Source organism: Pseudomonas sp. H26/SER47-MNA-CIBAN-0231 (assembly GCF_040310465.1).
In the GTDB taxonomy this organism is placed as follows: domain Bacteria; phylum Pseudomonadota; class Gammaproteobacteria; order Pseudomonadales; family Pseudomonadaceae; genus Aquipseudomonas; species Aquipseudomonas atacamensis.
In genome coordinates, this window is the sequence record NZ_JBEOPW010000027.1 from 1 (window position 1) to 43,209 (window position 43,209).

The 43,209-nt window shown below is 60.5% G+C and carries 34 protein-coding genes; 24 read left to right on the forward strand and 10 right to left on the reverse strand.

Annotation, left to right across the window (positions count from 1 at the left end):
• Positions 1-171: 171 nt before the first annotated feature.
• Positions 172-1,011: a 23S rRNA (adenine(2030)-N(6))-methyltransferase RlmJ gene (locus tag AAEZ10_RS25925; protein WP_110644863.1), complete on the forward strand. Its 840-nt coding sequence runs from the start codon at positions 172-174 to the stop codon at positions 1,009-1,011.
• A gap of 124 nt (positions 1,012-1,135) precedes the next feature.
• On the opposite strand, the gene msrA is transcribed toward AAEZ10_RS25925, so the two are convergent.
• The 5 genes from msrA to aceE form a co-directional block, all read right to left on the reverse strand.
• The gene (gene msrA, locus AAEZ10_RS25930; RefSeq protein ID WP_122705076.1) at positions 1,136-1,801 is read right to left on the reverse strand and encodes a peptide-methionine (S)-S-oxide reductase MsrA; all 666 of its coding nucleotides are present in this window, start codon (positions 1,799-1,801) and stop codon (positions 1,136-1,138) included.
• A 195-nt stretch (positions 1,802-1,996) separates the two neighbouring features.
• The gene (locus AAEZ10_RS25935; RefSeq protein ID WP_350571576.1) at positions 1,997-4,693 is read right to left on the reverse strand and encodes a putative bifunctional diguanylate cyclase/phosphodiesterase; all 2,697 of its coding nucleotides are present in this window, start codon (positions 4,691-4,693) and stop codon (positions 1,997-1,999) included.
• A 254-nt stretch (positions 4,694-4,947) separates the two neighbouring features.
• Positions 4,948-6,345 carry an alkaline phosphatase D family protein gene (locus AAEZ10_RS25940; protein ID WP_350571578.1) on the reverse strand — a complete coding sequence of 466 codons (1,398 nt, stop codon included), beginning with the start codon at positions 6,343-6,345 and terminating at the stop codon, positions 4,948-4,950.
• Between the two features lie 276 nt (positions 6,346-6,621).
• Complete coding sequence (aceF, locus tag AAEZ10_RS25945; protein WP_350571580.1) at positions 6,622-8,577, reverse strand: dihydrolipoyllysine-residue acetyltransferase; 1,956 nt, start codon at positions 8,575-8,577, stop codon at positions 6,622-6,624.
• 11 nt (positions 8,578-8,588) lie between these two features.
• A complete protein-coding gene (gene aceE, locus AAEZ10_RS25950) occupies positions 8,589-11,234 on the reverse strand; it encodes a pyruvate dehydrogenase (acetyl-transferring), homodimeric type (protein ID WP_258710898.1) in 2,646 nt (881 codons plus the stop codon).
• A gap of 262 nt (positions 11,235-11,496) precedes the next feature.
• On the opposite strand from aceE, the gene AAEZ10_RS25955 reads away from it, so the two are divergent.
• From AAEZ10_RS25955 to AAEZ10_RS26040, 18 genes are all read left to right on the forward strand, one after another.
• On the forward strand, positions 11,497-11,622 hold the full coding sequence (locus AAEZ10_RS25955) for a hypothetical protein (protein WP_256205860.1): 126 nt from the start codon (positions 11,497-11,499) through the stop codon (positions 11,620-11,622).
• On the forward strand, positions 11,619-14,558 hold the full coding sequence (gene glnE / locus AAEZ10_RS25960; RefSeq protein WP_350571582.1) for a bifunctional [glutamate--ammonia ligase]-adenylyl-L-tyrosine phosphorylase/[glutamate--ammonia-ligase] adenylyltransferase: 2,940 nt from the start codon (positions 11,619-11,621) through the stop codon (positions 14,556-14,558). Before AAEZ10_RS25955 ends, glnE begins: the two co-directional genes overlap by 4 nt.
• Before the next feature lie 326 nt (positions 14,559-14,884).
• Complete coding sequence (gene waaF, locus AAEZ10_RS25965) at positions 14,885-15,919, forward strand: lipopolysaccharide heptosyltransferase II (protein ID WP_016772002.1); 1,035 nt, start codon at positions 14,885-14,887, stop codon at positions 15,917-15,919.
• 1 nt (position 15,920) lies between these two features.
• Positions 15,921-16,982: a lipopolysaccharide heptosyltransferase RfaC gene (rfaC, locus tag AAEZ10_RS25970; protein WP_110644870.1), complete on the forward strand. Its 1,062-nt coding sequence runs from the start codon at positions 15,921-15,923 to the stop codon at positions 16,980-16,982.
• On the forward strand, positions 16,982-18,103 hold the full coding sequence (locus tag AAEZ10_RS25975; protein ID WP_339100663.1) for a glycosyltransferase family 4 protein: 1,122 nt from the start codon (positions 16,982-16,984) through the stop codon (positions 18,101-18,103). The genes rfaC and AAEZ10_RS25975 overlap by 1 nt, the downstream gene beginning before the upstream one ends.
• Positions 18,103-18,909 carry a lipopolysaccharide core heptose(I) kinase RfaP gene (rfaP, locus tag AAEZ10_RS25980; protein WP_339100662.1) on the forward strand — a complete coding sequence of 269 codons (807 nt, stop codon included), beginning with the start codon at positions 18,103-18,105 and terminating at the stop codon, positions 18,907-18,909. Before AAEZ10_RS25975 ends, rfaP begins: the two co-directional genes overlap by 1 nt.
• Positions 18,909-19,643, forward strand: a complete 735-nt coding sequence (locus AAEZ10_RS25985) for a lipopolysaccharide kinase InaA family protein (RefSeq protein ID WP_110644873.1) — start codon at positions 18,909-18,911, stop codon at positions 19,641-19,643. The genes rfaP and AAEZ10_RS25985 overlap by 1 nt, the downstream gene beginning before the upstream one ends.
• The gene (locus tag AAEZ10_RS25990) at positions 19,640-20,392 is read left to right on the forward strand and encodes a lipopolysaccharide kinase InaA family protein (RefSeq protein WP_350571586.1); all 753 of its coding nucleotides are present in this window, start codon (positions 19,640-19,642) and stop codon (positions 20,390-20,392) included. The genes AAEZ10_RS25985 and AAEZ10_RS25990 overlap by 4 nt, the downstream gene beginning before the upstream one ends.
• Positions 20,392-21,843, forward strand: coding sequence for a lipopolysaccharide kinase InaA family protein (locus AAEZ10_RS25995; protein WP_350571588.1), 1,452 nt, complete (start codon positions 20,392-20,394; stop codon positions 21,841-21,843). The genes AAEZ10_RS25990 and AAEZ10_RS25995 overlap by 1 nt, the downstream gene beginning before the upstream one ends.
• Positions 21,844-22,023: 180 nt before the next feature.
• The gene (locus tag AAEZ10_RS26000) at positions 22,024-22,353 is read left to right on the forward strand and encodes a YceK/YidQ family lipoprotein (protein ID WP_371915143.1); all 330 of its coding nucleotides are present in this window, start codon (positions 22,024-22,026) and stop codon (positions 22,351-22,353) included.
• Entirely contained in the window at positions 22,313-23,212 is a 900-nt protein-coding gene (locus tag AAEZ10_RS26005) for a DUF3800 domain-containing protein (RefSeq protein WP_130899575.1), read from the forward strand. The genes AAEZ10_RS26000 and AAEZ10_RS26005 overlap by 41 nt, the downstream gene beginning before the upstream one ends.
• A 225-nt stretch (positions 23,213-23,437) precedes the next feature.
• Entirely contained in the window at positions 23,438-25,195 is a 1,758-nt protein-coding gene (locus AAEZ10_RS26010; RefSeq protein ID WP_007967355.1) for a carbamoyltransferase family protein, read from the forward strand.
• Positions 25,179-26,309: a glycosyltransferase gene (locus AAEZ10_RS26015; protein ID WP_350571591.1), complete on the forward strand. Its 1,131-nt coding sequence runs from the start codon at positions 25,179-25,181 to the stop codon at positions 26,307-26,309. Before AAEZ10_RS26010 ends, AAEZ10_RS26015 begins: the two co-directional genes overlap by 17 nt.
• Positions 26,309-27,205, forward strand: coding sequence for an antimicrobial resistance protein Mig-14 (locus AAEZ10_RS26020; protein ID WP_073471650.1), 897 nt, complete (start codon positions 26,309-26,311; stop codon positions 27,203-27,205). Before AAEZ10_RS26015 ends, AAEZ10_RS26020 begins: the two co-directional genes overlap by 1 nt.
• 8 nt (positions 27,206-27,213) lie before the next feature.
• Positions 27,214-28,614, forward strand: a complete 1,401-nt coding sequence (locus AAEZ10_RS26025; RefSeq protein ID WP_350571599.1) for a PIG-L deacetylase family protein — start codon at positions 27,214-27,216, stop codon at positions 28,612-28,614.
• Between the two features lie 81 nt (positions 28,615-28,695).
• A complete protein-coding gene (locus AAEZ10_RS26030) occupies positions 28,696-29,652 on the forward strand; it encodes a glycosyltransferase (RefSeq protein ID WP_073471651.1) in 957 nt (318 codons plus the stop codon).
• 54 nt (positions 29,653-29,706) lie between these two features.
• A complete protein-coding gene (locus AAEZ10_RS26035; protein WP_024011332.1) occupies positions 29,707-30,468 on the forward strand; it encodes a hypothetical protein in 762 nt (253 codons plus the stop codon).
• 54 nt (positions 30,469-30,522) lie between these two features.
• On the forward strand, positions 30,523-31,617 hold the full coding sequence (locus tag AAEZ10_RS26040) for a glycosyltransferase (protein ID WP_122705053.1): 1,095 nt from the start codon (positions 30,523-30,525) through the stop codon (positions 31,615-31,617).
• Here the strand turns inward: AAEZ10_RS26040 and AAEZ10_RS26045 are convergent.
• Positions 31,612-32,178 (reverse strand): lipopolysaccharide kinase InaA family protein, encoded by a 567-nt coding sequence (locus AAEZ10_RS26045; protein WP_224787295.1) that lies wholly within the window; start codon positions 32,176-32,178, stop codon positions 31,612-31,614. The two genes, AAEZ10_RS26040 and AAEZ10_RS26045, sit on opposite strands and share 6 nt — an antisense overlap.
• Before the next feature lie 150 nt (positions 32,179-32,328).
• Between AAEZ10_RS26045 and AAEZ10_RS26050 the strand changes: the two genes are divergently transcribed.
• From AAEZ10_RS26050 to hldE, 3 genes are all read left to right on the forward strand, one after another.
• Positions 32,329-33,501, forward strand: a complete 1,173-nt coding sequence (locus tag AAEZ10_RS26050) for an O-antigen ligase family protein (RefSeq protein WP_110644880.1) — start codon at positions 32,329-32,331, stop codon at positions 33,499-33,501.
• Between the two features lie 15 nt (positions 33,502-33,516).
• Positions 33,517-35,322, forward strand: a complete 1,806-nt coding sequence (msbA, locus tag AAEZ10_RS26055) for a lipid A export permease/ATP-binding protein MsbA (RefSeq protein ID WP_016771984.1) — start codon at positions 33,517-33,519, stop codon at positions 35,320-35,322.
• A gap of 99 nt (positions 35,323-35,421) precedes the next feature.
• Entirely contained in the window at positions 35,422-36,843 is a 1,422-nt protein-coding gene (gene hldE / locus AAEZ10_RS26060) for a bifunctional D-glycero-beta-D-manno-heptose-7-phosphate kinase/D-glycero-beta-D-manno-heptose 1-phosphate adenylyltransferase HldE (RefSeq protein WP_016771983.1), read from the forward strand.
• A gap of 84 nt (positions 36,844-36,927) precedes the next feature.
• On the opposite strand, the gene AAEZ10_RS26065 is transcribed toward hldE, so the two are convergent.
• From AAEZ10_RS26065 to AAEZ10_RS26080, 4 genes are all read right to left on the reverse strand, one after another.
• Entirely contained in the window at positions 36,928-37,896 is a 969-nt protein-coding gene (locus AAEZ10_RS26065; RefSeq protein WP_073471655.1) for a metal ABC transporter ATPase, read from the reverse strand.
• A gap of 32 nt (positions 37,897-37,928) precedes the next feature.
• Positions 37,929-38,741 (reverse strand): aldo/keto reductase, encoded by an 813-nt coding sequence (locus AAEZ10_RS26070; protein ID WP_073471656.1) that lies wholly within the window; start codon positions 38,739-38,741, stop codon positions 37,929-37,931.
• The gene (locus tag AAEZ10_RS26075; RefSeq protein WP_073471657.1) at positions 38,738-39,913 is read right to left on the reverse strand and encodes an NAD(P)/FAD-dependent oxidoreductase; all 1,176 of its coding nucleotides are present in this window, start codon (positions 39,911-39,913) and stop codon (positions 38,738-38,740) included. Before AAEZ10_RS26075 ends, AAEZ10_RS26070 begins: the two co-directional genes overlap by 4 nt.
• 96 nt (positions 39,914-40,009) lie before the next feature.
• A complete protein-coding gene (locus AAEZ10_RS26080) occupies positions 40,010-40,342 on the reverse strand; it encodes a DMT family transporter (protein ID WP_016771980.1) in 333 nt (110 codons plus the stop codon).
• A 108-nt stretch (positions 40,343-40,450) separates the two neighbouring features.
• Here AAEZ10_RS26080 and AAEZ10_RS26085 point away from each other — a divergent pair, with 108 nt between their 5' ends.
• Entirely contained in the window at positions 40,451-41,347 is an 897-nt protein-coding gene (locus AAEZ10_RS26085) for a LysR family transcriptional regulator (RefSeq protein ID WP_071174217.1), read from the forward strand.
• Positions 41,348-41,358: 11 nt separating this feature from the next.
• Positions 41,359-42,633, forward strand: coding sequence for a lipid IV(A) 3-deoxy-D-manno-octulosonic acid transferase (gene waaA / locus AAEZ10_RS26090; RefSeq protein ID WP_350571597.1), 1,275 nt, complete (start codon positions 41,359-41,361; stop codon positions 42,631-42,633).
• Positions 42,634-43,209: the final 576 nt, after the last annotated feature.

Below are 43,209 nucleotides of genomic sequence, written 5' to 3' on the forward strand. Positions count from 1 at the left end.
CAATGTGCCTATTAAAAAGTGTCCACCATGTCTCCGAACACCTGTCCACCATGTGTCCGGTACATACAGGGAGAGGGTTAGGGTGAGGGGCAGGCTTTTGTCCGCTCAGCCGCCAACCCCTGACTTGCCGCCCGGTAAAAGGTAAACTTTGCGGCCCTCGCAGGAGCAACCATGAATTATCGTCACGCCTTCCATGCCGGCAATCACGCCGATGTGTTCAAACACCTGACCTTGACCCGCCTCATCGCCCTGATGTCGCGCAAGGAGCAGCCGTTTGCCTATCTCGACACGCATGCCGGCATCGGTCTGTATGACTTGCAGGGCGATCAGGCCAATCGCACCGGCGAGTACCTGGAAGGCATTGCGCGGTTGTGGGCTCAGCCGGATCTGCCGGCGCTGACCGCCGACTACATGAAGGTGCTGCACGAGATGAACCCGGATGGCCAGTTGCGCTATTACCCGGGTTCGCCGGAGCTGGCACGGCGTCTGACGCGGCCGCAGGATCGGGTGATGCTCAACGAGAAGCATCCCGAAGATGGCGTGTTGCTCAAGGACAACATGGCCGGCGATCGTCGAGTGAAAGTGCATCTGGGCGAGGGCTGGCATGTGGCGCGGGCGATGTTGCCGGTGCAGGAAAAGCGCGCGGTGATGCTGATCGATCCGCCGTTCGAGCAACTGGACGAGATGCAGCGTTGCGCGGCGTCGATGAAAGAAGCCATCGGCCGCATGCGTCAGACCGTGGCTGCGATCTGGTATCCGGTGAAGGATCAGCGTGCACTGCGGCGTTTCTATCAGGACCTGGCAGGCACGGGTGCACCGAAGTTGCTGCGTGTGGAGCTGCTGGTGCATCCGCTGGACACGCCGAACAGCCTGAACGGTTCCGGGCTGGCGATCGCCAATCCGCCGTGGGGGCTGGAAGAAGAATTGCGTGAGTTGCTGCCGTGGTTGTCGAAGAAGCTGGGGCAGACTCAGGGTGGCTGGCAGATGGATTGGCTGATTGCCGAGAGCTGATCGCCGAGCGATCGTTCCCACGCTCCGCGTGGGAATGCCTCAATGGACGCTCTGCGTCCGCTGTCAGGACGCGGAGCGTCCCGGGCTGCATTCCCACGCAGAGCGTGGGAACGATCAGGCGGGGTTAGTTGCCCGCAAGGCTTGCTGGCATGCAAACGCCGGTGCCGCCAATCCCGCAGTAACCTTCAGGGTTTTTCGCCAGATACTGCTGGTGATACGCCTCGGCAAAGTACACGGGCGGGGCCTGGTCGATCTCGGTGCTGATTTCACCCAGACCGGCCTTGGCCAGTTCCGCCTGATACACGTCTTTGCTTTTCAGTGCCGCATCCAGTTGCTCCGGGGTGGTGGCGTAGATCACTGAGCGGTACTGAGTGCCGATGTCGTTGCCCTGACGCATGCCCTGAGTCGGGTTGTGCAGTTCCCAGAACATCGCCAGCAGCTCTTCATAGCTGACCTGGGCCTTGTCATACACCACCAATACCACTTCGGCGTGCCCGGTCAGGCCCGAGCAGACCTCTTCGTACGTCGGGTTCGGCGTGAAGCCGCCGGCGTAACCGACGACTGTGCTGACCACGCCTTCGCGCTGCCAGAAACGTCGTTCCGCGCCCCAAAAGCAACCCAGACCGAAGATTGCAAAGTCGACGTCCTGAAAGAATGGACCGAGCAGCGGGGTGTCTTCGAAGACGAAGTGTTTTTCCGGCAGGATCATCGGGGTTTCGCGGCCGGGCAGGGCTTGTTCTTTGGTTGGAAGCACGTTTTTGTTCACCAGAATTTCCGAGCGCAGAACCATGAGCGTTCCTCTCAGTCAGGTTGGAGGTAAAAAGTCAGACCGCCAGTGTGCCGAATGATGCCGGAATTCGCACTATCCAAAATGTGGGAGCGAGCTTGCTCGCGAAAGCGGGGTGTCAGGCGAAGAAGATGCCATCGGATTTATCGCCTTCGCGAGCAGGCTCGCTCCCACAAGGGATCTTCATAGAAGCCGGCGTTAAAGACAGAGCGGCCCACGCGGATAGCGCCTGAGCGCTTTGATCAGTTCATCACCGGGAATCGGTCGGTCGAACAGATAACCCTGACCGACGTCGCAACGATGCCGGCGCAGGAACGCCAGCTGCTCGGCGGTTTCGATGCCTTCGGCGACAACTTTGAGTTTCAGGTTGTGGGCCATGGCGATCACCGCAGAGGTGATTTCCATGTCGTCCTGGTTGTCCGGGATTTCATGGATGAAGCTGCGATCAATCTTAATGATGTCGATCGGAAATTTCTTCAGATAGCTCAGCGACGAGTACCCGGTGCCGAAGTCATCCATGGCCAGGGTCAGGCCCAGGCGTTTGAGCTGGTCGAGCTGCAAATGCGTGTCTTCGGTGGCTTCCAGCAGCAGGCCTTCGGTCAGCTCGAGTTCGAGCAGACTAGCCGGCAGCGCTTCTTCCCTGAGGATGTTGGCGATCGAGGCGACCAGATCCGGATCGGAGAACTGTTTCGGTGACAGATTGATTGCCACTTGCAGATTGCCCAAGCCGGCGGCGGTCAAGGATTTGCTCATGCGGCAGGCCTGACGAGCAATCCACTTGCCGATCGGAATGATCAGGCCGGTTTCCTCGGCGACGCTGATGAACTGGTCCGGGCGAATCATGCCGCGTTCCGGATGGTTCCAGCGCAACAGCGCTTCCATGCCCAGCAAGCGACCGCTGCGCAGGCACAGTTTCGGCTGGTAAAACACGTCCAGCTCGTTCTGGGTCAGGGCGCGGCGCAGGTTGTTCTCGACGAAAAGTTTGTAACTGGCTTCGGCGTTCAGCGCTTCAGTGAACACCTGCAACTGGTGTTTACCGTTGGCCTTGGCCTTGTGCAGCGCCAGGCCGGCGTTGCGCATCAGGGTTTGCGGATCGCGCCCGTGCAGCGGCGCGCAGGCCAGGCCGACGGAGCCGGTGACGCTGATCAGCTGATTGTCGACGAACATCGGCTTGTCGAGGGTCATCAGCAACTGACTGGCGATCTGCTGCCCGGCTTCAAGATCGGTGTCGTCGAGCAACACGGCGAATTCGTTACTGGCAAAACGCGCCAGGCTGCCACTCGGGCTGAGGCTGTTGCGCAGGCGCCGGGCGAGGCTGATCAACAGTTTGTCGCCGGTCTGGTGGCCGAGGCTGTCGTTGATCCGCTTGAAGTTGTCGATGTCCACCAGCAACAGGCTGATCGGCGTATCGCTGTCGCGGGCGAAGCGCTCATCGAGATTGCGGATGAATGCCGGACGGTTGCCAAGGTTGGTCAGGTTGTCGGTGTAGGCCAGGCGCTCGATGCGTTGCTGGGCCAATTTGGTCTGAGTGATGTCTTCGTAGATGCCGATGTAATGCGTCAGCTCACGATTGTCGCCATAGACCTTGGAGATCGACAGCTGCCCCCAGTACGGTTCGAGATTCTTGCGGCGGCTCTTGAATTCGCCCTGCCAGCTGTTGCTCTGGGCCAGCGCCGAGGGCGCATCGAACAGCAGCTCGCTGAGATTTTCCAGGGCGGGCAGTTCCGACAGGCGCTGACCGTGGACTTCCTCGGTGGTGTACTGGGTGATCGCGGTGAAGCTCGGGTTGACGTACTCGACCACGCCGTCGCAGTTGACCAGCAAGAAGGCGTTGGCGCTTTGCTCGACCGCGCGTTGAAACAGGTGCAGGGCGCTGGTGGCGGTGCGCCGGTTGTGGTTGTTGATCACCTGCGCGAACTGGTCGGCCAGTTCGCCGGCAAAGGCGATTTCGTCGGACTGCCAGGCGCGGGTGACGCCGGTTTGTTCCAGGCACAACACGCCGACTACCTGGCCGTCGACGCGGATGCTGGCGTCGAGCATGGCGTTGACGTCACGTGGACGCATCGCCTCGGCCATCTCGCGGGTGCGCGGGTCGTGCATGGCGTTGTGCGCATCGATGGCGCGGCTGCTGTGCAGCGCTTCCATGTAATCGGGGAAGCCGCTGATATCGATCGGCTCCGGCAGGATGTATTCCTGAGTTGCGCGATGGTAGGCGGAGATCGGCAGCAAGCGCTGGCCTTCGAGGTTCCACAGGCTGGCGCAGTCGATTTCGTAGATATCGCAGGCGCAGCGGGTGATCAGCTCGGCGGCTTCCTGTAGCGAGTTGTGCGTGCTGTAGCGCTGGCGTGCGAGTAGCAGAATCAGATCCTGCTGGGCGCGCACGCGGTCCAGATGCTGCAGTTGTTCCTGCTGGGCACGCTGGTTCAGCTCAAGGGCGATTTGCAGGCGCGAGTTCTGGGTTTCCAGATCCACCGAAGGCAGCGCCTGGGTTTCGTCGAACACCTCGTCGACCGCCAGCAGATAGCCGCGCAGCAAGTGCCGGTTGTGCTGTTTGTAAGCTTCGCCCAGCTCGAGCATGTTCAACGCGCCGGCGGCGGTGTGCAGGGTGTAGCGCACCACGTAATGCGCGCTTTTGCTCAACTGCTGCTGGATCGCGTCATGCAGTTGGTAGCGCGCTTCGGGCTCCATCAGGCTGGCGTAGGGCGAGCCGACCAGTGCGCAGAGCTCGACGGCCGGCTGGCCAAACTGGCGTTCGCAGTTGGGATCGAGGAACAGCATTGCCCAACTCGCTTCATTCAAGCGCTCGAAACGCAGCATGCCGAGCCGCGAGGGCACAGGCAACTGCGTCACTACCTCGGCCGCCATACGGCTGGCGGCATCGGGCTGGCTCTTCATGAAGGAAACTCGCTTGGAAATATGCTGAATGCGCCGGGCTCTCGCCCTCTTGTCTGTTGGCTGCGGCAAGGTTGCATCATTGCGGCACCGACTGACAAGAGAGATGAAGGCCAAGTGCTATAAGAATATGTCGGCTGCAGTGAACATTTCTCCAGTGCACAACTGAAATGAGCAGAAGATCGCAGCCTTGAACAGCTCTTGCAGGCGCCACGTAGCCATGTAGGCGCTGCCAAAGGCTGCGATCTTTTGGTGTTTCAACGCAATTTCATACTGATCGACTGCAACTTCTTGCCATCGCGGTCATGGTAATTGACCAATATCTGATCAGCCTCAACGACCACATGCGCAAAATTGTCCTGACTCACCACCGCACTGGTCAGCTCGTGCCGATAATCCCCGGCCGCTGTGCGCACCAGCGGTTGATCGAGGATGAACGTCGAGGCCTTGGCATACGGCAGCAATTTGCTGTTGTGCAACGGCGAGGACACGATGGTGTGCACCTCGAAATCGGTGTCCTCGCTGTGACTCAAGCGACTGATCAGCGAGCCATGGACGTCGCCGGAGACGAACACCACGTTCTTGATCCGGTGAGTGCGGATGGTTTCCAGCAGACGCAGACGCTGCTCGGGAAAAGCTTTCCAGGCATCGTCACCGTTGAACTTGCGATCGGGATAGAACATCACGCTGGTCACCACGAACTTTACCCGTGCCGGGCTATGGATCAGCCATTGCAGCAGGGCCTGTTCCTGCTCGATGTCGAGAATGCGCCGGTCATCCTTCGACAAGTTGCGTCGGGTGCGGCTGTCGGTGACGAACCAGGCGATATCGCTGTCGCCGAACTGATACCAATAATGCTTCAAGGTATTCCGGTCTATCTGGCCCTCGCTGTTATATGCGTAAACCGGGCTGTGGCTGGCTTGATAAAGTTCATAAGCGGCCATGGCGTTGCGATACAAGTCCTTGTCCGCATCTTTAGCATTGGCGGGCCAGTTATCTTCTATTTCATGATCGTCGAGCATCATGTAAGTCGATGTATTGGACATCAATCGTTGAATATTCGGTTGCGAGAATGCCGTTCGATACTTCTTCAGAATGTCTTTGGCTTCGCGATCCGGTGCAATGATATTCAAATCATCTACATACACTTGATCGCCGGTCATGATCACTGCGCTGACGGGTAGATGACTGTTCTCGACAAGTTGATTGATCGAGCCAAAGATGCGATCGCCCAGTTGCGGCAACGAAGCAATGCCCGCGGTGATCCGCAGATAACGGCAAGATCCGACGATAAATCCCCGGGGCTGGCTGGCTTGCGCGGTGCGGGTACGAAAGCGGTAGAGCTGTCGCGGCCATTGCAGTGGAAACTCCACCACTGTGTCGATGGTGTGTACCGGATTCATCGGGCTTAACCAGCCGGCTTGATATTCGTATTCACAATCGGCGTCCAGATCCTGTAATACCAGTACGCCCGACATGTCGTTGGCTGAATGCAAAAGTGTAAATACGCTGTTGGACCATTTTTCCGTTCCGGCCTTGCGAGCGCGAACTCCGGCAAATACGCGTTTTTTGTCCTGTTGTTCGCCGCGCATGAAAATGCGAACTTCGTTAGTTGTGGCGTGGCCCACGATGGGGCCGATAGTCGGTTTGAACATGATCGATTCCGTTCGAGATTTTAATAAGATGAATTAAATAAGCGGAGCGCATTGAAGCAACTTTCCTGAGCAGAGGTTAGTTGGCCGGCGGCAGAAAATATTGGCGTTAAGTGGACCAGACCTGTGGCCGATGTCAGCGCAGGTTGTAGGAAAGAGGCGCGATCCGGTTTATTTCAGGTAAAAAAAAGCCCCGTCAATTGACGGGGTTGAGGTACGAGCGTGTGGCGCTCGAAAGGGTGCAGCAAGCGGCCCTCCGTCGCCGGAGGGCCGTTTGGGTTACAGCAGGATGGTGCGGATGTCGCCCAACAGGCTGCCCAGACGCTGAGTGAAGCGTGCAGCAGCAGCGCCGTTGATCACGCGGTGATCGTAGGACAGCGACAGTGGCAGCATCAGCTTCGGCTGGAAGGCTTTGCCGTCCCAGACTGGCTGGATGGTTGCCTTGGAAACACCAAGGATCGCCACTTCCGGCGCGTTGACGATCGGCGTGAAGCCGGTGCCGCCAATGTGGCCGAGGCTGGAAATGGTGAAGCAGGCGCCCTGCATCTCGTCCGAGGACAGCTTCTTGGTGCGGGCTTTTTCAGCCAGCGAAGCCGCTTCGGCTGCCAGTTGCAGCAGGCTCTTCTGGTCGACGTTCTTGATCACCGGCACCAGCAGGCCATCCGGAGTGTCGACGGCGAAGCCGATGTTCACGTATTTCTTGCGGATGATCGCCTTGCCGCTTGGTGCCAGCGAACTGTTGAAGTCCGGCAGCTCCTTGAGCAGGTGCGCGCAAGTCTTGAGCAGCAGCGGCAGGATGGTCAGTTTGACGCCAGCCTTCTCGGCCACGGCTTTTTGCGCAACACGGAAGGCTTCCAGCTCGGTGATGTCCGCCGAGTCGAATTGCGTGACGTGTGGCACGTTCAGCCAGCTGCGGTGCAGGTTGGCAGCGCCGACCTGCATCAGACGGGTCATCGGCACTTCTTCGATTTCGCCGAAACGGCTGAAATCGACCACCGGGATCGGCGGGATGCCTGCGCCACCGGTAGCGCCGCCAGCAGCGGCCGGTGCTTCCTTGGCCTTCTGCATCATCGCCTTGACGTAAACCTGCACGTCTTCCTTGAGGATGCGACCGTGCGGACCGCTGGCGCCAACGGCGCTCAGCTCGACGCCGAACTCGCGGGCCAGTTGACGCACGGCAGGGCCGGCGTGAACTTTGGCGCCCGGTTTCGCTGGTGTAGCAGCCGGTGCGGCGGCTGCAGCGGCAGCAGGTGCAGCGGCAGCCGGAGCAGCAGCGGCAGGTGCCGGAGCGCTCGGTGCAGCAGCCGCAGCCGGGGCAGCAGCCGGGGCCGCGCCTTTGACTTTGAGCTTGAGGATCAGGTCGCCGGTACCGACTTCGTCATCGAGCTTGATCGAAACGCTTTCGACCACGCCAGCGGCAGGCGATGGAATTTCCATGCTCGCCTTGTCGGATTCCAGGGTGATCAGCGACTGGTCGGCTTCGACGGTATCGCCGGCCTTGACCAACACTTCGATGATCTTGGCTTTGCCAGCCGAGCCGATGTCCGGAACGTGGATGTCCTGAACGCTGTCGGCAACCGGTGCTGCTGGCGCGGCTGCCGGAGCAGGCGCAGCGGCAGCGGCCGGTGCAGCAGCCTGGGCCGGAGCGGCAGCCGCAGGGGCCGCAGCACCCGCCACTTCCAGATCCAGAATCAGATCGCCAGTGCCGACTTCGTCGTTGAGCTTGACGCTGATGGCCTTGACCACGCCAGCGGCAGGCGACGGGATTTCCATGCTGGCCTTGTCGGATTCCAGGGTGATCAGCGATTGATCAGCTTCGACGCTGTCGCCGACCTTGACCTGAATCTCGATGATCTGTGCCTTGCCCGACGAACCGATGTCCGGCACGTGCACTTGCTGTACCGAGGCCGCAGCAGGAGCAGCGGCAGGCGCGGCAGCAGCAGGTTTCTCTTCGGCTTTCGCAGCAGGAGCGGCGGCAGGTGCCGGGGCCGCTTCAGCGGCGCCCTCGACTTCCAGCTCGAGCAGTTCGTCGCCTTCTTTCAGACGATCGCCCAGCTTCACTTTCAGGCTCTTGATGACGCCGGCTTTCGGGGCCGGCACTTCCATGCTGGCCTTGTCCGATTCCAGGGTCAGGATGCTCTGGTCGGCTTCGATGCGGTCGCCGACCTTCACAAACAGTTCAATTACTTCACCTTCACCGCTGCCGATGTCAGGTACGCGAATGAGTTCGCTCACAAAATGTCTCCTCAGCAGTCCAGTGGGTTGCGTTTTTCCGGGTCGATGCCGAACTTGGCGATGGCTTCGGCCACAACCTTAGGTTCGATATCACCACGGTCAGCCAGTGCTTCCAGGGCTGCCAACACCACGAAATGACGGTCGACTTCGAAGAAATGACGCAGTTTCTTGCGGCTGTCGCTGCGGCCGAAACCGTCGGTGCCCAGGACTTTGAATTCCTTGGACGGTACCCACTGACGGATCTGCTCGGCGAACAGCTTCATGTAGTCGGTAGAAGCAATGACCGGACCTTTACGACCGTTCAGGCACTCTTCGACGTAGCTCAGCTTAGGCTTCTGGCCAGGCTTGAGACGGTTGCTGCGCTCTACAGCGAGGCCGTCGCGACGCAGTTCGTTGAAGCTGGTAACGCTCCAGACGTCGGCGCCGATGTTGAACTCTTCACGCAGGATCTTCGCCGCTTCACGCACTTCGCGCAGGATGGTGCCGGAGCCCATCAGCTGAACGTGGTGCGCCGCATCGCGAGTGTCTTCCTCAAGCAGGTACATGCCTTTCTTGATGCCTTCTTCGGCACCGGCCGGCATGGCTGGCTGCTGGTACGACTCGTTCATCACGGTGATGTAGTAGAAGATGTCCTGTTGCTCTTCGGTCATCTTCTTCATGCCGTCCTGAATGATCACCGCCAGCTCGTAGCCGTAGGTCGGATCGTAGGTGCGGCAGTTCGGGATAGTCGCGGCCAGCAAGTGGCTGTGACCGTCTTCGTGCTGCAGACCTTCACCGTTCAGGGTGGTACGGCCAGCGGTGCCGCCGATCAGGAAGCCACGGGTACGGCTGTCGCCAGCGGCCCAGGCCAGGTCGCCGATACGCTGGAAGCCGAACATCGAGTAGAAGATGTAGAACGGCAGCATTGGCTGGTTGTGGCTGGAGTACGAAGTACCGGCAGCGATGAACGAGCTCATGGCGCCTGCTTCGTTGATGCCTTCTTCAAGGATCTGACCTTTCTGGTCTTCCTTGTAGAACATCACCTGGTCTTTATCGACTGGCTCGTAGAGCTGGCCGACGGAGGAGTAGATGCCCAACTGACGGAACATGCCTTCCATACCGAAGGTACGGGCTTCGTCCGGGATGATCGGGACGATGCGCGGGCCGATTTCCTTGTCCTTGACCAGCTGCGCGAGGATCCGCACGAACGCCATGGTGGTGGAAATTTCACGGTCGCCCGAGCCATCGAGGATGGCTTTCAGGGTGTCCAGATCCGGAGTCGGTACGCTGAAGCTCTGCGCGCGGCGCTGCGGCACGAAACCGCCCAGTGCGGCACGGCGCTCGGCGAGGTAGCGGGCTTCGGCGCTGTTTGGCTCTGGCTTGAAGAACGGCAGGTTCTCCAGCTCTTCGTCCTTGACCGGGATGTCGAAGCGGTCGCGGAACAACTTCAGGCTCTCGACGTCGACCTTCTTGGTGTTGTGCGCAGTGTTTTTCGCTTCGCCGGCACCGGTGCCATAACCCTTGATGGTCTTGGCGAGGATGACGGTCGGTTGTTCCTTGTGGTTGACCGCTTCGTGGTACGCCGCGTAGACCTTGTACGGGTCGTGGCCGCCACGGTTGAGTTTCCAGATCTCGTCGTCGGACAGATCGGCAACCATTGCCTTGAGTTCAGGCGTGTTGAAGAAGTGCTCGCGAACGAACGCGCCGTCTTTGGCTTTGTAGTTCTGGTACTCGCCGTCGATGACTTCGTCCATGCGACGTTGCAGGATACCGTCGACGTCTTTGGCCAGCAGCGGGTCCCAGAAACGGCCCCAGATGACTTTGGTCACGTTCCACTGAGCGCCGCGGAACACGCCTTCGAGTTCCTGGATGATCTTGCCGTTGCCGCGAACCGGGCCGTCGAGGCGCTGCAGGTTGCAGTTGATGACGAAGATAAGGTTGTCCAGCTTCTCGCGGCCGGCCAGGGAGATCGCGCCCAGGGATTCCGGCTCGTCGCACTCGCCGTCGCCCAGGAAACACCAGACTTTCTGTTTGCCCGGCTGGATGAAACCGCGGTGCTCCAGGTACTTCATGAAGCGCGCCTGGTAGATCGCCTGGATCGGACCCAGACCCATCGATACGGTCGGGAACTGCCAGAAGTCAGGCATCAGCCAAGGGTGCGGATAGGACGACAGGCCTTGACCATCGACTTCCTGACGGAAGTTGTTCATCTGGTCTTCGGTGATGCGGCCTTCCATGAATGCGCGGGCGTAAACGCCTGGCGAGGTGTGGCCCTGGAAGTAGATCAGGTCGCCGCCGTGTTCGTCGGTCGGGGCCTGGAAGAAATAGTTGAAGCCGATGTCATACAGGGTCGCACTGGAAGCGAAGCTGGAGATGTGACCACCCAGGTCCGAATCTCGCAGGTTCGTGCGCATTACCATGGCCATCGCGTTCCAGCGTACCAGCGAGCGAATGCGGCGTTCCATGAACAGGTCGCCAGGCATGCGTGCTTCGTGGGTAACGGGGATCGTGTTGCGGTAAGGCGTGGTGATCGCGTAAGGGAGCTGCGAGCCGCTGCGGGTCGCGAGTTCGCCCATACGGGTCATCAGATAGTGAGCACGGTCTTCGCCTTCTTTGTCGAGAACCGATTCCAGGGCGTCCAGCCATTCCTGGGTTTCGACGGGATCGAGGTCTTGCATGGCTTGCTCCAGGGCGGAAAGGCTTCCAGAATCGGTTGCCTGAGTTTGCGACTGGCCTTGTGGGCAGACGATTTAAAATTCTTGGATTGCCGACAGGTTGTTCCGGCGGCGTGTAGTTTTACTACAAATCTTCCGGCATTTCAGCCTTTCGAATGTATAGACGAGTAGTAAAACTACAGATGAAAGGCTTGTGGCCTCCGACTGCGTTGTGAGAATAATCGTTAAGGCGGGTCGTTTTCCATCCGAATAAGGTGAAAGTTTGATGCTGGATGCCAAAGAAGAAGAAATTTCAGCTATTTCTAACTTTTGTTCGACAGTCCTTCACGTAGCGGGTTTTCATCATTCACTACAAGCGGCCCTCAATACGCCGATCAAGGATAGACCATGACCCTGCCCGTGCTTGCCGAACTGCCCGCCATTCTCCTGCCGTTGGTCAGCCGATCCGAGCAGTCGTTCCGTACGTCCGTCGCCGCCCTTGAAGACGATCATGGGTTGTCGAACTGGTCGCCTGAACGCTGGGCGCAGTTCGCCCGCGTCAGCGCCGCCAGCGAATTTGTCATTGAACAGAGCATTCGTGACCCTTTGATGTTGTTGTCGCTGGTCGCGTCCGGCGAACTTGATCGAGCGTTTGCGCCCGGCGAGCTGTGCGCACAGATCGCCGCCGCCGTGAACAGCGCGCAGAGCGAAGACGAACTCGGCCGCGCCTTGCGCCGCCAGCGCGCACGCCATCAGGTGCGGATCATCTGGCGCGACCTGACCCGTCAGGCCGATCTGGTGCAGACCTGCCGCGACCTCTCGGACATGGCGGACGCCACCATCGATCAGGCTTATCAATGGTTGTACAGCCGTCATTGCGAGCAATTCGGCACGCCTACCGGGCGGCGCAGCGGTGAGCCGCAGCAGATGGTGATCCTCGGCATGGGCAAACTCGGCGCGGTCGAGCTGAATCTGTCTTCCGACATCGACCTGATCTTCGCCTACCCCGAAGGCGGCGAAACCGTCGGCGTGAAACGCTCGCTGGATAATCAGGAATTCTTCATCCGCCTCGGCCAGCGTCTGATCAAGGCGCTCGATCCGATGACCGTCGACGGCTTCGTCTTCCGCGTCGACATGCGCCTGCGTCCATACGGATCGTCTGGTGCGCTGGTGCTCAGCTTCAACGCGCTGGAGCAGTATTACCAGGATCAGGGCCGCGACTGGGAACGCTACGCGATGATCAAGGCGCGGGTGGTGGCTGGCGATCAGGTCGCCGGCGCGCAGTTGCTCGATATGCTGCGGCCGTTCGTTTATCGGCGCTATCTGGACTTCTCGGCGATCGAAGCGCTGCGCACCATGAAGCAGTTGATCCAGCAGGAAGTGCGGCGCAAGGGCATGGCCGACAACATCAAGCTCGGCTCCGGCGGCATCCGCGAGGTCGAGTTCATCGCTCAGGCCTTTCAGTTGATCCATGGTGGCCGCGATCTGAGCCTGCAACAGCGTCCTCTATTAAAGGTGTTGAGCACGCTTGAAGGGCAGGGCTATCTGCCGCCGGCGGTGGTCAGTGAGCTGCGCGAGGGTTACGAGTTTCTGCGTTACACCGAACATGCCATTCAAGCGATTGCCGACCGTCAGACGCAGATGCTGCCGGACAGCGCTCAGGATCAGGCGCGGATCGCCTTCATGCTGGGCTTCGCCGATTGGTCGGCGTTCCATGAACAACTGATGTACTGGCGCGGGCGCGTGGCCTGGCATTTCGCCCAGGTGATCGCCGATCCCGATGAGGAAGAGGGCAGCGAAAGCGAAGTGGTGGTCGGTGGTGAGTGGCTGCCGCTGTGGGAGGAAGAACAGGACGAGGAGGCCGCGTGCCGGCAGTTGCAGGAGGGCGGTTTCGTCGATGCCGGCAAAGCGCTGAAGGCGCTGGCAGGTTTGCGCGGCAGTCCGCAACTGCGCGCGATGCAGCGGCTGGGGCGCGAGCGTCTGGATGCTTTTATTCCGCGACTGCTCGCGCAAGCGGTGGAGCACGACAATCCCGATCTGGTGCTCGAGCGCGTGCTGCCACTGGTGGAAGCGGTGGCGCGGCGTTCGGCGTATCTGGTGTTGCTCACGGAAAACCCCGGCGCGCTGCGCCGCCTGCTGACTTTGTGTGCGGCGAGCCCGTGGATTGCCGAGCAGATCACGCGCTTCCCGCTGCTGCTCGACGAATTGCTCAACGAGGGTCGGCTGTTCAAGCCGCCGCTGGCGCCGGAACTGGCGGCCGAGTTGCGCGAACGCCTGACGCGAATTCCCGAGGACGACCTCGAGCAGCAAATGGAAGCCCTGCGCCATTTCAAACTGGCGCACCGCTTGCGCGTCGCCGCCTCGGAAATCGCCGGCAGTCTGCCGTTGATGAAAGTCAGCGATTACCTGACCTGGCTGGCCGAGGCGATTCTTGAACAAGTGCTGGCCCTGGCCTGGCGGCAGACCGTGGCCAAGTACGGCACGCCGCTGCGCACCGACGGCACGCTGTGCGATCCCGGCTTCATCATTGTCGGTTATGGCAAAGTCGGCGGCCTGGAATTGGGGCATGGTTCCGATCTGGATCTGGTGTTCATCCATGACGGCGATCCGCAGGCGGAAACCGACGGGCCGAAATCCATCGACGGCGCGCAGTTCTTCACGCGCCTGGGGCAGCGGATCATTCACCTGCTCACAGCGCAGACCAACTCCGGTCAGCTGTATGAAGTGGATATGCGCCTGCGGCCGTCCGGCGCTTCCGGGCTGTTGGTGAGCTCCCTCGGCGCATTCGCGCGCTATCAGGAAAACGAAGCCTGGACGTGGGAGCATCAGGCCTTGGTGCGCGCGCGGGTGCTGGTGGGCAGCCAGGATGTTGGCCAGGCTTTTGAAAAAGTCCGCGCGCAGGTGTTGGGCAAACCACGGGATCTGGCCAAACTGCAACAGGAAGTCAGCGAGATGCGCGCGAAGATGCGCGACAACCTCGGCACCCGCAGCACCGCAGCCGGCACGGCGGCGAATGCGTTCGACGCGGCCGTGCCGTTCGACCTCAAGCAGGACGCCGGAGGTATCGTCGATATTGAATTTATGGTGCAATACGCGGCCCTTGCGTGGTCGCACAGCCATCCACCGCTGCTGCGCTGGACCGATAACATCCGCATTCTGGAAGAGCTGGAACACGAACGGCTGATGCCCGCCGAAGATGCCAGTCTGTTGCGTGAGGCCTACAAGGCCTACCGCTCCGCCGCCCACCGGCAGGCCTTGCAGAAGGACGCCGGGGTGATACCGGGCGACCAGTTTGCCGACGAACGCCGGCAGGTTTTGCGGATATGGAAAGAGATGGGGCTAAGCTGAAAGCGGTTTATGCAGCACCCAATACCCTGTGGGAGCGAGCTTGCTCGCGAAGGCGGAGTGTCAGACGACACCGATGTCGGATGTGATGGCCCCTTCGCGAGCAAGCTCGCTCCCACAGTAATCTGCGCTGAAATGCAGATGTTGAAACAGATGCAAAACCCTGTGGGAGCTGGCTTGCCAGCGATAGCGGAGTATCAGACGACAATAATGTTGAATGTGAAGACCCCATCGCGGGCAAGCCCGCTCCCACAGTAGATCTACAGTGTTTGTAGAATTATCGAGGCGGGGAGGCGTAAATGCCTCCCCGGTTCGTTTTTGGAAACCACATGAATATTCTGATCGTTGGGCCCAGTTGGGTCGGTGACATGGTGATGGCGCAGACACTGTTTCAGTGTCTCAAGCAACGCCACCCGCAATGCGCAATCGACGTGCTGGCGCCCGAGTGGAGCCGGCCGATCCTCGAGCGCATGCCCGAAGTGCGCAAGGCCTTGAGCTTCCCGCTCGGCCACGGCGCGCTGGAACTGGCGACGCGCCGACGCATCGGCAAGTCCCTGCGCGGTCAGTACGATCAGGCGATCCTGCTGCCCAACTCGCTGAAATCGGCACTGGTGCCGTTTTTTGCCGGCATCCCGAAACGCACTGGCTGGCGCGGCGAGTTCCGCTATGGCCTGCTCAACGACGTGCGCACTCTCGACAAGCAACGCTACCCGCTGATGATCGAACGTTTCATGGCGCTGGCCTATGAAGCGAACGCCGAGCTGCCGAAGCCGTACCCGCGCCCGAGTCTGCAAATCGACCCGGTGACCCGCGAAGCGGCACTGGCCAAATTCGGCCTGACTCTCGATCGCCCGGTCCTGGCTTTGTGCCCCGGCGCCGAGTTCGGCGAATCCAAGCGCTGGCCGTCCGAGCACTACGCCAAGGTCGCCGAAGCGCGCATCCGCGAAGGCTGGCAGGTGTGGCTGTTCGGCTCGAAAAACGATCACGCGGTCGGCGAAGACATTCGCGCCCGGCTGATCCCGGGCCTGCGCGAAGAATCGGTCAACCTCAGCGGCGGCACCTCGCTGGCCGAGGCCATCGACCTGCTGTCCTGTGCTGATTCGGTTGTATCCAACGATTCCGGCCTGATGCACGTCGCTGCGGCATTGAATCGTCCGCTGGTCGCGGTGTACGGCTCGACCTCGCCGGGCTTCACCCCGCCGCTGGCCGAGCAGGTCGAGATCGTGCGCCTGGGCATCGAATGCAGCCCGTGCTTCGATCGAACTTGCCGGTTCGGCCATTACAACTGCCTGCGCCAGCTGATGCCGGACGCGGTCAACGATGCCTTGCAGAAGTTGCAGGGCTCCGTGGTCGAGGTTCATTAACTTGCGGGTATTGCTGATCAAGACTTCATCGCTGGGCGACGTGATTCACGCGTTGCCAGCGCTGACCGACGCCGCACGGGCGATCCCGGGCATCAAGTTCGACTGGGTGGTGGAAGAGGGTTTCGCCGAGATCCCGAGCTGGCATCCGGCGGTCGATAAAGTGATTCCGGTGGCGATCCGCCGCTGGCGCAAGAATCTGTGGAAAACCATCACCAGCGGCGAGTGGAAACGCTTCAAGCAAAGCGTGCGCGCCAATAAATACGATCTGGTGATCGACGCTCAAGGCCTGCTGAAAAGTGCCTGGCTGACCCGCTACGTCAAAGCCCCGGTGGCCGGCCTCGATAAAACTTCCGCGCGCGAGCCGATGGCTGCGCGCTTCTACGATCGTAAACTCGCTGTCGCCCGAGGCCAGCACGCCGTTGAGCGCGTACGCCAGTTATTCGCCATCGCTCTGGGTTACGACTTGCCCAAAGGCCTCGGCGATTACGGCCTCAACGTCGAGCGACTGGTCGAGTTGCCACGTAAGAACGCCTACGTGGTGTTCCTCCACGGCACCACTTGGGATACCAAGCACTGGCCGGAAATCTACTGGCGCGAGCTGACCGAGCGGGTCGGCTACCTCGGCGTTGGCGTGAAGCTGCCGTGGGGCAACCCGCAGGAAAAGGCCCGCGCCGAACGCATCGCTGCCGGCTTCAAACACGCCGAAGTGCTGCCGAAGCTCAATCTGGCCGGCGTCGGCAAAGTCCTCGCCGGCGCGCAAGCCTGCGTGGCGGTGGACACCGGGCTCGGCCATCTGGCCGCTGCGCTGGATGTACCGACGATTTCGTTGTTCGGTCCGACCAACCCGGGCCTCACCGGCGCCTACGGCAAGCTGCAGATTCATCTGGCCAGCGACTTCCCGTGCGCGCCCTGCATGCAGAAAAAATGTACCTATCAACCGACCGAGCAGGATGCCCGTCAGTTTGACCTGAAACGCGAGCAGCCTTTGTGCTTCACGCGTGTGAACCCCGAGCGTGTCGCCAGCCGACTGAGCACGTTGTTAATGGCTGAGGAGCTGCGCTGATGCAATTGGCATTTGTCCTGTACAAATATTTCCCGTTCGGTGGCTTGCAGCGCGATTTCATGCGCATCGCCCTCGAATGCCAGAAACGCGGCCATCAGATTCGCGTCTACACGCTGATCTGGGAAGGCGACGTGCCGCCCGGTTTCGAAGTGCTGGTGGCGCCGGTCAAGGCATTCTTCAACCATCGTCGCAATGAAAAGCTCAGCGCGTGGATGGCCGCGGATCTGGCCAAGCGTCCGGTCGATCGCCTGATCGGTTTCAACAAAATGCCGGGCCTTGACGTCTACTACGCCGCCGACGGCTGCTTTGAAGACAAGGCGCAGAACCTGCGCAACTCGCTGTATCGCCGCTGGGGTCGCTATCGCCATTTTGCCGAGTACGAGCGCGCGGTGTTCGCCAAGGACGCGAAGACCGAAGTGCTGATGATTTCCGAAGTGCAGCAGCCGCTGTTCATCAAGTATTACGACACGCCGCTCGAGCGCTTCCACCTGCTGCCGCCGGGCATTGCCCAGGATCGTCGGCGTCCGGCGAATGCCGATGAGATCCGCGCCGGTTTCCGCGCTGAATTCAATCTCAAGGACGACGAGTTGCTGCTGGTGCAGATCGGCTCCGGCTTCAAGACCAAGGGTGTCGATCGCAGTCTCAAAGCGCTAGCCGGGTTGCCCGCCGAATTGCGCAAACGCACCCGGCTGTTTGTAATCGGCCAGGATGACCCCAAATTGTTCCAGATGCAGAGTGCGACGCTGGGCCTGGGCGACAATGTGACCTTCCTCAAAGGGCGCAGCGATATCCCGCGTTTCCTGCTCGGTGCCGACCTGTTGATTCACCCGGCCTACAACGAAAACACTGGCACCGTGCTGCTTGAAGCGCTGGTGGCCGGTTTGCCGGTGTTGGTCAGCGCGGTCTGCGGTTACGCCCATTACATTGCCGAGGCCGATGCCGGGCGCGTGCTCGACGAGCCGTTCGAGCAGGCGCAGCTGACGCAATACCTGACCGAGATGTTGAGCAACGACGCTGCACGTGCGGCCTGGAGCCGCAACGGTCTGGCCTTCGCCGAGACGGCCGACCTCTACAGCATGCCGCAGCACGCGGCGGATGTGATTCTGGCGGAGCACGCTTAATGAAGTTGATGCTGGCTGAACCGTTCAAAAGCCTTTGGGCGGGACGCGACCCGTTCGCCGAAGTCGAAGGCTTGCAGGGCGAGGTGTACCGCGAGCTGGAAGCGCGCCGGACATTGCGCACGGAAGTCGACGGCAACGGGTTTTTTGTGAAAATTCACCGTGGTATCGGCTGGGGCGAAATCTTCAAGAATCTGCTGACCGCCAAGCTGCCGGTGCTCGGCGCGGGTCAGGAGTGGAAAGCCATTCAGCGTCTGCAGGAAGCCGGCGTGCCGACCATGACCGCCGTCGCCTACGGCGAGAAGGGCCGCAACCCGGCGGATCAGCATTCGTTCATCGTCACCGAAGAGCTGGCGCCGACCATCAGCCTCGAAGACTTCAGCATTGACTGGGTCAAGCAGCCGCCGCAGCCAACACTCAAGCGCGCATTGATTGCCGAAGTCGCGCGGATGACCGGGATGATGCACCGCGCCGGGGTCAATCACCGCGACTGCTACATTTGCCATTTTCTGCTGCACACCGACAAACCGGTCACGCCGCAGGATTTCAAACTCTCGGTGATTGACCTGCACCGTGCCCAAACCCGCGCGAAAATCACTCAGCGCTGGCGCAACAAGGATCTGGCGGCGCTGTACTTCTCCGCGCTGGACATCGGCCTGACTCGCCGCGACAAGTTGCGTTTCCTCAAAGGCTATTTTCAGCAACCGCTGCGGCAGATTCTGGCGGAGGAAGCACCACTGCTGAGCTGGCTGCAAGGCAAGGCCGACAAACTCTACGCGCGCAAACAGCGTTACGGGGATGCGCTCTGATGGCGGGCTGGACACTTGAGCCGCAGTACGGCGAACTCGCGGAAGATTTCGGCAGCCTCGAAGCGGTGTTTGCCTTGCAGGGCGAACGCCTGACCCGCGATCCGCTGTCGGAGGTGGTTCGGGTGCAGCGCGACGGGGTCAATTATTACGTCAAACGCTACGTCGGCGCCGGTAAGGGCCTGCGCCGTTACCTCGGCAAGCCGCGGGTAAAAATGGAATGGCAGAACCTCAAGCGCTTCGCCAAGTGGGGCATCCCCACGGCCGAGGTGGTGGCCTGGGGGCTGGAGCGGCGCGGCGCGGCCTACGATCGGGGCGCGATGATCACCCGTGAGCTGCCCAATACCGAAGACCTTTCGGCGCTCGCCGAGCGCAAGGATCCCAGGCTCAAGGATCGCGCTTGGGTCGACGGTGTCAGCCGGCAACTGGCTGGCTACACCCGGACCATGCACGACCATCGGTTTACGCATAACGATTTGAAATGGCGCAACCTGCTGATCGACGATCAGGCGCGCATTTTCCTCATCGACTGCCCCAACGGCGAATTCTGGCGTGGCTTCTGGCTCAAGTACCGGATCACCAAGGACCTCGCCTGTCTCGACAAACTGGCCAAATATCACCTGTCCAACACCCAGCGCCTGCGCTTCTACAAGCAGTATCGCCAGTGTGATCGGCTCGATGTCGCCGACAAGAAACGGATTCGCCACGTGGTGAGATTTTTTGAGGGGCGCGAATGACTGATTTTCTTGCCGAACAGGACCGCGCACTGCTGGAGCGCCACGGTCTCGGCAATTTCGACGCACTGTGGGCCAAACAGCTTGAAGCTGTGGATGAGCCCAACACTGCCGGTGGCGGCTGGAGCAGCGTGTTCCGCCTGGATCTTGAAGGCCAGGGCTATTACCTCAAGCGACAGAGCAATTACCTGACGCGGACCTTGCAGGCGCCGTTTGGCGAACCGAGCTTTGCTCGCGAATTTCGCAACATCAGCCGTTATCGCAAGTTGGGCATACCGGCATTGCAGGCGGCATTTTTCGGTGAGCGCAAGGTCGCCGGGGAAGTGCGCGCCATTCTGCTCACCCGCGCCCTGGATGGCTGGAGCGACCTGGATTTGTTGCTGGCGCGCTGGACGCAGCTCAGTGCCGCGCAGCATTCGGCCGTTCTCACCGCTTGCGGGCTGTTGGCGCGGCGGCTGCACGGCGCGCGTCAGGTGCATGGCTGTTTCTATCCCAAACATATTTTCCTGCGCGCCACCGGCGACGGCTATGAGGCGCAACTGATCGATCTGGAGAAAACCCGGCCGCTGCTGTTCGGCATGCGTGATCGGGTCAAGGATCTGGAACCGTTGCAACGTCGCGCGCCGCAGTGGAGCGAGGCCGACTTGCGCCAATTGCTCGCGGCTTATCTCGATCAGCCGACTGACAGCTCGCTGCTCGACAGCTGGCTGAGCCGACTGACAGCGCGGCGCAGCCACAAGGAGACCCGTTGATGCAATTGTCTGAGCTGGCCCGCTCCGGGCGCGCACCCACACTGCCGCTGACCGTGACCCTGGCGGACGCTGCCGGCGCGGCGGATTTGCAGTTGCTGAGTCTGCTGCGGGTGTTGCCCGGGCAGCGTTACGTTGGCGCAGGTGTCTGGCGCGGTCGGCCGGTGCTGGCCAAGTTATTGGTCGGCAGCAAAGCTGCGCGGCATTTTCAGCGTGAGCTGCAAGGCGTGCGCTTGCTCGCTGCGCAGGGTATGACCACGCCGCTGTTATTGGCCGATGGGCTGAAGGACGGCGAGGGTGGCTGGCTGCTGTTCGAATTTCTCGAGGGTTCCGAGAGCCTCGGTGATGCCTGGGCCGAGGTCGAGTCTCTGCCGGCGCTGGCCGATGAGCAGACCGCTGTTCTGGCCGAAGCACTGGATGCTATCGGTCGGCTGCACGGCAAAGGGCTCTGGCAGGAAGACTTGCATCTGGACAATCTGCTGCGCCACGGCGGTCAGTTGTACCTGATCGATGGCGCCGGCGTTCGTGCGGAAACGGCGGGGCAGCCCTTGTCCCGGCAGAAAGTGCTGGAAAATCTCGGCGTGTTTTTCGCCCAGTTGCCAAAATCACTCGAACCGTTCACCGAAGAACTGCTGGTGTATTACCTGCTGAGCAACAGCGAGCATGCGTTGCCGCTGGAGGCGTTGCAAAAACAGATCGACAAGGTGCGCAACTGGCGACTCAGGGATTACCTGATCAAGGTTGGCCGCGACTGCACGTTGTTCGCCGTGCAGCGCGGCGCATTTGCCCTGCGCGCCGTTCGCCGTGAAGAAGAAGCGGTCATGCTGCCGGTGCTTGAGCAGGCTGACGCCTTGCTTGATCAGGGGCACCTGTACAAGACCGGCGGCGCGGCCAGCGTCGGCAAAGTCGAAGTGGCCGGGCGGGCTCTGGTTATCAAGCGCTACAACATCAAGAATTTTGCCCATTGGCTCAAACGCTTCTGGCGCCCGAGCCGGGCCTGGCATTCGTGGCGTGAAGGCAATCGCCTGGCGTTCCTTGGCATTGCCACGCCGAAACCGCTGGCGGTACTGGAAAAGCGTTTTTTGTGGCTGCGCCGCAGTGCCTATCTGGTCACCGAATACCTGCCCGGGCCGGACGTCATCGAGCGCTTTGCGCCGTACGTGGAAAATGGCCAAGCACCGGAAGCCGAGTTGCTGGCGCTTGATCAATTGTTTGCCCGATTGATCGCCGAGCGCATCAGTCATGGCGACTTCAAGGGCCACAACCTGTTCTGGCAGACGGATCGCTGGGCGCTGATCGATCTCGACTCGATGCGTCAGCACGCATCGGTCGGCAGTTTTGCCCCGGCCTACGCCCGCGATCGCGCGCGGTTCATGCGCAACTGGCCTGAAAGTAGCGCGTTATACCAAGTCATTGATCAGCGGTTGCCGAAAGAAGTCTCCAGCGCAGGGTGATTCCTTCTCACAAGCAGACTCGTTCTTGCAAAGGACCGGGTCCACTGCGAAACGGAGTCTGTGGGCAGTAGCGGACAAAATACAGCGATCTGTCCTACAACTTCTCCAGAAGCCATGAACTGTGCCCTGCTCGGGCTCGATGCTAATTTGCCTGACGATCTCGGAGGGCGAATCTTGAGCATGAAAAAAATTCTGATGCTGGGCGTAATTTCTGTGGTGCTCTCAGGCTGTGGCAGTGTCTCGACCGTTTTACAGGGCGACGCCGATGCTGCCCGTGACCTGCGCAAAAAGAAGACCTACTGCCAATCGATTCCGCGCATCTACAGTGGCCTGGCCTTCGATTTCTGCACGCTGAATGCGCCGCCTGATCCTACGGGAATGCTGGCGCCGTTTGTGTTGCTTGATCTTCCTCTATCCGCCGTGTTCGATACCGTTTCCTTGCCCTATACGATTTACCGGCAAATCGAGGATGGCAATCTCAGTATCTATTGGCGTCCCAATCGCGGGTGACGTTGTGCAGTTTTCTCGTTTTGAAAATCGGGGCGAGGTGCGCGAGGTTCTTGAAGGCGTAGAGCCTCAGCACGCCGACGCGAGATACAGTGACTTCGTCATTTATGTTGATGAAAGCGGTGATCACGGAATGCAGCGGTTGGATCCTTACTATCCGATTTTCGTACTCGCCTTTTGTGTGTTTCATAAGCGCCACTATTGCGAAAAGGTCATCCCAGCCGTTCAGAAGTTCAAATTCAATCACATGGGACATGATCTGATCGGGCTGCATGAGCTTGAGATTAGAAAAGAAAAAGGTGCTTTCTCTAGTTTGTTTACCTCAAAGGCGCACAAGCATGCGTTTCTTGCCGAATTGACCAGCATCATTGAGGCCAGCAATTTTGTTTTGATCAGCTGTGTTATCGATAAGGCTCCACTCTGCGAGAAGCAGGGTTCTCTAGAGAATCCGTATCATCTGGCGCTCGGCTTCTGTCTTGAAACTTTGTACGATTTTTTATCTGAGAAGGGTCAGCACCGCGCATCAACACATGTGATTTTTGAACGCCGAGGAAAGCGGGAAGATAACGAGTTGGAGCTAGAGTTTCGCAGAATGTGCGGTGGTGCCAATCGAATGGGCGTGCAACTGCCGTTCGAAATAGTCTTCGCCACAAAGCAGGTCAATTCCACCGGCTTACAACTGGCTGATCTTGTTGCGAGACCCATTGGTATGAGTGTTTTGAGGGCGGGTCAGGAAAATCGCGCTTTCGAAGTGCTCAAACGCAAGTTTTATTGCAGCGGTGGGCGCATAAACGCTGGAGAAGGTTTCGAAAATTGGGGCTTGAAGATTTTCCCGCCTCCAAAAAGCGAAAAGCCCCGGTGATCTCACCGAGGCATTAGCGCCGACCGGGATCCCCCAGTCCATTTGAGTTGGAGTCTATTGCGACGTCCAAACCCTGTCAACGTGGCGACTGCCTGTTCCTGCTAGAGGCTTGCGGGCGCTTTTACGCTATAATCCCGCCCTTTAGCTGCCACTCGCCCTGTGCGAGGGCACATCAATTTTCAAGGCGCATCGCGCCTGCATGCAGACTAAAGAGGCTAGACCCCTGTGGCATTGACGATTCTTGGCCTGTCCGGCGCCCTTAGCCATGATCCTTCCGCAGCGTTGTACATCGACGGCAAGCTGGTCGCGGCGGCTGAGGAAGAGCGCTTCGTACGCGATAAACATGCAAAGAACCGCATGCCCTACGAATCGGCGAAATTCTGCCTCGAGCAGGCCGGCATCAAACCTTCCGACGTTGATGTGGTGGCGATTCCTTTCGCTCCGATCAGCCTGTTCGGCAAGGCCCGCTGGCACTACGCCAAGCGCTACTGGTATGCCCCTGATCGCGCACTCGATGCCATCCTGATGGGCAACCGTCGCTACAAGCGCTATCGCAACAAGATCGTCTGGTGCCTCGAGCAACTGGGCTTTGATCCGAAGAAAATCAAGATCGAGCCGGTCGAACATCACTTGGCTCACGCCTCCAGCGCCTATCACTGCTCGGGTTTCAAAGAGAAAACCGCGATTCTCGGCATCGACGGCAAGGGTGAATACGCCACGACCTTCTTCGGTTACGGCGAAAACGGGAAGATCCACAAGATCAAGGAATTCTTCGACCCGGATTCCCTCGGTGGTTTGTACGGTGCGATCACTGAATTCCTCGGTTTCGAGATGCTCGACGGCGAATTCAAGGTCATGGGCATGGCGCCGTACGGCGACGCCAGCAAGTATGATTTCTCGCGTCTGGCCTCGTTCGAGAATGGCGAACTGGTGATCAATACCGACTACGCCAACGTCATCGGCCTGCGTCGCTATAAAGAGAAGGGCAAAGGCTTCTACTTCTCGCCGAAGCTGATCGAGTGGCTGGGTCCGAAGCGCGAAGGCGACATCGCTGATGAGCCTTACATCCACTACGCCGCGAGCATGCAAGCGCTGTTCGAGAAGCTGGCGTTGCAGATGATCGACTACTACCTGGGCGACGTGCTCAAGGAAACCGGCAAACTGGCTTTCGCCGGTGGCTGTGCGTTGAACGTCAAGCTGAACCAGAAAATCATCGCCCGCGACGACATCAAAGAGCTGTTCGTACAGCCTGCGTCCGGCGATGCCGGCACCGCGGTCGGCGCTGCCGCTTACGTGTCGCACGCCCGTGGCGTGCCGGTCGAGAAGATGGAACACGTCTACCTTGGTCCGTCGTACAGCAACGAGGACGTGATTGCCGCCTGCGCCCGTCACGAGAACAAGCCGACCTGGCGCAAGCTCGACAACATGCCCGAGCAGATCGCCAAAATCATGGTCGATGGCAACCCGGTCGCCTGGTTCCAAGGCCGCATGGAGTTCGGTCCGCGCGCATTGGGTGGTCGTTCGATCATCGGGTGCCCGAGCGTGGCCGGTGTCGCCGACCGCATCAATCACCAGATCAAGTTCCGCGAGCGCTGGAGGCCTTTCTGCCCGTCGATGCTCGACACCGTCGCGCCGCAGATGATCAAGATCGACCACCCGGCACCATTCATGACTTTCACCTTCGAAGTCGCCGAAGAATGGAAAACCCGCGTGCCGGAAGTTGTCCATGAAGACGGTACTTCCCGGGCCCAAGTGCTCAAGCGCGAATACAACCCGCGCTACTACGACATGATGAAGGCGCTGGAAAACCTCACCGGTAACGGCGTGTCGCTGAACACTTCGCTCAACCGTCGTGGCGAGCCGATGATCTGCTCGCCGACCGACGCGCTGAACATGTTTTTCGGCTCGGATCTGCAGTACCTGATCATGGAAGACATTCTGGTGGTCAAAGAGGGCGCCAACGCTTATGACTCGCTCGGCTGAACGCCATGTGCTGCAGTTCTGTCACGGCTATGACGGGCCGTTCCTGGACTGCGCGCGGCAGTACGCCAGCCTGTTTGCCGGCACCGGCTATCGGGTGACCACGGTGTTTCTGACCGGGGCCGCCGATAGCGAGGTGGCCGCAGCGTGCGCTTCCGATGAAGTGTTGTTCATGGAGTACAGTTCCAAGGCCATTCGGGGCCTGAAACTGGGGGCTATCGGCGATCTGCGCAAGATCGTCGCCTCACGCAATTTCAGTCTTTGCATCGCCCATCGCTTCAAGCCGATCTATATCGCCTTGCTCGGCACCTCGCTGCCAGTGATTGGTGTGCACCACGCATTCGGCGATTACCAGCGTGGCACGCGTAAGCTATTCGCACATATTTTCCGCAAGCGCCTGAGCCTGCTCGGAGTGTCGGATGCGGTGCGCGACGACATGCGGCGCTGCCTGCCGAAGTGGCCGGCAAGCCGAATTCAGACATTGTACAACCGTATCGATGTGCCTGCACTGCAAGCCCGTCAAGTACCGGCCGAAGAGGCGCGGCAGATCCTCGGGCTGTCGCCGGATGCCTGGATCGTCGGCAACGTCGGCCGCCTGCACCCGGACAAGGATCAGGCCACGTTGCTGCGCGGGTTTGCCCAGGCGCTGCCAGGCCTGCCGGACAACAGTCAGCTGGCCATTCTCGGCAGCGGTCGTCTGGAGCAGGATCTCAAGGCGCTGGCGCGCGAGCTGGGGATTGCCGATCGAGTGCTGTTTCTCGGTCAGGTGCCTGATGCGCGCAACTACTTTCGCGCCTTCGATGTATTTGCCCTGAGCTCCGATCACGAGCCGTTCGGCATGGTGCTGCTGGAGGCCATGGCCGCCGGCTTACCGTTGCTGGCCACCGCATGCGGCGGGGCGAAGGAAGTGGTGGAGGGGGTGGGCATTCTGTTTCCACTCGGCGATGCCGAACATCTGGCTCAAGGGCTGCAACACCTGGCCGCGATGGATGCGCCGCAGCGTCGTCAATGTGCACAGATGATGCTCGAGCGACTGCATGAGCATTTCTCCGACCGTGCAGTGCGCGAGACCTTCTGGCGCCTGCCGCCAGTTACCGATCTGGCAACGAGGGGCTGATGCTCAACCGATTTCAAGGCTGGCGCGAACGTGGCTGGTCGCCCGTTGACGCCTCGACCTACGCCACTGCCTGGCAACGTTATGGCGGCAGTGTCGCGACGCATCCGCTGGTCATCGAGCGCCTGGCGGACCTGGCCGGGATCCCGGTGCGTTATCTGGCCTGGCAGCCGCAGGGCGAGGTTAAAGCCGCCATCGCTACCTGGGGGCGCGACCTGGCTCTGTCCAAGGACGTGCTCAAACGCAACGGCAAGAAAGGCCTGTTCGACCTCGGCAATGCCGAGCTGATTCTGCCTGCCGCCGTCGATGCTCAGGCACCGCTGCGTCATCGGGCGCGCTATTTGTCGGCGCTCAACGAAAGCCGTTTCAGTGGCCTGAAGTTGCAGGCAGAACAGCTGGCTATGGCCCGCACGCCGGAAGAATTGTCGAAAAAATTCCGCTATAACCAGCGTCGCGAATTGCGCCTGCTGGAAGAAGCGGGCGGTGTGGTGCGAGCGGTCAGCGAGTTCTCCAGCGTCGAGCTGGCCGCGATGTATTGCGATCTGTTCCAGCGCCGCTGGGGTTTTCCGGCCACCGGCGCGGCGCGCATGGCCGAGGTCATCGAGTTGCTGCGCGAGCTGTTGATCGGCTCGGTCATTTTCCTCAACGATGCGCCGATTGCGATTCAACTGGTCTACCGCGTCGAGGCGCCGGAATGGATCAGTGTCGAATATGTGAATGGCGGCGTGGATCCCGAAACCCGCGAGTTCAGCCCCGGCAGCGTGCTGAGCTTTCTCAATACGCAAAGCGCCTGGGAACACGCACGGGCACTCGGCAAGCCGCTGCGTTTTTCATTCGGGCGCGCTGACCGTGAGTACAAGGACCGCTGGTGCAACCCTGTGCCGGTGTTCACCGTATGAGCCAGACCATGAGCCGCAAACAGCAATTGCTCAAGCGCCATCGACGCAACAAGCGCGTGGCTATGTTGGTCGCGCTGGCCGCAATCATCGCGCTAAGCGTGCTGGTCGCCTGGTGGCTGGCGCCGGTGTTGCTGATCGGCGGCTGGATCGCCCATGAAGCGTGGTTTGCCGATCATCTGTTCTACGCCCCGAGCGACGATTATCAGTACAGCTTCCCGCCCTATACGCCGCAGCCGAAGGTTCATCTGCACGGCGAGCAGTTGCGTCTGGATGAAGGTGTGATGCTGGCCGATGACGCTACGCTGATCCTGGCGGTGCGGGTCAAAAGCACCTGGCTGGGGCGCTTTCTCGATCCTTGTATCGCGTTATCGGGCGGCGCCAATCCTGACGTGCAAACCTTTGAGCGCGGTGTCGGCGGCCTGCGCTATCTGAACCTCAGCGGTCAGGCGCAAGCGTTGTCCGAAGGAGTGTTGCGTCTGCGCGGCCGTTTCTGTCGAGTGTCGGGCGAGCCGGTACTGTGGGCGCTGGAACACGCTGATTATCGTCGCCAGCGGGTCATGGTCATTGCCCCTCACGCCGACGATGCGGAGCTGGCGGCGTTCGGCTTGTACAGTCAGGCCGATGAAGCCTGGATCGTTACCCTGACTGCTGGTGAAATCGAGGCTGAACACTATCAGCAGATGGGCATGAGCAAGGTCGACGCCGCGCGGCTGAAGGGCCGTTTGCGCGCCTGGGACAGCCTCACCGTGCCGCAATGGGCCGGTGTCCCCCAGGAACGCTGCGTGCAGTTGGGCTATTTCTGCCTGCAACTGGCCGCGATGCGTGACAACCCGAATCAACCGGTGGGCTCGCGCGAAGCGGACTTGAGCGATACCCGCCTGTTCCGTCAATTCAATCCATTTGTGCTCCCGGGGGACGCCGATGGCGCGCCGACCTGGAACAATCTGCTGGCCGATCTGCGCGAAACGATGCTGCGCGCTCGTCCGGACGTCATCGTGCTGCCGCATCCGGCGCTCGACCCGCATCCTGACCACATCTGCGCGCAGCAGGCTGTGCTTGAAGTGTTGAAAGATCTGGACTGGCAGCCGACGCTGCTCGGTTATGCCAACCACCTGCACGATAACGACCGGTGGCCGATGGGTAATAGTGGTGAAGGCGTGGCTCTGCCGCCAGCCTTTGATGCTGGCGTGCCGGTGCAGCCTGTATGCCTGGCGTTGTCCGCAGAGCAGCAGCGTGACAAAGCCATGGCCCTGGGCATGATGCATGACTTGCAGCCGCCTGCGCCGTTCAAGCGTCGCTTGCGTCGCAGCCTGCAGCGATTGCTGGCTGGGCGCTCCGGTTCGCTTTATGGCGAAAACGAATTTTTCCGCAAGGCGGTTCGGCGACATGAACTGTTCTGGCGTTTGTAACGACACAGGCGCCCGCGCAAGACTTTCTTGCGGGCGGGCATGTTCAGGTTTGCTCGGGTTGCTGTTGCGGCAAGGAAGACAATGAAAGTTCTATTTCTGGTGCAGAAAGATCAACGGGCCATTCTCGATCGGTTGTACGAGGGTGTCGCCGCCCATTGTGAGTGCGATCTGCGCTGCTTGAGCGGTGACGAGCAGCGCAATCTGCGTCGATACTTTCGCCGCGAAGTAGACGTTTCCCGCTATGACCGCATCGTGTTTTTCTTGCGCTTCAAGCAGGAGATCCGTCAGGTCGGATTTATTCGCGCCATCCCCAATCTGGTGATTCTGGAGCACGACGCCTATCAGAATTACATTCCCTGCAAGTACACCGGCAAGTTCAGTGCGCACTATCGCCGGTTGCCGTGGGCACGCGTGATCAGTTCCGGTTTCGTGGTGGCCGAGCGCCTGCGCTCGGAGGGCTTCGACGCCGTGTTCGTGCCCAAGGGCTACGATCAGACGCAATTGCAGGACCAGAGGCGCGAGAGGGATATCGAACTTGCCTTCGTCGGCAGTACCAACAGTGTGGCCTACAGCGGCCGCAAGGCACTGCTGGATGAATTGGGCCAGGTCGAGCCGCTGCTGGTGACGCGGACCAAGTCCGGGGCTGAATACCTGGAAACGCTCAACCGTATCCGCTTTTTTGTCAGCGCGGACGTGGGCATGGGCGAGTTCATGATCAAGAACTTCGAAGCCATGGCTTGCGGCTGCGTCCTGCTGGCCTATGATCAAGGCGCCGCCGAAGCTGCGGCGCTGGGTTTGCAGGACATGCACAACGTGGTGTTCTATCAGACGATCGCGCAGTTGCAGGAAAAGCTGGCCACGCTGCGCGAGGATCCGCAACTGGCGCAACGCATCGCTGACAACGGTCGCGAGCTGGCGGTGGAGCAGTTCAGCTTCGCGCGGATCGGTCAGCGCATCGTTGAAGAGCTGGAGCCGCCGTTGCGTGAGCGGGCGCCGCTGAGTCTGCTGGAAAAAATCCGCCTGAAAGTGGGCATTTGACAAGTGTCATATAGCCAGTGATATTGCTGGCGACTTCTGATTAACGAGATTTCGGTGCAATTTTCCAAAGAAAGCCAGATTACATTGGTGGTTACCAGCTGCGGTCGACTCGATCTGCTCAAGGCCACTCTCGATAGCTTCGACCGGTACAACACGGCACCCATTCGTGAAGTGTTCATCACCGAAGATGCCGGCGACGAAGGCGTTGCCGGGATTCTGCCTGCCCACTGGAAAGAGCATTGCACGATCTTCGTCAATCGTCCGAAGCTGGGCCAGTTGGCATCGATCGACCTGGCCTACGGGCAGGTCAGCACACCCTATATCTTTCATTGCGAAGACGACTGGGAGTTCTACCGTCCAGGGTTCGTGGAAGACTCGATGACCGTTCTGCAGGCCCGGCCGGAAATTCTGCAGATCTGGTTGCGCAGCTATAATCACGATCTGCGGGTTCACAGTCCTTACATCCATTTGGGCGCGCGCGAGATTGTCGATGGCGTTGCGTGTTATCCGCTGATTTCCGACAAGCCGGAGTGGCAGGGGTTCTCGCTGAACCCTGGGTTGCGTCGACTCGAGGACTATCGGTTGTGTGCGCCTTTCGCCGGCCATGGTGGCGAGAAGGCCTTGTCACAGCGCTACTCACAACTGAACAGGGACGCCTTGATACTCGAGGCAGACGCGGTCATGCACACCGGTTTCGGTCTGCATGTGCAAACGGATGTCGAGCGTGAACGCAAAGCGCGCCGCAATCGCCGCGAACAGATCAAATTTGCCTTGTTTCTGTTGCTGGGAGTCTGCATTGGCTGGTTCATCAACTGAGTTCGAGTACCGCGCAGCTTGTCCCCGCAAATCCGTGCAACGGCTTTCTGCCCTATGAATATTCTCAATATCATGTGGGCCGGTGGCGCTCCGTTCGCATCAATCCATAAAGTGCATCAGCAGATACTCTCTCAGGCTGCGCCGTCGGCGGTGGTCAAGACCTGGCTCCTCCAGGGGCAGGGAGCCGAGTGCGGCGTGGATGTCGGTGAGGTCCGGGAGTGGCAGTTATCGTCAGCCCGCCTGAAGGGCCGGCATTTCTGGCGTTTGGCCAAACCCGTGATGCGGGCGAGGTTTCGCCAGGCGCTCGTGGACAGTGACGCTCGATTGCTGCTGCTGGACGGCATGGGTGTCGCACGCACGTTGTTACCGGTCCTCAAGAAACTGCCGCATATCCGCGCGGTAGTGATCTTCCACGGTTCGGCGCGTTTGAATGCCGGCGACCAGGCTCTATTCCAGGCAATCCCTGCGTCCCGACTGACATTGGTTGCCGTTTCCAGCACCCTTGCCGATTCACTGGCCCGCGATCTGCAGATGCCTGTCACCGCGCTGCGAAGTGCGTTCGATCCTGAGGCGTTTCGCGCTGACCTGTTCACCCGCGAGCAAGCCCGGACACGGTTGGGTTTGCCGCAAGGCGATGCGCCAGTATTGGGCGCCGTAGGGCGGCTGGTCTCGGAAAAAGGTTTCGGCTATCTGCTGGATGCCTTTGCCGCAGCACTCGACACCCGCCCGGACTTGCGCCTAGTCATTGTTGGCGAAGGCTCCAAACGCGCGGCGCTGGAGCAGCGCATCGACGCGCTTGGCTTGCACGAGAAGGTCTTGCTGACCGGCCATCTGAACGAAGCAGCTCAGCTTTATCGTGCGTTCGACTGGGTGGCCATCCCTTCCCTGGAGGAGGGCCTGGGTCTGGTCATGCAGGAAGCGGTGATGGCCGGCGTACCGGTGCTGTGCAGCGATCTGGAGGTGTTCAGCGAACAGCTGGGCAGCGCCGGCTGGTATGCCCCGGTCAATGACACAAAAGCCTGGGCCGAGGCCATCGACCGCGCCTTCAGTGCTTCATCTCAAGCGATCAATGCCGAGCAGTACCGGATGCTTGCACCGGACGAGGCCTGGTCGAGCTTCAGCCAGGCTGCCCGCGCATTGTTTTCATGACGACAAGACCGCGCGCTCAAGTGCCTGCATCGGAAAGCTGTCGTTCAGCTTTTCTCGCGCAATATAGCGGGCGAAATGTTGCAGGTTGCGTTTGATCAAGCGCTTAGGCAACGGTCCGCGGGTAAAGCGCATGTCGGCAACATCGATCAGGCCCATGCGGTTGTCTGGCGTGACCACGATGTTGCCAAGATGCAGGGAGCGGAAATAGATGCCCGAGCGGTGCAGGCTGCGTATCAGCTCGGCCAGATCCGGCAATGCCTGAGTCCAGTTGAAACCTTGTTTTGCGGCGATCTGGCGCAGCGTTTGCCCTGGCAGAGGCTCATACAGCACGGCGGTCATGCCTGGTTTCTCAAGGCGAAAGAACTGCAGGATCTGCAAGGTCGGCACGCCGAGTTTGTGCAGCTCGACGGCATTGTCGATGAATCGCTTCGAGTAGGGGCGAAACAAGGCGGATGAAAAAAACCTTTTGCGACGAAACAGTTTGAGAATTTTCCCATCCTGCAGCAGGTAGACTTTCGGCCCATAGCTGTCCGCTTCCAGAACTTTGGCAGCGTCGATCATTTGGTCTAGAGCGGCTTGTGAGAGCCGGGAGCATCGCATCGTAGGAAGCCTTGTCGAAAGTGCGGGGTGTAGTAGCGGGCAATGATGCCGAAAAGTTTCGATTTTAACCATGCCGCGTCGCATGGGCGAACCCTTGTCAGGAGCAGATTGATGCAGGAAACACGCTGGGCGCAACTATGGATGGCGACGGGGCTCTTGTGGTTTTTACTGGCCATTGCCGTAGCGCCCACCAACAAGGTTTACCAGCAGGGGCTGGTCGCTCTCGTCTGGTTGCCGGCGCTATTGCTGGGCTGGCCTGCGCGGCATCGCGTCAGGGAAGTGCTTTACGAGCAACGCTGGATCTACCTGCCGTTGCTCGGATTGCTGGTCTGGTCGCTGATCAGTCTGGCATGGACAAACGCACCGGAAACGGGTCGCGAGGCCAAGCGTCTGTTGTACATCGTGGTGTTCCTGCTGTTTTTTCCGGTGTTTGCCAGCGGACGCCCCGAGCGGTTGATTCGCCTGATGCAGTGGGGCGGGCTGGGATTGGCGGTGACGGCGCTGGTGGCGATTGTCAGGTTCTACGTCATTGACGGCAACGCCTGGTCTGCGCGGGTGGAAGGTCTGGGTGAACTGGCGCATCCGATCCTCGGCGGCTATGTCATCGGCCTCGCGGCCGTGTGGCTGGCCCTGTGGGCGCCGCGTGATTTGATGCGGCAAGGGATCTGGGCACTGGCGTTGACGGTGCTGGTTGTTTTTGTCCTGATGAGTCAGAGCCGCGGTGCGGCGTTGGCGCTGTTTCTGACCATCCTGGCCATGCCGATCTGGTGCCGTGACCGGCACAGCCGAATCGTCGCAGCCGTGGCACTGGTGGTGGCGATTGCGGCGCTGTGGCTGTTCGAGCCGTTGGTGCTGGCGCGCGGGGTCTCGTATCGTCCGCAGATTCTGATGGCTTCTCTGGATATGATCGCCAAGCACCCCTGGGGCGGGCTGGGTCTGGGTGGGGACTATCGGGTGCTCTGGTCTGGAATGACCTTCGATCACGCCCACAACCTGTTCACCCATGTCGCGATCGTGCTGGGTCTGCCGGGACTGCTGTTATGGTCTGCCGTCTGGTTCGGCGTGATTTTCCAGGCGTGGAAAGTTCGGGAAACGCTGTATGCCCGCGGTGTTATCGGTATCTGGCTGTTCTCGACATTGGCGATGCAGTTCGACGCTGCCAGCCTCACCGGCACCCCGCGCGCCGAGTGGTTCATCAGCTGGCTGCCCTTGGGGCTTGCCAGCGTTTTGGTATGGGCGCGGGCCAATGGCGGCGCTTGTGATAAAATTTCGCGTTCTTCTTAACCAGTGAGCTCTACGATGACTGACGCACCGCCCAAAGCGGAACAGGAATCCAGCCTGAAAATCTACTTTCGGCTGTTGGGGTACGTAAAACCCTATATCGGTCTTTTCCTGCTGAGTATCGTGGGCTTCGTGATCTTTGCTTCCACGCAACCAATGCTGGCCGGGATTCTCAAGTATTTTGTCGATGGCCTGAGCAACCCTGAAGCGGTGCTCTTCCCCAACGTTCCCTATCTGCGAGACGTGCAATTGCTGATGGCTGTGCCGTTGCTGATCATCCTGATCGCAGCGTGGCAAGGCCTCGGCTCGTTTCTCGGCAACTATTACCTGGCGAGGGTTTCGTTGGGGCTGGTGCATGACCTGCGTATCGAACTGTTCAACAAGCTGTTGGTACTGCCCAATCGCTATTTCGATACCCATAACTCGGGTCATCTGATCTCGCGCATCACCTTCAACGTGACCATGGTCACCGGCGCCGCCACGGATGCCATCAAAGTGGTGATCCGCGAAGGCCTGACCGTGGTTTTCCTGTTCGCCTATCTGCTGTGGATGAACTGGAAGCTGACCTTGGTGATGCTGGCGATCCTGCCTGTGATCGCGTTCATGGTCGGCAACACCAGCAAGAAATTTCGCAAGCAGAGCAAGAAGATTCAAGTGGCAATGGGCGATGTCACCCATGTCGCCTCCGAAACCATTCAAGGCTATCGGGTCGTGCGCAGTTTTGGTGGCGAGGCTTATGAGCAGCAGCGTTTTGCGGCGGCCAGTCAGAGCAACACCGACAAACAGTTGCGCATGACCAAGACCGGCGCGGTGTATACGCCGATGCTGCAGCTGGTGATCTACACCGCCATGGCCGTGCTGATGTTCCTGGTGTTGTTCCTGCGCGGTGATGCAACGGCCGGTGATCTGGTCGCGTACATCACGGCAGCAGGTTTGCTGCCGAAGCCGATCCGGCAATTGTCCGAAGTCAGCTCGACCATTCAGAAAGGCGTGGCCGGTGCTGAAAGCATTTTCGAGCAACTCGACGTTGAACCGGAAATCGATACCGGCACGATCGAGCGTGATCGGGTCAGTGGCCACCTGGCGGTGAACAACCTCAGCTTCACTTACCCGGGCACCGAACGGGAAGTGCTGAAAAACATCAGCTTCACCGCGTCACCAGGTCAGATGATCGCACTGGTCGGGCGTTCCGGCAGCGGCAAGTCGACGCTGGCCAGTCTCATTCCGCGCTTCTATCACCACGAGACTGGCGAAATTCTGCTCGATGATGTCGAGATCGAAGATTATCGCCTGCGCAATCTGCGCCGCCATGTAGCGCAAGTGACCCAGCACGTGACGCTGTTCAACGACACCATCGCCAACAACATCGCTTACGGCGATCTTGCAGGCGCGCCTCGCGAAGATATCGAGAAAGCGGCCAGGGATGCATTTGCCATGGACTTCATCGCGCAAATGCCTCAGGGCCTGGATACCCAGGTGGGCGAGAACGGTGTGTTGTTGTCTGGCGGACAGCGTCAGCGTCTGGCGATTGCCCGGGCCTTGCTGAAAAACGCCCCGCTGCTGATCCTCGACGAGGCGACTTCGGCCCTTGATACCGAGTCCGAGCGGCACATTCAGGCAGCACTCGACCATGTCATGAAAGGCCGCACCACGCTGGTGATTGCCCACCGTTTGTCGACCATCGAGAAGGCCGATCTGATCCTCGTCATGGATCAGGGCGAGATCGTCGAACGCGGCACTCATGCCCAATTGCTTGCTCACAATGGCTATTACGCGCGGCTGCATGCGATGGGGCTGGATGCCCCGGCTGAAGACATTGCCTGATCTGCAGATGAGGGTGGGCCAGCCTCACCCTCGTGTATTCCCGGCGCGCGCGATCCTGTTAATATCGCGCCCCTGTTCATTTTGTATGTGGGTTGCTCCATGAAATTGTCGATGCCGCGATTCGATCAAGCCCCTGTCTTGGTGGTCGGCGATGTCATGCTCGACCGTTACTGGCATGGCGGAACCTCACGGATTTCCCCTGAGGCACCGGTGCCGGTGGTCAAGGTCGAGCAGATCGAAGATCGCCCGGGCGGTGCCGCCAACGTGGCGCTGAACATTGCCGCGCTGGGCGCGCCGGCATCGCTGGTGGGCGTGACCGGCGATGACGAAGCCGCCGACAGCCTGAGCAACAGTCTCAAGGGCGCCGGAGTGCGCGCCTTGTTCCAGCGCATCGCCCATCAACCTACCATCGTCAAGCTGCGGGTCATGAGCCGGCACCAGCAACTGCTGCGTATCGATTTCGAAGAGGTGTTCGCCACCGATGCGCTGGCACTGGCCGCGCAGGTCGACGAACTGCTGGAAGGCATCAAGGTGCTGGTGCTGTCGGATTACGGCAAAGGTGCGCTGAAGAATCATCAGACGCTGATCCAGGCCGCCCGTGCCAAAGGCATTCCGGTGCTGGCCGATCCCAAGGGCAAGGATTTTTCGATCTACCGCGGTGCCAGCCTGATCACGCCGAACCTCAGCGAGTTCGAAACCATCGTCGGTGGTTGCGCTGATGAGCACGAACTGGTGAGCAAGGGTGCCGTCCTGATGCAGGACCTCGACCTCGGCGCACTGCTGGTGACCCGCGGCGAACACGGCATGACCTTGTTGCGCCCGGATCATCCGGCTCTGCATCTGCCGGCCCGCGCCCGCGAAGTGTTCGACGTGACCGGTGCCGGCGATACGGTGATTTCCACCCTGGCCGCGGCCATTGCCGCAGGCGAAGAACTGCCGCACGCCGTGGCGCTGGCCAATCTGGCAGCAGGCATCGTCGTCGGCAAGTTGGGTACCGCAGCGATCAGCGCCCCGGAACTGCGCCGCGCCATTCAGCGCGAAGAAGGTTCGGAGCGAGGTGTGCTGGGTCTTGAGCAACTACTGCTGGCGGTTGACGATGCCCGTGCGCACAACGAGCGGATTGTCTTCACCAATGGCTGCTTCGACATCCTCCATGCCGGCCACGTGACCTATCTGGAGCAGGCCCGCGCTCAAGGCGATCGTCTGATCGTCGCGGTCAACGATGACGCCTCGGTCAGCCGCTTGAAAGGCCCGGGCCGGCCGATCAACAGCGTTGACCGACGCATGGCGGTACTCGCCGGTCTCGGCGCGGTGGACTGGGTGATCAGCTTTTCTGAAGGCACGCCGGAAAACCTGCTGCGCGAGGTCAAGCCGGATGTGCTGGTCAAGGGCGGCGATTATGGTATCGATCAGGTGGTCGGCGCTGATATCGTTACCGCTTACGGCGGCACCGTGAAAGTTTTGGGTCTGGTGGAAAACAGCTCGACCACAGCGATCGTGGAAAAGATCCGCGGCCAATAAGATCAAAAGATCGCAGCCTGCGGCAGCTCCTACAGGGGAATACATTCCAATGCAGGAGCCGTCGAAGGCTGCGATTTTTTGCTTTCAGGAATTCACTTTCTTGCGCGGTACGATTTTCTTCAGCAGCTGCCTGGCCTTGCCGCGCAGGCGTGCCAGTCCAGTAGCCTTCTCGGGTGGCGTCAGACCCTGTTGGCGCAACCAGTCCTTCCAGCGAATCCGCTCATCGCGCACCAGCCAGCCATCCTGGCGGGCAAAGCTTTCAGCCAGATACAGACCGCGGGTACTCGCCGGATACAGTTGATCCTTTTTCAGGGTGTACAACTCGGGCAGCGGCTGACCGTCGTGCAATGGCATCAAATACAGGTCAGGCCGTTTGCGATCGAGCCGCGCCACCAATTGATCACCCTCCAAGCGTTCATCGACATGAAACAGGCTCAAGGACTTCGCCTCCTTGGGCACATCCAGGCGCAAGTCATAGATCAATTGCAGGGACGCCGTCGGCAGATGCACGTACGCCCTTGGTCGCTCCAGCAATTGCAGGTTGGCGCAGCGCACCGGCCGTGCCGAACCGGACAGCGGTGTCAGGCGAAACGGCAGCGCTTCGCGGTAATGCAGCGCGGCGGAGTAGGGCGCGGGCAGCCAGGTGTCATTGAAACGCCCGCCGAGCCAGCCTTCCGGGGTTTCCAGCAGGCACTCTTCGGCAATTTCCTGAATCGCCGTGTGCAGCGGAATGTTCAGCTCATGGGCCGGTACGTAGCCGGAAATCAGCTTCAGTACCACGTCGCCGCGATCCTGGCGACGCTGGCGCACCAGCACCCAGTAATCGCGATTCTGCCAATGCAAGGTCAGGCGCACGGACACGCCGAGGTTGGCCAGTTCCAGGGCGAAGCGCTCGCTGTCGGCGACGCTGACCGGTTTGCGCCGTTGCAGGGTCTGGGCGAAGTTCAGCGGCATGCCGACGCTCTGATAGCTCAGGCCTTCGGGCGTGGCTTCGACGAACAGTGGCAGCGTCTTGAAGTTGCTCGGGTTCTTGCGGATGAGCGTGCGCGGCATATCGGCTCCTGGCTTAAGGCCGCGGGGCGGCGTCAGTGACTACGCAGGACCTGGGCAACGGTCGCTACGTTATGGGCGAGGTGCAGCGGATTGATTGTGCCGACAATAGCACTGGCGACGCCGGGATGAGTGAACAGCAACTCGAAGCTGGCGCGCACCGGATCGACTCCCGGACTCAGACAGACATGACCGCTGGCCAAGGCTTTTTTCACCAGAATGGCTTTGCCGTGGGCAGCAGCATAGTCAATGACCGCCTTTTCGTTTTGTTCGTTCAGATTGTAGGTGACCATCGCACAGTCGCCTTGCTCCAGCGCTTTCAAGCCGCCTTCGACGGTTTTGCCGGAAAAGCCGAAGCCGCGAATCTTGCCCTCGGCCTTCAGTGCGGCGAGGGTGGCGTAGACCTCTTCGTGCTCGAGGATGGCCATGTCATTGCCGTCCGAGTGCACGAGGACCAGATCGATAAAATCCGTTTCCAGACGTTGCAGGCTGCGCTCGACCGACATTCGCGTGTGCGTAGCGCTGAAGTCGTGGCGCGACACGCCATCGGCAAACTCTTCGCCGACCTTGCTGACAATCACCCAATCCCGTCGCTGGCCGCGCAGCAGCGGGCCGAGGCGTTCTTCGCTGCGACCATAGGCCGGCGCGGTGTCGATCAGGTTGATGCCCAGATCCCGCGCCTGGCGCAGCAGCATGCGCGCCTCGTCGTCGCCGGGAATCTGAAAGCCGTTGGGGTATTTCACCCCTTGATCGCGGCCGAGTTTGACTGTGCCCAGACCCAGCGGCGACACCGACAGGCCGGTGCTGCCCAGCGGGCGATGCAGTTCGTGCAGAGTGGCGATGGTCATGGCAGCAGTTGCTCCCACGCGGGTACACCGAGCGGTGGTTTCGGCAGCGGCGGCAGCGGATCAGTCGCCTGCGCCTGGATGCCGTCGCGTTGCAACGAAGCGATAACGCGGTCGGCGAAGTCTGGCGCCAGTGCCAGTTTGGTCGGCCAGCCGACGAGCAAGCGACCTTCCTCGGCGAGGAACGCGTTGTCCGGGCGGGTCAGGCCGGTTTGCAGCGGCTCGGCGCGATCGACGCGCAGGGTCGCCCATCGCGTGGTGCTGAGGTCGATCCACGGCAGCAACTGGGCGATTTCCTTTTGCGCGGTGGCGATCTGTTCCGCCGGTTCGCGGGCCACGCCTTCGCTTTCGGCAATGTCGCCGCCCATGTACCAGACCCACTGGCCGTCAGCGGCCGGGTGCGTGGTCACCGTGATGCGCGGCTTGGTGCCGCCGCCCAGGCAGTGCGCGTACAACGGTTTCAAGCCGGGACCTTTGGCGAGGATCATGTGCAGGGGGCGGCGCTGCATGGCCGGACGGCTCAGGCCCAGGGCTTCGAGCAGTTCGGCAGTGCCGGCGCCAGCACTGAGGACGATGCGCTGGGCGCGGATCTCACGGCCGTCGACTTTCAGGCCGACCAGCACGCCGGCTTCCAGCAGCGGTTCGATGACCTGCCCGGCGAGCAGACCGTCACCGGCCAGCTCGGCCAGACGCTGGATCAGGCTCGGGACATCCACCACCAGTTCGGCGAGGCGATAGACCTTGCCCTTGAAACGCTTGTCTTGCAGGGCCAGCGGCAGCTCGTCACCCTTGACCTGATCGACCCGGCCACGCACGGCTTTGCTGGCGAAGAAACTGGTCAGGTTGCCGGCCAGTGTGCCCGGCGACCACAGGTAATGCGCTTCGGACAGCAGGCGTACGCCGGACAGATCCAGCTCGCCCGTGCCGGCCAGCGCCTGGCGCCAGCGGCGCGGCATGTCGGCGATGGCTTCCGAGGCGCCAGTCAGCGCACCGTGCAGCGCGTACTTGGCGCCGCCGTGGATGATGCCCTGGGACTTCACGCTCTGCCCGCCACCGAGGCTGGCGCTTTCCACCAGCACGGTCGAGAAACCCTGACCGCGCAGGCGCGCATTCAGCCAGAGGCCGGCGACACCAGCGCCGACAATCAGAACGTCGGTGGAAATAACGGATGGCATGCAGCGACCTCGGAGCTTGAAGAAGCCGCAAGTTTCAAGCTTCAAGCTGCAAGCTGCAACCCGGACCAGCAAATCAGCAATGCTTGCTGCTGCTTTTTAATGCCCGGCAGTTTTCGAAAACAGCTGAATCACGACGACCCCCAGCACGATCAACGCCATCCCCAGCATCGCCGGTACGTCGAGCTTCTGCCCGTAAATGAACAGAGCGGCGACGCTGACCATGACAATGCCCATCCCCGCCCAGACCGCGTAGGCAACGCCAACCGGTACGGTGCGCACCACCAGCGTCAGCATCCAGAATGCGATTCCGTAGCCGACAATCACCAGAATCAGCGGCAGCGGCGTGCTGAAGCCCTTGACCGCTTTCATCGAAACAGTGGCGATCACTTCGGCGCAGATGGCGATGGCCAGATAGACGTAGGCGTTCATGGTTTCGATCCTCAAATAAATCGTTGCTTGCTGAGGCGACATTTTAGGGATTGCTCAGATGGGGTAAAGTCATTACCTATCTGTTCTATAGATTGGTTGGTAGCAAGCATGCAATGGAATCTCGATCAGCTGCGGGTATTTGTCGATGTCGCTGAACAGCGGTCTTTCTCCGCCGTGGCGCGCCGACAACGTAAGGCGCAATCGGCAATCAGCAGTGCTGTTGCGATGCTCGAAGAGGATTTGGGCGTGAGCCTGTTCGAACGCAGCAGCGGTCGGCAGCCGATGCTCACCGAGGCGGGCGCGGCATTGCTGGAAGAGGCCCGCGAAGTGTTGCGCCAGTGCGAGCGCCTCAACGGCAGGGCCATGGCGATGCTGCGCGGTCAGGAGGCGCAGTTGCGGGTGGCTCAGGACGAGGCGATGCCGTATCAGGCGCTGGTGGAAAGTTTCGGTGAACTGGCCGAGCAGTTTCCCAGCCTGGAAGTGCAACTGACCAGCGCCGCCCAAGGCGAAGTCGCGCGCAAACTGGTCGACCGTCGCGCCGACCTCGGCCTGCTGTTCTATCACGATGAAATCCCCGAAGCCCTTGAGCGGCGCGTACTGGGTCGAGTGGAAATGGTCACGGTCTGCGGTGTCAATCATCCGCTGGCGCAGCAGGCCTACGTGACCTGTCAGCAACTGGCGCAGCACCGGCAATTGCTGATGTCGACGCAGACCAGCGTCTATCCCGGCAATGAGCCGGCCAGCCCGCAGGTGTGGCGCGCCGACAGCTTTTACGTGATGTCCGAATGGCTGGTGCGCGATCTCGGCTGGGCGTGGTTGCCGCGCCACGTTGTGCAGTACTCGGCGTATCAGGGCCAAATGGTTGAACTCGATAGCGAATGGACGCCGCCGGCATTGGTGGTGGAACTGGTCTGGCGCCGCGACGAACCGCTCGGCCCGGCCGCGCGCTGGCTGGCGGAACGTTTTGCCGTGCACTTGCGGGCGATCGGCGACAAAAGCCGATAAACTCCGCCGCCATGAATAGAACTCTCTACACCGCGCTGTTTTACCTGGGGCTGCCATTGGTGGCGATTCGGCTGTGGCTGCGCGCACGCAAGGCGCCGGCGTATGCCAAGCGCATTGGCGAGCGCTTTACTCTTGGCATGCCGACCTTGCAGCCCGGCGGCATTTGGGTGCACGCGGTATCGGTGGGCGAAAGCATTGCCGCCGCGCCGATGATCCGCGCGCTGCTGGAACGCTATCCGGCGCTGCCGATCACCGTGACCTGCATGACCCCGACCGGTTCGGAGCGGATTCAGGCACTGTTCGCCAACGAATCGCGCATTCAACACTGCTATCTGCCGTATGACTTGCCTTGTGCGGCGGCGCGTTTTCTTGATCGCGTGCAGCCGAAACTTGCGGTGATCATGGAAACCGAGCTGTGGCCAAACCACATTCATCAATGTGCCAAGCGCGGAATTCCGGTGGCGCTGGCCAATGGACGGTTGTCGCAGCGTTCCGCCAAAGGCTATGGCCGTTTCAGCAAACTCACCGCGCCTATGCTTGCCGAGATGAGCCTGTTGGCGGTGCAGACCGAAGCCGAGGCCCAGCGCTTCCGTGATCTCGGCGCGCGTTCGGAAACCGTTGACGTCACCGGTTCGATCAAGTTCGACCTGACTATCGACCCGCAACTGTTGCAGCGTGCAGCCGATCTGCGTAGCCACTGGCAGGCACAGGATCGTCCCTTGTGGATCGCCGCGAGCACTCACGAAGGCGAAGACGAAGTGGTGCTCGACGCCCATCGTCGCCTGTTGGCCAATCATCCGGATGCATTATTGATTCTGGTGCCGCGTCATCCGGAGCGCTTCAATTCGGTGTTCGACCTGTGCCAGCGCGAAGGTTTCGCCACGGTACGTCGCTCGACCGGGGCCAATGTCGATGCGCAGACGCGCGTGCTGCTTGGCGACACCATGGGCGAGTTGCTGTTTCTCTATGCCCTGGCCGACAGCGCATTTGTCGGCGGCAGTCTGGTGCCGAATGGCGGGCACAACCTGCTCGAACCCGCCGCGCTGGCGAAACCGGTACTCAGCGGCCCACACCTGTTCAACTTCCTCGACATCGCTGCGCAACTGCGCGAAGCCGGGGCGTTGGCCGAAGTGGATGATGCCGAAGGCCTGGCAGTCGAGGTGCAGCGCTTGTTCGAACTGCCGCGTGATGCGCAGCGCATGGCCGAGGCCGGGCTGGCGGTGATGCGGCGCAATCAGGGCGCATTGCAGCGCTTGCTGGATGGCTTGGCGCGGCTGATCCAATAGTCGCTTGGAATATTACTGTGGTGAGGGGATTCATTCAGATTGTTTATGGCCGGGACTTACTGTGGCGAGGGGATTTATCCCCGCTGGGTTGCGAAGCAGCCCCAAAACCATTCAGCGCGGTGATTCAGTCAGATCTGGCAAGCCGGATTTACGACTGCTGCGCAGCCGGACGGGGATAAATCCCCTCACCACAGGGGATTCATTCCAGATTTTTCATGGCCGCGCCTTTGGCTGGATGGTCTGGCGCGGCTGATCCAATAGTCGCTTGGAATATTACTGTGGCGAGGGGATTTATCCCCGCTGGGTTGCGAAGCAGCCCCGAAACCATTCAGCGCGGTGATTCAGTCAGATCTGACAAGCAGGATTTACGACTGCTGCGCAGCCGGACGGGGATAAATCCCCTCACCACATGGGATTCATTCCAGATTTTTAGGGCCGCGCCTTTGGCTGGATGGTCTGGCGCGGCTGATCCAATAGTCGCCTGGAATATGACTGTGGTGAGGGGATTCATCCCCGCTGGGTTGCGAAGCAGCCCCGAAACCATTCAGCGCGGTGATTCAGTCAGATCTGGCAAGC

What these genes read in the sequence shown, in the direction of transcription:
- AAEZ10_RS25925 (WP_110644863.1), top strand. Translation starts at nt 172, where the DNA reads ATGAATTATCGTCACGCCTTCCATGCCGGCAATCACGCCGATGTGTTC.
- msrA (WP_122705076.1), bottom strand. Translation starts at nt 1,801, where the DNA reads ATGGTTCTGCGCTCGGAAATTCTGGTGAACAAAAACGTGCTTCCAACC.
- AAEZ10_RS25935 (WP_350571576.1), bottom strand. Translation starts at nt 4,693, where the DNA reads ATGAAGAGCCAGCCCGATGCCGCCAGCCGTATGGCGGCCGAGGTAGTG.
- AAEZ10_RS25940 (WP_350571578.1), bottom strand. Translation starts at nt 6,345, where the DNA reads ATGTTCAAACCGACTATCGGCCCCATCGTGGGCCACGCCACAACTAAC.
- aceE (WP_258710898.1), bottom strand. Translation starts at nt 11,234, where the DNA reads ATGCAAGACCTCGATCCCGTCGAAACCCAGGAATGGCTGGACGCCCTG.
- AAEZ10_RS25955 (WP_256205860.1), top strand. Translation starts at nt 11,497, where the DNA reads ATGCTGGATGCCAAAGAAGAAGAAATTTCAGCTATTTCTAACTTTTGT.
- glnE (WP_350571582.1), top strand. Translation starts at nt 11,619, where the DNA reads ATGACCCTGCCCGTGCTTGCCGAACTGCCCGCCATTCTCCTGCCGTTG.
- waaF (WP_016772002.1), top strand. Translation starts at nt 14,885, where the DNA reads ATGAATATTCTGATCGTTGGGCCCAGTTGGGTCGGTGACATGGTGATG.
- AAEZ10_RS25975 (WP_339100663.1), top strand. Translation starts at nt 16,982, where the DNA reads ATGCAATTGGCATTTGTCCTGTACAAATATTTCCCGTTCGGTGGCTTG.
- rfaP (WP_339100662.1), top strand. Translation starts at nt 18,103, where the DNA reads ATGAAGTTGATGCTGGCTGAACCGTTCAAAAGCCTTTGGGCGGGACGC.
- AAEZ10_RS25985 (WP_110644873.1), top strand. Translation starts at nt 18,909, where the DNA reads ATGGCGGGCTGGACACTTGAGCCGCAGTACGGCGAACTCGCGGAAGAT.
- AAEZ10_RS25990 (WP_350571586.1), top strand. Translation starts at nt 19,640, where the DNA reads ATGACTGATTTTCTTGCCGAACAGGACCGCGCACTGCTGGAGCGCCAC.
- AAEZ10_RS25995 (WP_350571588.1), top strand. Translation starts at nt 20,392, where the DNA reads ATGCAATTGTCTGAGCTGGCCCGCTCCGGGCGCGCACCCACACTGCCG.
- AAEZ10_RS26000 (WP_371915143.1), top strand. Translation starts at nt 22,024, where the DNA reads ATGAAAAAAATTCTGATGCTGGGCGTAATTTCTGTGGTGCTCTCAGGC.
- AAEZ10_RS26005 (WP_130899575.1), top strand. Translation starts at nt 22,313, where the DNA reads ATGGCAATCTCAGTATCTATTGGCGTCCCAATCGCGGGTGACGTTGTG.
- AAEZ10_RS26015 (WP_350571591.1), top strand. Translation starts at nt 25,179, where the DNA reads ATGACTCGCTCGGCTGAACGCCATGTGCTGCAGTTCTGTCACGGCTAT.
- AAEZ10_RS26020 (WP_073471650.1), top strand. Translation starts at nt 26,309, where the DNA reads ATGCTCAACCGATTTCAAGGCTGGCGCGAACGTGGCTGGTCGCCCGTT.
- AAEZ10_RS26025 (WP_350571599.1), top strand. Translation starts at nt 27,214, where the DNA reads ATGAGCCGCAAACAGCAATTGCTCAAGCGCCATCGACGCAACAAGCGC.
- AAEZ10_RS26030 (WP_073471651.1), top strand. Translation starts at nt 28,696, where the DNA reads ATGAAAGTTCTATTTCTGGTGCAGAAAGATCAACGGGCCATTCTCGAT.
- AAEZ10_RS26040 (WP_122705053.1), top strand. Translation starts at nt 30,523, where the DNA reads ATGAATATTCTCAATATCATGTGGGCCGGTGGCGCTCCGTTCGCATCA.
- AAEZ10_RS26045 (WP_224787295.1), bottom strand. Translation starts at nt 32,178, where the DNA reads ATGATCGACGCTGCCAAAGTTCTGGAAGCGGACAGCTATGGGCCGAAA.
- AAEZ10_RS26050 (WP_110644880.1), top strand. Translation starts at nt 32,329, where the DNA reads ATGCAGGAAACACGCTGGGCGCAACTATGGATGGCGACGGGGCTCTTG.
- msbA (WP_016771984.1), top strand. Translation starts at nt 33,517, where the DNA reads ATGACTGACGCACCGCCCAAAGCGGAACAGGAATCCAGCCTGAAAATC.
- hldE (WP_016771983.1), top strand. Translation starts at nt 35,422, where the DNA reads ATGAAATTGTCGATGCCGCGATTCGATCAAGCCCCTGTCTTGGTGGTC.
- AAEZ10_RS26065 (WP_073471655.1), bottom strand. Translation starts at nt 37,896, where the DNA reads ATGCCGCGCACGCTCATCCGCAAGAACCCGAGCAACTTCAAGACGCTG.
- AAEZ10_RS26070 (WP_073471656.1), bottom strand. Translation starts at nt 38,741, where the DNA reads ATGACCATCGCCACTCTGCACGAACTGCATCGCCCGCTGGGCAGCACC.
- AAEZ10_RS26075 (WP_073471657.1), bottom strand. Translation starts at nt 39,913, where the DNA reads ATGCCATCCGTTATTTCCACCGACGTTCTGATTGTCGGCGCTGGTGTC.
- AAEZ10_RS26080 (WP_016771980.1), bottom strand. Translation starts at nt 40,342, where the DNA reads ATGAACGCCTACGTCTATCTGGCCATCGCCATCTGCGCCGAAGTGATC.
- AAEZ10_RS26085 (WP_071174217.1), top strand. Translation starts at nt 40,451, where the DNA reads ATGCAATGGAATCTCGATCAGCTGCGGGTATTTGTCGATGTCGCTGAA.
- waaA (WP_350571597.1), top strand. Translation starts at nt 41,359, where the DNA reads ATGAATAGAACTCTCTACACCGCGCTGTTTTACCTGGGGCTGCCATTG.